This is a genomic window from Bacillus sp. ISL-75 (assembly GCF_018613095.1).
In genome coordinates, this window is record NZ_JAGGQX010000053.1 from 1 (window position 1) to 57,671 (window position 57,671).

A 57,671-nucleotide genomic window follows, 5' to 3' on the forward strand; every position below is an offset into this window, starting at 1 on the left:
CCCCTGCACGCCCGCGGAAAGCGAAGTGCCTAGAGCGGAAATCAACAGGCCCATTAGCAGGTACAATGAATAATTAAATGCTGAGAATAAAAAATTGCCGAGAAAATACTCTTTCTCGACAATCTGAAAAATGCTCACATTGAGCGTTTTTTTTCATTTGCAAATTTGAAATTGCCTAACCTATTGAAGGTAAGCCTTTATGACCACTTCACTAGTGAATTAAGTAATATACCCACGGCAAAAAGCAGCAGCATGATATGTGTGTAGTTTAACGTACGCTTTCGTTTATTTTGAAGAAAAATCAATATCCAAAGAATAGCTAAAACGATATGAATAAAGTCCAGTACATGTTCATCTCCTGCCATAGCACCATCTCCTAGGATTTTCGTTTACATGTGTTTCCGAAAATCCCCCGATATCCCCTCTTCCTTATCTTTTAAGCCATTTTTAGGCTCCTATCATCCGATACCAAATGATCATTTAAACAGGGGCAACCACCTTATGAAATCCACTCATGCAAATACAATCGTTTTATTACCATGAACAAGTACTTTATCTTCAACATGCCAGGAAACGGCTTCGGCGAGAACTCTTTTTTCCACATGACGTCCCGCAGTCTTTAAATCCGCTACTGTATAGCGATGATTAATACGCTGTACATCTTGTTCAATAATTGGTCCTTCATCAAGATCATTTGTTACATAATGGGCAGTTGCTCCTATTAACTTCACCCCTCGGTTAAACGCTCTTACATAAGGATTTGCCCCAACAAAAGCCGGTAAGAATGAGTGATGGATGTTAATGATTTGTTTAGGATAATGCGAAATGAAATTAGGAGAAAGAATTTGCATATACCTGGCCAGAACAATAAAATCTACTTTCCCTTTCAATAGTTCAAGTGCTTTCTGTTCGCCATCTCCTTTCGTTTCTTGAGACAGCGGGATATGATAAAAAGGGATACCATAACCCTCAACCAATTCTTTTAAATCAGTGTGATTACTGATCACCATAGGGATATCCACAGGAATTTCATTAGATTTCCACCGCCATAAAAGCTCACTGAGACAGTGGTCCGCTTTGGAAACAAAGATGGCCATTCGCTTTCTTCTTTCATTACTGCTCAATTGCCAATCCAAAGCATAATCCCGCGCCATCACATGTAGATCTTTTTCAAGTTTTTCAAATGTAGAATCAAATTCTTCCAAATCAAACTCGATCCGCATAAAGAATATTCCTGCTTGTGGATCCGTTGTATGTTGGTCAAAATGTACAATATTCGCTTTGTGTTCTAATAAAAAATTCGTTACCGTCGAGATAATCCCCGGCTTTTCCGGACAAGAAATTAATAATTTTGCACGGTTCAGCTTTACCTTTGTGTTCATTGCTCTTCCACCATCCTTAGGATTATGATTGATGTTATTTTATGCATGAATTGACTTCCCATCTACGGCAAGAGCAGCTTCACCAATTGCTTCAGCCAATGTCGGGTGGGGATGGATCGTATGAGCAATATCCATGGCGGTTGCGTTTAATACGCGAGCGAGGCCTATTTCTGTAATCATATCCGTTACATGTGGACCTACCATATGGGCTCCTAACAGCTTATTCGTTCCCTCTTCAACAACCAGTTTGACAAAACCATCTGATTCACCAAAAACCAAAGCCTTTCCGATGGCACGGAATGAAAATTTACCAGTTTTTACTTGATACCCTTTTCCCTTTGCTTCTCCTTCTGTGAGCCCAACACTTGCTACTTCTGGACTGCTGTATACACATTTTGAAACAAGAGTAGAATCAAGTGGTGCAGGGTTTTCTCCTGCCATATGTTCAATCGCGATGATCCCTTCATGTGAGGCAACATGGGCAAGCTGCAGGCCGCCAATCACATCACCTATAGCGTAAATGTTTGGTTCATTCGTTTGATAAAACTCATTTGTTTTAATAAAATCACGATCCAGATCAATGGTAGTATTTTCAAGCCCAATGCCTTCCGTATTTGGTAATCGCCCTACGGAAACTAAAAGCTTATCAGCAGAAAATGGCGTTTCTTTTCCTTTATGCTCCGCTTTAATCGAAACACCCTCACCTTTTTCAAGTGTCTCAGGCAGCACCTTTGCACTAGTGACGATTTTCACACCTTTTTTCTTCATTAAACGCTGGATTTCCTTTGATACATCTTGATCTTCTGTTGGTAATATACGATCGGCATATTCAAGTACTGTAACTTGTAATCCGAAGTCCACGAGCATCGATGCCCATTCGATTCCAATCACTCCGCCGCCAACAATGATAATCGAATTAGGAAGCTCCTCCATTTTCAAGGCTTCATCCGATGTCATCACATAGCTTTCATCTACTTCTAGGCCATGGAGTGTTCTTGGACGAGAGCCTGTTGCAATCAAAATATTCCGGGGGCTTAAAATGATTTCCTCTTCTTGATTATTCAATTCCACTAGAACATCTTTTGACTGCAAGATACTACCTTTCCCATCATAAACATCGATCTTTCCTTTTTTCATTAAATGTTGGACACCTTTAAATAGCTGAGCCGTAATTTCTTCTTTCCGAGCCTGTACTTTTGAGAAATCAAGTCCAACTTCTGAGGCAATGACACCATACTTATCTACATTTTTTGTTTGAGCGTACACTTCTGCGCTTCTTAATAAAGCCTTACTAGGGATGCAGCCAGCATGAAGGCATGTTCCACCGATTTTTCCTTTTTCAATAACCGCCGCTTTTAAACCTAATTGGGAAGCGCGAATGGCAGCAACGTACCCGCCCGTTCCACCGCCGATAATAACAACATCATATTCTTTTGTCATCTTGGTGTCTCCTTTTATAAAAATATGTAAATATATCTATAGGAAAACTTGGTTTAATATTTTCATAAACAGCTATTAGCTCCATTCAGTAATAGACATCAACCATTTTCCTATTAATCGAATTCAATTGAACATGCACTAGAGGCAAAACTTTCGCCAACTAGAAAACCTTGTTCGTCTCTATAATCAATTTGTGTTTCTTCATCTAAATAGCGTTTTGTAAAACGATCCAACCGAATCTGAATCCCATCCATCTCAATGCATAAATCATTTCGCCGTGGTTCATCAAAAACAATTGAAAACTTAACAGTCATCCCGCATCCGCCAGCGACTTCGGCGTCAATCCGAGGAGTTTGCTCTCTATTGACCGCCATTTCCTTTAGCTTGTTCATTGCCGCTTCTGTCATTTTTATCATCATAGGACTTCCCTCCCCTTATTCGCCTATTTTAAATGATTACGCATTCGCTTTTGCTGCATTGACCTGTTCGTCAGCATGATAAGAGGAGCGAACGAGCGGACCTGCTTCACAGTGACTAAAGCCTTTTGACATGGCAATGTTCTTTAGTTCCTCAAACTCTTGTGGACTCCAGTATTTATGGACTTTAAGATGATGTTTGGTTGGCTGCAAATATTGACCGATTGTCAAAATTTCTACATTGTTTGCACGAAGATCGTCCATCGCTTCTATAATTTCTTCTTTTGTTTCACCTAATCCAACCATAATGCTGGATTTTGTAGGAATAGTTGCATTCATTTCTTTTGCTCGTCTCAAAAACTCAAGGGAACGTTCGTATGTTGCCCGGGAACGAATTCTTGGTGATAAACGTTTCACTGTCTCAATATTGTGATTTAAAATGTCTGGCCTCGCATCCATTAATGTTTTTAAGTTGTCATATTCACCCTTCATATCGGACGGGAGAACTTCAATGCTGCAGAATGGATTGCGGCGTCTTACTGCCCGTACTGTTTCTGCAAACACTCCAGCTCCACCATCTTTTAAATCATCACGAGCAACGGCTGTAATCACGACATGCTTTAAGCCCATCTGCTCCACTGATCCTGCAACACGTTCTGGCTCTTCCCAATCAAGCTCTGTCGGAAGCCCTGTTTGAACCGCACAGAATCGGCAGGCACGCGTGCATACACTTCCTAAAATCATAAAGGTTGCAGTTTTACGTTCAGCCCAGCATTCATGAATGTTTGGGCATTTCGCTTCTTCACAGACCGTATGTAGCTTTTTTTCACGCATCATTTTTTTTATGCCAGTATATTGTTCATTCGTATTTAATTTTATTTTTAGCCATTCTGGTTTGCGAACATGATCAATAGACATCTCTTCCACTCCTATGAACAGTCATGAAGTTTTCGGTATATTTTAAACCACCAAGAATGACATCGTGAGAAAATTTATTTTCTCTTTATCTTCATTCTCAGTGGTTCATGTTTACCCATTCGTTTATGACATTACGGTTTCTCTTTTTACTGCTTCTTCTTTTGTAAAACGCAAGATTGGTGTTCTAGCTGCCTGTACTTCATCCAAGCGGCCAATAACCGTAGTATGTGGTGCATCTAATACGACACCTGGATTTTCTTCAACTTCTTTTGCAATTTGAATCATGACATCCGCAAAAGCATCCAGTGTTTCTTTTGACTCAGTTTCTGTCGGTTCAATCATCAAACATTCCTCAACATTTAACGGGAAGTAGATGGTAGGTGGATGGTAGCCAAAATCAAGCAGACGTTTGGCCATATCAAGTGTTCTTACACCAAGTTTTTTCTGTCTTGATCCAGATAACACAAATTCATGCTTACAAATTTGTGAATACGGTGCCTCAAAATACGGCTCGAGTTTTTTGCGCAGATAATTCGCATGTAGTACTGCACTTTCCGACACTTGACGTAACCCCTCAGGTCCCATTGTGCGAATATAGGTGTACGCACGTAATAGAATACCGAAGTTTCCATAATATCCTTTCACTCGACCGATCGATAGCGGTTGGTTAGAATCTAGCACATATACCTCATTCACTTTCTCAACACGCGGTACTGGTAAAAACGGAATCAGTTTCTCTTTCACACCGACTGGACCTGCACCTGGGCCGCCGCCGCCATGAGGTGTAGTAAATGTTTTATGAAGATTTAAGTGCACGATGTCAAAGCCCATTTGACCCGGAGTAGATTTCCCTAAGATGGCATTCGCATTAGCTCCATCATAGTATAATAAGCCGCCTGCTTCGTGAACAACCTTAGCGATTTCTACGATTTCTTTTTCAAACAGGCCGAGAGTATTTGGATTTGTTAGCATCAGTGCTGCTGTATTATCATTTACATGCTTCTTTAATTCTTCTAAGTCGACTAACCCATGCTCATTGGATGGAATCGTTATGGTTTCAAAACCGGCAACCGATGCACTTGCAGGGTTTGTTCCGTGTGCAGAGTCTGGTACAAGAACTTTCGTTCTTACCTCTCCTTTTTGCTTATGGTAGGCTTTGACCATCATTAACCCTGTCCATTCACCCTGTGCTCCTGCTGAAGGCTGTAAAGTCACTGCATCCATTCCTGTGATGACAGCTAACTCTTCCTGTAATTCATATAAGACCTCTAGTGCGCCTTGTACTGTTTCAGTAGGCTGGTATGGATGAATGCGGCTAAACCCTTCCAAACGTGCTACATCTTCATTAATTTTCGGATTGTACTTCATCGTACAAGAACCAAGTGGATAGAAGCCATTATCGATCCCATGGTTTTTATTCGAAAGCGCTGTGTAATGGCGAACAAGCTGCAACTCTGATACTTCCGGGAGTTCTGCTGGCAGGTCACGAATCAAATGCTTGGGAAGTTTATCATTTAGATCAACAGGATCAACGTCACTTTCCGGAAGACTTGATCCAACACGTCCTTGACGACTGATTTCAAAAATTAGGTCATTATATTCAACCATTTACAACTGCCTCCAATATCTCGATAAATTGGTCAATCTCTTCTTTTGTCCTCTGCTCTGTTACTGCTAGCAGCATTTGATTTTCTAAACCGTAATCCGTTCCTAAATCAAACCCACCGATGATACCTGCCTCAAGAAGTTTAGCGTTGACTTCCTTTACCGGTCGTGGAAGCTTGACAACAAATTCATTAAAGAATGGCGCTTTATTCATAATGGCAAAGCCTTTTTTATTTAGAGATTTTGCCATGTAATCGGCTTTTTCAAAGTTTAATTGGGCCATATGACGTATTCCTTGCTTTCCAAGTGCACTCATGCAAACCGCAGAAGCAAGTGCATTTAATGCTTGGTTTGAACAAATATTAGATGATGCTTTATCACGGCGAATATGTTGTTCGCGTGCTTGCAGGGTTAATACAAATCCACGTTGCCCTTTTTCATCTTTCGTTTGCCCGACAATTCGTCCTGGGATTTTTCGCATGAATTTCTTACTTACTGTAAAATAACCGCAATGTGGGCCGCCGAAGGACATCGGAATTCCTAATGGCTGCATATCCCCAATCACAATGTCTGCTCCAAGTTTACCAGGAGCCTGCAAGAGCCCCAGTGCCAATGGATTGGCGCTTACAATTAAAAGCGCTCCTTTTGTATCCGCGATATTCTTAATTTCTGCTAGATCCTCAATGGAACCGAAAAAGTTAGGGTATTGAACAATAACAGCAGCAGTGTTTTTATCAATTTGTCCTTGCAGCTTCACTAAGCTTGTCTCATCATCAGTAAGATTGACGTCTTCAACGATATAACCTTGGCCATCTGCTACCGTATTTAAGATGGCACGTGATTCAGGATGAACTGCCTTTGACACAAGTACTTTGGAACGTCGTGTTGATGCAACAGCAAGTGATGCAGCTTCCGCAAGCGATGTAAAGCCATCGTACATCGAAGAATTGGCCACATCCATTCCTGTCAGTTCACAAACCATGGTTTGGAATTCAAAAATCGCCTGTAATTCACCTTGGCTGATTTCCGGTTGGTATGGTGTATAGGCTGTGTAAAATTCGGACCGTGAAATCATATGATTGACCACACTTGGAATATAGTGATCATACGTTCCTGCACCAAGAAAGGTTGGGTAATGATTAGCATTTTTATTTTTGGAAGCCAGTTGATTCATTTTTTTCAAAAGGAGCGGCTCAGTCACTGCCGCTGGAATTGGCAGCTCACCGTTTAGTTGAATTTCAGCTGGAATATCTTCAAATAACTCATCTATCGAAGAAATATTTAAAAAAGCGAGCATTTCCTCTTGATCTTGTTTCGTATCAGGGAGGTATCGATAAGTAGAAGTCATTTTATTCCTCTCCTTCATTAATAAATGCTTGGTACGCATCTTCATTTAAAAGTGATTCCAATTCTTCAGGATTGGACATTTCCACTTCTACTAACCAACCTGCTTCAAATGGATGTTCGTTAATCGTCTCAGGAGCATCTCCTAACTCTTCGTTTACAGTAACAACCGTACCTGATACAGGAGAGTATAGGTCAGAAACTGCTTTTACTGATTCGATGGTACCCATTGATTCATTCGCTTTTACTTCATCATCCACTTCTAAGGTTTCAACAAAGACAATATCTCCTAATTGCTTTTGTGCAAAATCAGAGATTCCAATACGTACTCGATTTCCGTCTAATTGTAATACCCACTCATGTTCTTTGCTATATAGTAAAGTTGCTGTCGCTTTTGTCATTATTTCTCTTCCTTCCGATTGTAAATTCAAGTTTGATCATTTAGGTCTTGATTTCATGTAAGTTTACGTAACAGTCGGCCTGCCTATCATCTTTATGCAAGTTAACCAGAGAACTCTATCACTCTATTAACCCTTTTTATAGAACGGTGTTTTAACAACAACCGCCTCAATCTGCTTATTACGGATGACCACTTTTAATGGTGTTCCCACTTCTGCATGTTCTGCGGATATTAGTGCAAGGCCTAGGCTTTTCTTTAAAGATGGTGATTGGGTTCCTGATGTAACAACACCAATTGCCTCTCCACCTTCCGAAACTACTTGATAACCGTGGCGTGGAATCCCCCGGCCCGTTACCTCAATTCCTACTAATCTTCGTTTTAATCCGGCTGCTTTTTGTGCTAATAGTGCGGATTTACCGATAAAATCACTTTCTTTTTTCGTTTTTACGGCAAAGCCGATTCCAGCTTCAAGTGGACTAATATCACTTAATAACTCTTGACCATAGAGTGCAAGACGTGCTTCTAAACGAAGCGTGTCACGTGCACCGAGGCCGCATGGTTTTAAGCCATCCTCACTTCCTACTTCTAAAAGCTTTACCCAAAGTGCTTCAACTTGTTCAGCGGCTAAATAAAGCTCAAAACCATCTTCTCCTGTATAACCTGTACGTGATACGAGCACATCTGTAATCCCGTCCAGGTTGACATGTTGAGCAAATTTAAATGAGCCAATCTCTGATAGATCTGTTTCCGTTAACTTTTGTAAAATACCTTCAGCCTTTGGACCTTGGATGGCAAGCTGAGCTACTTTCTGCGAAATATTTTGGAGCGTCACATCTCCTTTTACATGCTGCTTCATCCATTCATAATCTTTCTCAATGTTTGAGGCATTAATGACGAGTAAATATTTTTCATCCGCTAATTTGTACACTAATAAATCATCGACTGTCCCGCCGTCTGGATAGCACATTGCTGTATACTGCGCTTGATCGATACAAAGCTTAGTTACATCGTTAGTGACAAGGTAGTTAATGTAACTCTCTGCATCTTTGCCTTCAACAAGCACTTCACCCATATGTGAGACATCAAAAAGACCTGCTTTTGATCGAACCGCCTCATGCTCATCTAAAATGCTGGAAAACTGTACTGGCAATGCCCAGCCTCCAAAATCAATGACCTTCGCACCTGATTTTCCATAAATATCAAAAAGCGGTGTTTGCTTTAATACTGTTGCTGTTCCCATTGATAGACCCCCTACCTAAGATTTCCGACAAAATAGTCGTTCCTTAACCTGTTTACCTGTTTCTGTTATTGCTAGACCTCCAAGCGCTGTTTCCCGAAGTGTCCTAGGCATATCTTTTCCAACCCTATACATCGCTTCAATCACTTCATCACAAGGAATGCGGCTTTCAATCCCAGCAAGAGACATATCAGCCGCTGAAAATGCGATAGAGGTTCCAATCACATTTCGCTTTATGCAAGGCACCTCAACAAGACCCGCGACTGGATCACAAACTAAACCCAAGAGTGACTTCATGGCAATGGCCGTCGCATTCACTGCTTGCTGTGGCGTGCCCCCTTTTAACTCAACGATTGTTCCTGCGGCCATGGCTGTTGCGGATCCTACCTCTGCTTGGCAGCCTCCAGCCGCCCCCGAAATGAAAGAACGGTTCGCAATGACAAACCCGAGCATACTTGCTGTGAACAATCCCATGACTAAATCTTTATAGGGTGTGCCATCATTTTTATGAAGCGAAAACAATACACCAGGCAAAATACCGGCTGCCCCAGCAGTTGGAGTGGCTACAATAACCCCCATCCGTGCATTGCTTTCAGAAGTTGCCAATGAAAAGCTCATTGCATTGCTTACATAACTACCTGACAGAGATTTACCTTGATGTACGTAATCATACATTTTCACGGCATCCCCGCCAGAAATTCCACTCGGTGCGGTTGAGGCATCTTTTATACCGCTATCAACGGCTTCTTTCATTTTGATCAATCGCTCTTCCATCATGCTAATAATGGTTTCTTGGTCTCTTCCTGATTTTTCTGTTTCCATCATCAACATGATTTCACCAATGGTTTTTTGTTCTCTTTCACAAGCTTCAATCAGCTCTTTCATGGACTGTATCTTCATTAAATTGCCTCCATAAGTACTTTCCCTCTTGGTTGATAAGAACTAGCAAGGACTGTAAAGTCATCGCCTGCGCTTAAACGAATATCTACCATCTTCTCGTTAATCATAAAGATTTTTGATAAGCCTCCACCAAGTGATGCACCGCCAACCTTTACAACACGATCACCGTGTTTCACTGTCACGATTGTTGTATTTGGGTGGTCATAGTAGTCACAGATATCTTCAAATTCGAAATGGTACTGCATGCCAACCTCTTTTGCCCACTCCAATGAATGTTTAATGCGTGTATCATCGGTATCCATCCCAAGCAATCCGCCAAGAAGTGCTTTATCTGTTCCATGTCCTTGATAGGTTTCAGCAAAGGAATCATAAAATACAATCTTGACCTCTTGTGGACAATCTCCTAACAGTTCATAAATAAATTTCCCGATAGATACGACACCTGCTGTATGAGAACTCGACGGTCCCACCATAATCGGCCCAATAATGTCAAAACAACTCTGAAATTCCATCCTCATACCCCTTTCTTATACTGTGACTGCCTGTTGAAATAACGGATAGGCTCCACAAATTGCTTTGGTTGTTTCTTTTGCTTTCTCAAGAACAACTTTGTCCCCTTTGCTCTTCAAAACAGCTGCAATTACTTCCCCGATTTTCACCATTTCATCCTGTTTCATCCCTCGTGTCGTTAAAGCCGCTGTTCCCATGCGAATACCGCTCGTAACAAACGGCTTTTCTGGATCAAATGGAATCGTATTTTTATTTACAGTAATGCCCGCTTCTTCTAATAATTTTTCTGCTTCTTTTCCAGTTAAATTCCACGGACGTAAATCTAAAAGGACGATATGATTATCCGTTCCACCAGAAACAAGGGCTGCACCTTCATTTTTTAATGTTTTGCCTAGTGTGTCGGCATTTAGAATGATTTGTTTTGCATATTCCTTAAAGCTTGGCTGCAATGCTTCATTGAATGCAACTGCCTTAGCTGCAATAATATGCATTAGCGGGCCGCCTTGAATCCCTGGGAACACCGATTTATTAATGGCTTTTATCATATCTTCATCATTTGTTAAAATAATGCCGCCGCGCGGTCCTCGGAGCGTCTTATGCGTAGTGCTCGTTACAACATCTGCGTATGGAACCGGCGATGGATGAAGACCAGCTGCAACAAGTCCCGCAATATGCGCCATATCTACCATGAATTTTGCGCCAACTTGATCAGCAATTTGTCTAAACCGTGCAAAATCAATCGTTCTAGTGTAAGCACTTGTACCTGCAATGATCAATTTCGGTTTTTCTTTTTTCGCGATCGCTTCCAGTTCATCATAATCAATCAATTGAGTATCTTCTCTCACACCATAGGACACTACCTCAAACCATTTTCCTGAAACACTAACAGGACTTCCGTGCGTTAAGTGTCCGCCATGTGAGAGGTTCATCCCCATCACTTTATCACCAGGTTGAAGCAGTGCGAAAAATACAGCAAAATTTGCTTGTGCACCTGAGTGAGGCTGAACATTGGCATATTTAGCACCAAACAGCTGAGTTAGGCGGTCAATCGCTATTTGTTCTGCCACATCGACAAATTCACATCCGCCATAGTAACGCTTCCCTGGATAGCCTTCTGCATATTTATTCGTCATCACACTTCCCATTGCTTCTAAAACATCTTGGCTTACGAAGTTTTCAGATGCGATCAACTCCAATGTTTGATGCTGACGATGCTGCTCTTTCCGAATTGCTTCAAAAATAGTTGAATCATTTTGTTGTAAACTCATCCCGATTCCCCCTTGATTCGTTGTTTTAACTACCTCTATCTGTGTTTAACCTCGGATTTTATCTGTTCATTCTAAAGATAAAATCTGAAGCGAAACCATACTTTTTTGCACGCAAAAAAGGACAGAAAAGGGTAGCACATGGCTTACTTCTACCCTTCTCTGTCCTTTTACCTGAGAGTTTAAGTTCGATTAAGAACCTTCCCCTTTGGTGGCAAATACTTTATCTGCGCTCTCCAGAGTTGCGTCCAATTGTGGTTCCATCTACCTGAGAGATTTGTTCCAAGGGTCTTTTTGGAACTTGCTCCTTCGGTGGCGTGTAAACTTGCACTCTCCCACAACCATCTTCCGCTTATTTATTTTTATTATTTTCAGAATAATAGTTAATTGAATCTAAGTCAAGCTTTTTTGAAAGCGGAAACATGATTTATTAATAAAAATTATATTTTTGGGTTGCCCCTTAATTTTCCGCCACTTTTTGTTGATTCTCCTGATCGGCATAATTCTCCTGATCCGCATTATCCGCCTTCTTTATCAACATCTTATAAATCGCAATCAGCATGATAAACCAGACAGGTGTTACGAACAAGGCAACACGAGTGTCTTCCGCAAGTGCAAGTACGACAAGCACGAACGCTAGGAAGGCAAGGATTAAGTAATTGGAAAATGGATAAAGCGGCAATTTAAATTTGTTCACTTTCGCAAGATCTGGTCTGGTTTTGCGGTATTTCAAATGGCTGACGACAGTAATTCCCCAAACAAAGATGAAACATACTGTAGAAATACTTGTAATCAGCGTAAATACTCCTTCTGGCATTACATAGTTCAACACAACGGCAATTAAAATGACAACAGTAGAAAAGAACAATGCATTGGAAGGTACTTGACGAGAAGTAAGTTTTGCAAATGGTACAGGTGCATTTTTATCTTTGGCAAGTGAGTATACCATCCGGCTTGTACTGAAAATGGCGCTGTTACATGCCGAAGCTGCAGATGTTAGAACGACAAAATTGACGATACCAGCAGCTGCAGCGATACCAACCGCCACGAATACTTGAACGAATGGGCTTTTCGCTGGATTGATGGCGTTCCACGGATAAATACTCATAATGACAATAAGGGCGCCAATGTAGAAAATTAATACCCGAATAGGAATATTATTGATTGCTTTTGGGATAACTCTCTCCGGGTCTTCTGTTTCACCTGCAGTAAGTCCTACAAGTTCAATGCCAACAAAAGCAAACACGACCATCTGGAATGAGAGGATAAAGCCATTTATGCCATTTGGGAACATGCCGCCGTGGCTCCATAGATTCGTGAAACTGGATGCGCCTGAATTTGTGGAAAAGCCTTTAATAATCATGAAAATTCCGATAACAATTAATCCAAGTATCGCAATGACTTTAATTAATGCGAACCAGAATTCCATTTCGCCAAAAAGCTTTACGGTTGCAAGGTTCATAACGAGCAAAACGACAAGTGCAATTAATCCTGGCATCCACTGTGGTACACTTGGAAACCAAAACTGAGTATAGAGACCAACAGCTGTTAAATCGGCCATTGCAATTGAAATCCAGCAAAACCAGTAGGTCCAGCCTGTGATAAATGCTGCCATATTACCTAAATAGTCTCTTACAAAGTCAACAAAAGAATGATATTTCAAATTGGATAAAAGCAGTTCTCCCAGGGCGCGCATGATTAAAAAGCAAATTACCCCTGTAATCAAGTAAGCAAATAAAATCGATGGACCTGCTAAATGAATAGATTTACCTGCTCCAAGAAATAATCCTGTTCCGATAGCCCCGCCAATAGCGATAAGTTGAACGTGCCTGTTTTTTAAACCTCTTGACAATGTTTGTTCCTGCATATGAATTCCCTCTCTCTACTTTTCAAGGATGTTTGCAATTTTTTGATGGCTTTAAATAATATGTAAAATCAATAATTGCAAATTTATTCTAATGAAAATTTAATATTTTTTTAGTCAATTCGGCATGAATAAGCGCTTACATTTTCTAAAAAGTAAATAATCAACAGGACAATCATGATGCGTAACAGCCACTCCTGTAAATACAGGATTCCTTTACCAATCATGCTTTCACACCACAATATGGTAAAATTTTAGGCCCTAAATCTTTTTTAGGATCGTTACGACTCTCCCATTATTAGTTTTGTGTTTAACTCCTCCTTTTTATGTTTATTACTATTTTTCTCCACAAAAAAAGGACAGAGAAAAATAGGCGTTCCCCATTTTCCTCTGTCCTTTTACCTGAGAGTATAACTCCTTTGGTGGCACATGGCGCTCTCCAGAGACGCGTCCTATTGTGGTCCTTTTACCTGAGAGATTGAGCCCAATTTTTGGGACTTGCTCCTTCGGTGCTAAACAATGCGTTTAGTCTCTCCCACAATACTCATCCGCAATTATGAATTTAATTTAATCCTAGTCTATTCAAAGAATGATGTCAAATGAATTTTCTGAATTTAATTAATTATTATAATTTTATAGAAATACAGAGGCCATAGTAAACAGACACTTTTCCATTACTATTTAATGTATTCATGTGCCTTCAACTCTTATTTATATGTTAATCCAAAGTCAAATCCGTAAGAATCCCCATTTTTATTTTTATAGACATAGGAAGGATCCTCTACATAGCCTGGAATATCTCCAACCTCGTTGTCTACTGCTTTTTTGTTAGCAGGTATGGTGAATGGAAGTTTCCCTGTCGGATTGTATTTTCCACGAATAACGTCTACGATTGCCTCCGCCTTTACGCCAAACGTGCTGATTACTGCTGCAGCATTAGGCTCAATTTGATCAATCAACCATGGGTTAGTGAAGTTAATCGCAGTAATCGTCGGAACTTTTTTCTGAATCTCAATAATTCTATCAACATTAGTAATTCCTGTTTCAGGGCCAATGTTTATCCGTGGATTATTATCCCAATTCGATTGAACAGGTCGGACCCAAACAAACGCATGTGTTGCTTCCTCAAGATTATCCGTTACGGTGATAGAAGTATCATATTTTTTAATAGTTTCTTTTAATTTCTTGGTGGCCGCTGCATCATCTCCACCTGGGAACATCTCAATATATAGTTTGACATCCTTTATTTCACTATCACCCAATGGTAATACATTTTTACCATCGATATTGTCATTGCGTAATAGAACCAATGACTTCCGGTGTGCTTCATCCGCTTTTTTCTGTGATTCAGGATTATTGACTACATCAAGCGCATTTTGACCATCGACATAAGGGTTTTCGAAAAGGCCTAATTTCATCATCTCTGTTAGTAAAAAAGTGACCGATTCATCTACTTTTTCTTCTGCAAGCAATCCATTTTTCACTGCATTAATAATTGGCGTCGGATCGGATGCGCCAGAAATGATATTTGTCCCGGCATCGATTGCTTTCGCAAATTTTTGTTCTGGTGTTAATCCTTCAGCACCCCAGGCATTATTACCAATAGCACCCGTATCGGAGTTGACATATCCTTTGAAACCAAGCTCTCCACGTAAGAGGTCAGTGATGAGCGCTTTGTTTAAAGCAAAGCCAACTTCTTCAAATTGCTGATTTTCACTATACCATGGCAAACCTTGGTCAGCACTCGTATTGCTTGGAAATGCGTAATATGGCATGACCGACGATACTCCAGCTGCAATTGCTGCCTTAAAGGTCGGAATATGATATTCAAGCAAGCTGCCTTCAGTTGGATACGGATTGAATTTCCCCTCCACAAAATGAGGATCTAAGCCGTTATCACGTGCTCCACCACCTGGGAAATGCTTCACAGTGATAGCCACACTGTCTTTACCAAGCTCATCTCCTTGAAAACCTTTGATTACGTTATAAATCATGTCAGAAGCTAGTTCTGGCTGCTCTCCAAATGTATCTTCAATCCTTGCCCAAAGAGGGTCAGTAGCAATATCGGCTGTATACCCGTAAACTTTACGAATACCCGATGCTCGCCATTCCTTTGCGGCCGTTTCCGCAAAGTCTTTCACAAGACTGGAATCGCGTGTTGCCGCTAAACCTAAAGGACCTGGCCAAAAAGAATGGAGGCCTGCCCCCTCACTATTATTCGTATAATCTGTTGAGGCATGATTCCTCGGGTTTGAAGTAATAACAATTGGGATCCCTAACCTTGATCGCTCAGCTACTTCCTGTAGCTGATTATTATAGTCTGCGATGACATCTGTCGTTGGAGTTTGCCGAAAAATATAATATCGTGTGTTTTGATTTATTAATTTATTCGGCAGGACTAGTTTGTTATCTTTAAATTGCGGGAATTCAGTAATAAGCATCATTCCTGCTTTTTCCTCAAGCGTCATCTTTTTCACTAGATCCTTTACACGTACGTCAGTAGGTACCTGCCAGTTTTCATAGGGGTCGAGTCTACTGTTATTATTAAGGTCCTTAAATTGCTTCTCACCCTGTACAAGGATGTTTTTGGTCCTCGCTTCAATGGCAGGTGCATTTTGCTTATTGCCATTCGATTTTCCCGGTTCCGCGCTTGCATATGGAATAGCAAGCGATGATAACATCAATGCAGCAATCGTTAATGTTGATGCTTTTTTTGAAAATAGTTTCATTCTATTTCTCCCCCGTTTTCCTATTAAAATACTTACAAAAAAGAGTAAAACTAGTTAAATCTTAAACGTTTCATGACATTCCTATCACTCCTTCAAGAGAAAACGCTTTCAATCGAAATAATTGTATAATTTAGAAGGTAAACAATAATAGAGAATATTTTTAGGTGAATTTGTGTTTTTTTAAGATTTGAAATATTCAGATATATATACCCATAGCCAAAGTCCTAGCTTTGGACCAGATAAGATCGCAAAATTGATATAAATTAAACGCAAACTTAAATCAATCAAAAAAAAGAAGCCAAAAACTAGATTCTTGGCTCGTCGACCTTTATGGAGTTTTTTCCGGTACCTTTACAAGCGCTGATTTTCGAAACTCTGATGGTGAAAAGCTTGTAAGTCTCTTAAAGTTGTTACTAAAATAGGCTAAATCCGAGTATCCCACTCTCTCAGCAATCTCAGCTAATCGTAAGCTTGTATTTAGTAACAAACGTTTGCTTTCCTCAATTCGCAGCTCGGTAATATAATCGACAAACTTTTTGTTCAGCTGTTGTTTGAATAATTGACTAAGATAACTAGGATTCATATGGACTGACCCTGCCGCATCCTTCAGTGTAATTTGGTCTAATGGTGTTTTCTCTAAATACTGCAAAACCTTTTCAATCGTTGAGGAAGGAAGATTTTCATCCCCATTTTTTGGAGTATTCCTTTTTGTCTCTTCTTTTGATTTCATTTCTAGCCACTTTTCAAGACACCCTTTTAACTCGGCTTCCTCTACTGGTTTTAGAAGGTAATCGGTTACACCGGTTCGAATGGCTTGTTGAACAAATTGAAACTCGTCATGAACACTGATCACAATGACATCCTGTTTCTTCTTCAAATGACTCAATTCTTTTACTAACGAAAGCCCGTCCATTATCGGCATTCGAATATCCGTTAACACTAGATCTGCATCATTATGCTTAATCCAGTCGAGTGCTTCTAACCCGTTTTCACATTCGTGGACCACTTGCAAAGGAAGCTTCAACTTGTTTATCGTCCACTTAAGAGCTGTTCGAACCCATCTCTCATCATCAACCAACAAGATATTTTTCTTCATACTCTCTCCTCCTCCACATGATGATCTAGTATGGGTAAATGGATTAATACCTTAGTCCCTGAACCCTGTTCACTTTGAATGGTTATTCCATACTCGGGTCCAAACAAATAATGAATTCTTTGATGAACATTTACGATTCCTATATTTTTCCCATCACTAGTGGACGTTTTTAAGTCCATTCTTTTCTTGATTTCTTCTAAAATATGATCCTTTATTCCTTCACCAGTATCGGAAATGCGAATAACAAAGGAAGACTCAGAATGACGGAAAGCTGATATCACAATTTTTAATTTTCTAGTATTAGGACCATAACCATGAACAAAACAATTCTCAACCAATGGCTGGAGGGAAAATTTCACCATTTCCAATTCCATTACCCATTGAGGAATATCAAACATGTACTCAAAACGGTCCTCAAAGCGAAACTTTTGAATCTGCAGATACATTTCACAAAAATTCACTTCTTCTCTAAAACTCACGGTAGATGAATGATTATTAAGATTATACCGAAGTAGTTTTCCAAGTGATAAAGACATGGTTGCAATATTTTCCTGATTTTCTTCCAATGCCATACCCCTAATGGTTTCAAGAGAATTGTATAAAAAGTGGGGATTCATTTGTGATTGCAGCATTTTTAATTCGACTTCTTTTTGTTTAAGTGACATTTCTGCTTCCTTTAACTTAGAGACATATACTTCTTCAAGTAGGTTGGATAGTTTCTCAACGGTATTATTAAAACCAGCAGTCAATTGTCCGATTTCATCATTTGAATCCACTCGAACTCTGCCATCTAATTTTCCAATTTCAACTTCCTTCATAAAATGTTGCAAACGACGGATGGGCCGAATGATGCTTGTGGCGAATCCGAACCCGATCAAATAGGCAATAATCAAAGAGACAAGAATGGTTAAGGATATGGCTTTTTCAATTTGAACGATTCCCCCCGTTAAATCTCGGTATGGGACTGCCGATAAAAACCTCCAGCCGAGGTTTCGAGAGAAAGTATAGGTAATAAAATCTCTCCGTTCATTTTCTAAAATTTCCGTGCTGCTTCCTTCTGTTTTCAGGTTTGAAAGTTGTTTGAATTCAACCCTTTTCCCGAGTTTTGAGAAGTCAGGATGGTAAATATAATGCCCGTTCGCATCTAAAATGGAAAAATAGCCATTTTTACTGATGGTTACCTTGTTAGAGATTTCTTCAATTCTTCTGAAATTGATATCAATAATAAGCATGCCTACAGGTAAGAGCGTCTGGGGATTATATAGTCTCCTTACGAGTGAAATGACAGGCTGTTCCTTATTTTCTAATTTTAACTTTCTCATAACTAACATACTCATCCCATTAAGTGGGACAGATGAATACCAATATTCCTCTTTCATTTTCGTAGCAGGATAGAAATTTCTATTTCCAAGAGTATCAATTACCTGATTGTTATTAAGTAGTATAGTGATATTAGTTATATCTGCTCTTGAGTATTCTGCTTCTTTAAGGGTGTTACGAGTTGGTTCAATAAATTGATCTCTATTTTCTGACGCTTTCAATTTCAAAAGGCTCGATAATTCAGGAGAGTTGATAATTTTTAGGCTGGTAATCTCAAAATCTTGTAAATAATATTCGATATGTGACTCTACTTGATCAATTACTTGGCTGCTCGATTGTCTAAGTACATTTTCAAGTTCAACCGATGAACGATTGTATGAAATAACTCCAACTGAAATGACTGGAAAAATAACTAGAAAACTGGAGAAAACGCAGAGCTTTATCATCAGTGATTGATTTTTTAAGAGGATGTATCGTTCTAGGAATTCTGCGATTTTTCTCCACCACTTCATCATTGTTGTTATTCATTCCTGTCTATTAGTGATTTTTTAAACAGAAAAGACCTAGCTGGTAAATGGATATATTCACCAACTAGGCTTACTGCCTGCTATCGATTATGGACGTGCTTTTTCAATGGCATCCATTACCTCTTTATAATCTTTTGAATATTTATCAACCATGGATTTAACAGCGTCTTTCCAAGGTGTAATATCATCAACCTCAGTGAAGGTAACTCCTGCCTCTTTCAGTTTCTTAGTAGAACGCTCTTCCCACTTATCCCATTCTTCTCTTTGCGCTTGAACGGAATCAAGTGCTGCTTGTTTCACAATTTTTTGATCCTTTTCTGAAAGCTTATCCCATGCTGCTTTACTAATAAGCAGGACTTCAGGGATCCGTTGATGATGGTCTAAAATAAAGTTTTTCGCTTCTTGATAATGGTTAGAAGAGTCTAAGCTTGGGATGTTATTTTCTGCACCATCAATGATTCCTGTTTGCAGCGCGCTGAATACCTCGCCATATGGCATTGGCGTCGCACTTGCCCCAAGTGCTTCCATGAAATCAATATTGATTTTACTCTGCTGCACACGGATTTTTTGCCCTTTTAAGTCCTTTACACCTTTTAGTGGTTTAGTAGAATAAAAACTACGTGACCCTGAATCATAATAAGCAAGCCCTTTCATTTTTGACTGCTCTAAACCATCTAACAATTTTGTTCCCATTTCACCGTTAAGAAAATTCCATAAGTGTTCTTCGCCTTCGAATACATATGGGAGTCCTAATGCAGTGAACTGATCATTGAACTCGGCAAGCGGACTGGAATTGATTCTTGTGAACTCAATGGCTCCAAGCTGAACCTGTTCCAACACGGATTTTTCATCCCCTAATTGGGCAGATGGAAATACCTCAATTTTAATTCGGCCATTTGTTCTTTCATCAACCAATTCGGCAAACTTTTTGTCTCCAACAACAGTTGGATAATCTGGCGGCTGATTATCTGCCAACCGGAACGTATATTTAGGTTCCTCAGCTTTCGAACCCCCATCTTTTGTACCCGTCGTTGCTTCTTTCCCACAGGCAGCTAGGATGCTACCCATTAAAAGCGTTGCTGCTAGAATTCCTGTAATCTTTTTTTTCTTCATTCTTGTAACCCTCCCTTAAAAAATTTTATTATTTTATTTTCACCTTTCCTTCGGTTACTTGACTAACATATTAGGAAGCCACAGGACAACCTCAGGAATATAGGTAATAACCAACAGAACAACTAGTAAAGCGTAGAAAAATGGCATCATTGCTTTTGTCCCTTGTTGTATCGAGACCTTTCCTATCGCACATCCGACGAACAAAACGGTTCCTACCGGCGGCGTTAAAAGGCCAATCCCAGCATTTAAAATCAGGACAATTCCGAAGTGCACCGGATCCATTCCAAAGCTGGTTACAACTGGAAGGAGAATAGGTGTCATAATTAAAATCATTGGTGCCATGTCCATTGGTGCTCCAAGGAGAAGTAACAAAATATTAATAATCAATAGAATAATAATCGGGTTATCAGAAATACTTAAAAATAAGTTCGTTACCATTGACGGAATTTTCAGGTAAGCTAATATCCAGCCAAACGAAGCTGATGCTGCTATTAAGAAAAATACCATCGAAACAGTTCTCATCGTCCGGGTTAATATTTTCCATACATTCGAAAATTTTGCTTCCCTATAGACAACAAACGCTAGAATAAAAGAATACAAACAAGCTAATGCCCCAGATTCCGTTGCTGTAAACCAGCCACTCATAATCCCGCCCAAAATAATGACTGCTGGGCTTAAGGATAAAAGTCCATGTAGAAGGATCCCGCCAATTTCTGACTTTGGAACAGGGTCCGCTTTTTGGTAGCCTCGTTTTCTAGCAATAATGTAACCCGTGATCATTAAGGAAATTAACATAATAAATCCAGGAACAATCCCAGCCATAAATAAACTGGCGATGGAAACACCACCTGCTGCTAAGGAGTACAAAACAAGATTATGACTCGGCGGAACTACTACACCTTGAATGGCCGATGCAATCGTTACTCCCACTGCATAGTCTGCTTCGTATCCCTTCTTTTTCATCATCGGAATCATAACAGACCCAACGGAAGAAACGTCGGCGACGGCAGAACCTGAGATATTTCCAAAGAACAATGCAGCTACACTGTTAACCATGGCGAGCCCACCGCGAATTCTGCCAACCATTAAACTTGCCAGATTCACAATTCGAGTCGCAAGGCCGCCCTCACTCATAATTTGTCCGGTCAAAATAAAGAACGGAATCGCAAGTAAAGAAAAGGAATTCATCCCTTGAATCATTTGCTGGCCCACTACCGGAAGAGGTATACCTAGATAGATAACCGTCAGCAATGACGAGGCAATCAACGTAAGGGCAATGGGAAAACGAAGTAAGATTAGAATAACAAAGCTTGATAGTAAGATAATGATACCAATTGTGTTGCTGTCCAAGTTACATGCCCTCCTCTATCTCTTTGTGGCGAGTGGTGTTAATGTTAAAGAATTGTAAAAGCGAATAAACACAAATCATCACACCCGTGACAGGCATAACCGCATAAGTGATACTACTTGGCCATTTTGTCGCCGGCAGAGTTGAATCCATCATCAATACCGTGAAGTCCCAGCCCTGGATTACCAGATATAATCCGAAAGCAAAAATAGAGGCACTGATGATTTTATCTAAAACTTTATTAAAACTTTTAGGAAATAGATTCGTGAAAGAATCAATGCCTAAATGGATATACTCTCGAAATCCCACTGCTATGGCCATAAAGGCAAACCAAGCGAGTAACAAAAGAGTAACTTCCTCTGACCAAAAGAAAACAAAATTAAATAATTTCCTGGTAAAAACTTGTAGGGTGACGACAAAAATTAAAGCAATTAACGATAGTAGAGTGAATTTTTCAAAAATGGTATCGATGACTAGACCTACTTTTTTGATTACATTCATTTGATTCCCCCCATTTGAAAACGTTTTCTTGTCTCTAATTTTATGAATCTTTTGAATGTTTTTGAATGTTCTTTTTTTAGGATAATTTGTGATTTTTTTAGGTGGAATTTGAAATCCTTTCTATTTGAAACCATTTTATGTATTTTTGTAAGTTTAATAAACGAATTAAATATAGATTAAACTTACCATGTTAACTGTATTCCATCAACTGGTTAAAAACATAGGCACTATCCATTCTAGTAAGTTGTTCCGAGACCGTGGAAAAATATTATAAATAGCAGCAGAAGTGTTGCATAATAAAATAAGTAGGGACGTTTCTTATTGGGGACAATCGAAAGTTTTGCGCGCAAAAAAGCACAACTAGGCTAAATTTGCTAGTTGTGCCTTTTTCTCAATACCCCTTTAAATAGGTACCCTTTCTTCGCTAAATCAACATTTCTTCATCCTGTAAAATAAGTTGCCAGGCTGCTTTTGCTTTAATTCTTACTACATTGGAAGCTTGGGTTTTAAGAAGTATAATTCTTTTTTCGTACCCTAAAAAAAGAAGGCTTACTTGTGACCTGACGCTCCATAATCTTTGATTGTTATTTTTACGTTGTAGTAAATTGGAACCTCACTGAATGTTTGATCCCAATCTTTTTTGACTTTTTCCCATACTTTCGGATGCTCAATTCTTAAACGGTTTCCAAAGCCAGCAACGTCTACTCGATATTCCTTTTGCGTTTTTTTAATTGTATGATCAACCAATCGTTTTACTTCTTTTTCGGTGGATTCTTCTGCCCTTTTTAGAAATGTATTATCAAAAGAGTTACCTGAAACCACCCAATTCTCAGATAATCGCCCTTCTGATTCGATGTTTACATCAAAAGAGATATTGTTTCCTTTAACATGAGAGGTGATTTTACTTTTCATAGACTCTATCTCATATACGATTAGCCCACTAGTCTGTTTATCAAAACTTTTCACCACACCGCCTTTCCCCTTGCCTGTTATCCATGTTATACCCTCCAATTCCTCTTCATTTAAAAAACCACGCAGTTTTTTTGTCTTTCCTTTTATCACGGCAGCTCCTGCAAATTTCACATCTCCATTAGCCGAGATCACATTTTGCAAAAGAAAACTAGATCCTGAATGTAGCTTACCGTCTAATTTAATAATCGAAATAGGAGGCAAAATTCTTGTCGTTCGATAGGCATTATCTACCATTCCAAACAGACGAAATGCTGGAACTTCTCCTGCTTCCTTTGATACTAGTGTATTGCTAGCTCTCCCTTTACTAATAAACATAAGGCAGCTTGGTCTAAAATCATTATCCCTAAGATATTGATCAAGTAATCGATCTAAACTATACGATCGTGCAAGTTTATCACCGATTACAATGACTTTCATGTGACTGGCATTAAAAGGAAGATCCGTTCTTAATGATAATTCACGAACCTCTTGAAGGATGGAGTCTCCCGTTTCAGAGATATTAACAAAAGATTGTTGTTGCGATCCCCCTTCTTTACTCATTGAACTTGCTAATTGTGAGGTAATAAGTTGATAAGTTGTAGTAATCTGATCTTTTTTGGAATAGCCTTCATCTTGTTCGTTTATCTTTTTCTCTATGGTTGACTTCTTCCCTATATCGAATGCCACCCCTACACCTAAGCTTAGCTCTTCAATTTCATGACTGCTCCAACAGCCTGTAAGAGAAAAGAGTAACAGGACAGACAGCGAAACCAAGAGAAATCGTATATTGTTATGACTTAACTTCATTGTTTTCTTCCTTTCCATCTCGCGATAATAAGAAGGAGAAGTGGTAGTAAACCAAATAAAAACAATGCACAATTGCTAATCATATCCCCAAGTTTAAATAGATCATTGATATTTTTTGGGGTGATGGAAATGACGTAAATAAGTGGAAGTAAACCATACATAAATGAACGAATGTTCTTTTTCGAAAGTTGAGCCAGCCCTAAAGCACCTGCGTAGTAGCTGATGGTAAAGGTAGTAAACATTTGCATAATCCATACCACCAGCAACAAAGAATCAAACCGTTCAAAGATCAAACCGGTTACCTCAAAACTTCGTATCAAATCAAGTGTTGGCCATGTTCTCGTGACCACTTCATCGACGGATAACGCTCCGATCACCATCACAACGGTTATCCCATAAAAAATCAATGGAACGGAAATTCCAACTAGGACCATTTTTACTGCTTTGTTTGGCTGTTGCATATACGCCATGAGGACCAGCAGGACTTCAGGACCTGTAAATGCGAGAGTCGTCGCCTTTACTCCTTTTAGCACAGGGATGAATCCAGTCCCCAATACCGGGCGTAAATTATCGATCTCAAATATTTTTAGGCTCATAAAGGCTACTAGCAAAAAAAGGAAAATCGTAATAGGTAATACAATTTCAAACAGACGGGCAATCGGGTTGATACCGCCTATGATCAGATAGAGACCTACCCACATAAATGGCATCATAATTGCCCAGATAGGGGTACCTTCCAGCAAAAAATACCTTATTACTTCCGCCATTGAACGGAGTTGAAACCCGGAAGTTAAAAGAAAATAACATACTATAAGTAAACTAAGTAACCTGCCCACCCATTTTCCTACAATTTCACGGCTGTATTGATAAATTGTTTTTTGGGGAAACTGTTGGCATAATTTGACCATGATCACCCCTGCGATTATCGCGATCACCCCGCCTAAAATAACACTTAACCATACATCTGGTGTATTCACCTTCTCTGCAGCTGTTCTGGGCAGGGTGAGGATTCCTGAACCAAGAATAAAGTTGCTGATGATAACAGCTGCTTGTGGCGTGGTAATTCGATCTTTTGGACTGACAATCATCCTTTCATGTTCCTTTCACAATAGGTTATCTTTTACGTATAGGATTTTTCGTATGCATCATCTTTGGACGACGTTTCATCATCATAAGGGGCATGCGAACCATCAAATCTTTCCATTCACTTAAACGATAAGGAACGGCTGGACTCATATAAGACACGCCAAAACTTTTTAGTTTCACTAAATGGCTTGTCATGAAAAGGAAAAATAGAATGACTCCATATAATCCAAGTATGGCAGCACAAAGCATGGCTACGAAGCGAAGAATACGCAATGTAATCCCTACACTATATTGAGGATTGGCAAAAGATGAGATCGCAGTTAACGCCACTACTATCACCAAAATGGGGCTAACAATCCCTGCCTGTACAGCCGCTTCACCAATGATTAACCCACCGACAATTCCCATTGCTGGACCAATTGGCTTCGGTAACCGGAGTCCAGCTTCCCTTAAAATTTCGATCGATATTTCCATAAATAACGCTTCGATAAGTGCAGGAAATGGAACACCGGACCTCGCCCCTATAATGGAAATGGCTAACTTAGTAGGAATCAATCCTGGATGAAATGAGATGAATGCAATATACAAAGCCGGTGTAAAAAGAGCCAGAATAGCTGCTAGATAACGAAGTAAACGGATGAACGTGCCAGGAATCCACCTTTCATAATAGTCTTCAGGTGATTGTAACATCATGCTAAAGGTAACCGGAACGATCAAAGCGAAAGGCGTCCCATCTAGTAAAATGGATACCCGACCTTCCATCAAGGCAGCAATCACACGATCAGGACGCTCTGTACTCTGTACCTGCGGAAAAGGACTAAGATAATTATCTTCGATAAGCTGCTCTACATAACCTGATTCTGGCACATTATCAAGATCAATTTTCTTAATTCGCTTTTCTACCTCTTGTACTAATTCCGGATCCACAATTTCTTTTATGTAAGCGACGACTAGGTCTTTTTTTGAACGCTTTCCTACTTGAAATTTTACTAACGATAAATTTTCAATTTCACCATTCCCTCTCAAAAAAGATGTATTATCACTTAAGGATTCAGTGAAACCGACCCGTGGACCTCTGACTAATGCCTCTGATACTGGCTCTTCAATCGTCCTTGTTTTTAATTTTGTTGTACCAAGGATTAGCGCAGCTAATGATCCATCAATTAAAAGCGCGGTAGAACCTGTTAATACTTTTGATACTAACTCTTTAATAGAACCAATCTCTTCTACTTCACTAATAGGCAGCACATGATTTTTTACAAATTTGGTTAAATTGCTTCCCTTCACAAAGGATAGCTCCTGTTTATATTCTGTTGTGAAATCAACCATCAATGATGTCATAATATGTTTATTAATCAGATCTTTATCTGATAATCCATCCACAAAAATAATGGATGCTCGAATGCCGGTACGCCCAATATTAAACTCTCGAAAGTGCACATCCCAGTTATGACCGATTTCTTGTCTAACTAATTCTAAGTTTAAAGTGAAATCATCTGTAAACAGATGATTTGAGCCTTGAGGCTTAGATTCTTGTTGATCTTCAATTTTGTTAGGTTGTTTTTCTTTTTTTCTATCCTTTAATTTCCGTTCTCGCATTTTCATCACTCTTCCTTGCGAATCCAATTAAAAAATCTGAAGATCATGTACGGAATGAAAAACACGATAAAAGCTTGTATAAAAACTTTCCAGTCTGGAAGATAGGAAACAATAGAATTCCACATATTAACCACCTTTATATGCCCAAAAACCAGTAGCTGAAATCACGAACCAAAGTATGTAAAATAAAGTGATTTCCTTAGTGTTCCTTGGATAGCATTATCTTTGGCTTATACGTGGAAATTTAAACATTATATATAACAACCCTTCATCACTCTGGGCTTCAACGTTTTATATGTATTTTGAACAAGTTCTACCAGCTGGTGATATAATTTCCCGATCCTGAGCAGCGGTGACTACTCTTATTTTTAATAAAAAGGTGGTAGAAATATGAAACTAGGCGCATTTTCTGTAAGTTTAAATGTAAAAGACATTATAGTTCAAAATCATTTTGTGGAGTTCTTACTTCTTCAATTTCAATAGTTCATTAACTGTAATGAATTTATATCCCTCGTTTGATAATGATTGCAATATTCCTTTAATTGTATTAAGTTCTTCGCCAGTATCATCATACATTGGGTGTAACAAGATAATGGAACCAGGTTTTACATGTTTCTTCACATAACTCACTTTGTCAGTGGCAGAAGTGTAGTAAGTATCTGGTTCAAGACTCCAAGTGATGGTATCTCTATTATTGTTATATAAATAATAGGGCAAGCCAACGAGTTTTTTTCCATTTGGAGGTCGGAAATCAATTTGACCTTTATACCCTGCTTCTCGAATTAGTTTATCCGTTTTTTCAATTTCCTTCTTGATGTTAGAAGGGGATGTAAAAACCATCCGCTGATGGGAAAAAGTATGATTTCCAATTTGATGCCCTGCACTTACAATTTTTTTAGCTTCTACAGGATTTTTTTCAATTTCATTACCGATTAGAAAAAATGTCGCTTTTACCTTGTATTGTCGTAACAAGGGTAGAATTTTTTCTACATTTTTTGTTGGTCCATCATCAAAGGTCAATGCGACTACCTTTTGATTGGTCTTCACCTGGTCGGTTAGTCCACCAAATAACTGGAAGGTTCTAGAATTCATTAACTTATAGGTTCCAAGTAATAAAAGGAACACTAACAAAATTCCAACTCCACTATATATTAATTTCTTTTTCATAAAAACAGCCTTTCTTTCGAATTTTATTAAGTTTATTTTTATAGTAATAAAATCTACTAACTTTCCAAGATAAGATATTTACTGTAAAACTTTAAAACTATCTAGAGTAAATTAAAATGGTAATTCATCATCATCTATATAGGTATGCATTTTGCCTGGGCTCTCTAATTGCCCTCGTATATCCTCATTTCCATCTATTTCATCAAAGGTAACGCCATATGGAAAACCATTCGATATAAAACCTTCAATAAAATCAAATGAACCAAAATCATCATAAAATTGTTCCTGTGCTTTTTCGCGTTTTCTCTTTTCTTTTTGTTTTTGCCTATCGATTAGTGATTGAATCACCTTTTCTTTATAAGATTGTTTAAATTTATATCCTAGAAGCTCCAGTTCTTTAATTGCACACAGTAGGTCTACACCAAACCAGTTACTATAACCTTTCGCGATATTTTTCCCATTGTACTGCTCAGACCATTTCTTCGCATTTTGAAGCCTAGCATTCCGATTATACCGTTTTCGTCTAGGTGTACTGCTCGATTTGTTCTTACTTTTTACCATCATTCATTCCACTCTTCTAACTAAAGTTGATATCACTATGTTGTTTATTAGGCTTAAGACATTAACCTATTCATCCTCGTCTTCATCTTCATCATGAACCCATTCAATCGTATAATATGATTCCTCTAAAGCTTCATGGAACCACCAGCCAGTTCCCTCTGCCTTGGATAAAACACTAAGTAATCTAGTAGAATATGCTTTGTATAGTTCTTCATCCCGATCACATTCCATGGCAACTTGATCAAACATTTTCACCATACTGGAATAAAATCCTTCATTTATATCCCCATATGAATTGGTAAATTCTACACCCATTTCCACATAAAAAAGCATAAGGTCAACTGTTCGTTTCTCATCATTTGTGGCCTTCTTAAAAGCCGTTATCTCTTTTTTTGCCTCTGCCAGTCGTAGTTTCCCAAAACCTCTTTCTGGAAAAAATTCATTCTTAATTTTTTTCTTTACTTGATGAAAAAGAACTTCAATTACTTCGTCCCCTAGAAATTTACTGGATAAGTAGTTTTGTACCTCTTTGTTTGCCCTGAACACTTCGACGATTAGTTCAATCAATTCTTTTTGTTCATATTTTTTTAACTGTTTTTTCAAATCGGTAATCTTGATTTTCACAATAATCCCCCATTATGATCGTCTTTGAATTTTTCATAGAGTTTAGATTACAATTGAATTATACAAAACTATTTAGAGGGATTAAAAGTGGAATATAAACATTTGTTAAATGAATTAGAGGTATTAAAAAAAGAGAATACATATTTAAAACAACTACTATCAAATATGATGCACAAGCGTGAAGAAACAGTGGGAACTACAATTGTGGAAAAAATAATTAGTAATAGATCCTTACCCGAAGAAAAAATAAACCTTTTTAAGAGTTTATTTAAAGGCAGGATGGATGTATTTGCTTTTCGTTGGGAGTCTAAAGATGGACGAAGCGGTTACACCCCTGCCTGTGATTTGGAATGGCAAAAACCGATTTGTCAAAAACCGTTGATTAAATGTTCCGAGTGTAAACAAAGACAACTCTCTCCTATTTCCTATCAAGTACTATTTAGACATTTAAGCGGAGAAAAAACTGTAGGAATATACCCGCTTCTTCAAGATGAAACATGTTTTTTCCTTGCTTTCGATTTCGATAAACGAAATTGGGCACAAGACGTTTTAGCATTTGTAAATGAATGTAAGGCGGTAAATTTACCTGCTTATATTGAACGCTCAAGATCAGGTAATGGGGCACATATATGGATATTTTTTTCGGAAAAAATTTCTGCATCTTTAGCAAGAAAACTTGGAATTCAGCTTATAACAAAAACGCTTGAAAAGCGGCATGAAATTGGTATCGACTCCTTCGATCGAATGTTTCCAAATCAGGATACTCTTCCTAGAGGTGGATTCGGAAACCTGATTGCACTACCACTTCAGCTGCATTCAAAAAATGAAGGCAATAGTGTATTTGTTGATGAAAATTTTCTTCCCTTTGAAGATCAGTGGATGTACTTATCATCAATTCAAAAAATTAGTAAACAGGATATTATTTCAGTCTTAAATAAACTGAATCAATCACATGTAATGGAGCCTGTGTCTAATTCAGCTATTCCGAATAAAATTAAAGTAATAATAAAAAACGGACTATATATAAGAAAAAAGTGGATACCTTCCTCTATTTTTTCTAAGTTAATTTTACTTGCTACGTTTAAAAATCCTGAATTTTATAAAGCACAGTCCAAAAGGCTATCCACTTATGGCATGCAAAGAGTGATTAGTTGCTATGAGGAAGATTCAGATCACCTAATACTTCCGCGTGGCTGTATTGAAGAAGTAGAAAAGGTATTTAAGGAACATTCGATTGAACTTGAAGTAGTTAGTGAATCATTTGAAGGTGAAAACATCCAAGGAAACTTTAATGGACAACTAACAGCTCAGCAAGAAGAAGCCGTCTTAGAATTAATGAAGTATGAAAATGGGACACTTGCTGCATCAACAGGTTTTGGAAAAACGGTTACAGCTGCAGCACTGATTGCACAAAGGAAAACAAATACGTTAATCATTGTCGATAGGACGCAACTCCTTCAACAATGGGTAGAAAGTTTATCTATTTTTCTCCAGAAGCCTTTTCAAGAAATAGGGCAAATTGGCGGGGGCAAAAAGATAATCACAGGACAGATTGATGTAGCAACCATTCAAAGTCTAAATTCTAAAGGTGAGTTAAAATCTTTTATCACTCAGTATGGACAGATAATTGTTGACGAATGTCACCATATTTCAGCTTATAGTTTTGAAAAAGTGTTAAAAAAGGTTCGAGCAAAATATGTTTACGGTCTAACTGCTACACCTATTCGGAAGGATGGGCTTCATCCAATAATCTTTATGCAGTGTGGGCCAATCCGCTTTAAGACTGATGCTAAAAACCAAGCGAAAATTCGACCGTTTATGCATAAATTAATACCAAGATATACAAATTTCAAGTCCAGTTCATCTGATATTAAAGAAGTCTACCAGTCAATATCTAATGACCAACATCGAAATCAATTATTGTTTGATGATGTACTGAATGAATTAGATAAGGGCCGTTCCCCTATTATATTGACAGAGAGAATTGAACATCTAGAAAATCTTCGAAAACAATTTAAAGGGTTCGCAAAAAACATAATTGTTCTAACAGGTAAAATGAGTAAAAAAGAGCAAAAATCAGAAATGGAACGTCTTGAAAAAGTATCAGATAACGAAGAACGACTAGTAATTGCAACAGGAAAATACATTGGTGAAGGATTTGACGACCCACGACTAGATACCTTATTTTTAGCCATGCCAATATCGTGGAAAGGCACACTTCAACAATATGTTGGCCGTCTACATAGGATTCACTTTAATAAGGAGGAAGTTAAAGTATTTGATTATGTTGATGAGCAAGTCCCAATTTTAAAATCAATGTTTGAAAAGCGCATTAAAGGATACAAGTCAATGGGCTATGTCATCGAAAGCAATAAGGGAAATATCAACAGTGAACAAATGAAGTTTTTTTAGTGGATTGTGACTGGTGGGAGGTACTTCCTGTCATCAATAATAAAGCCGCCTAAACTTTTTAAGCGGCTTTTAAAGCTATTTTTTTTGCAATACTCAGTTATACCCAGATGTTGCAATTTCATTTTTTTGAAGAATACGGTTCTTCTCAAAATCTGCAACCACGGGAGGGGCCACCTACAATGGGACTCATTTTATAATCTTTTTCAACAAAAAATCTACTTTCTCTTTAAGATGTTCTTTTACACTAACATCAAGGTCCATTTCATCCATCGTCTCTTTTAATTTGCCGAACCATGCTGAGGCCCTTTCTGGAGCTATTTGAAATGGGTGTCTTTCTTTAACCTGTGATACTTGCTCACCTTGTTCCTGTACAGATTCCTCGGAAACTAAGCGATTTATAAATACTCTTTGCCGATTTTTCAGCAGCTCTATATCCGTGTTTCTTTCATTAAACATGTTAATATAGTAGGAATCCTTTAGCAGCTTATCATAAAAGCGATCAACCAACTCATTCACTTTTTCCTGGTCTAGTGCAATGGTCATCATCAATTCCCTCTTTTTCTTGATAGAAGTAGTTTCTACTATTATTATAATGTAATTATCAAACCAGATTTGTGACTTATATCACAAAAAAGACTTTTTGGAAGAATAAAGACACCTTTGTTTATCTAAACAGCAGGTGTCCCTAAAATATATATTAAATTATTCATTCTTCGAACGGCGATTATAATCCTTTTCAATTCCTTTTTTCCAGCTTCTATCTATCTTTTTGCCACTTCGAAGGTTGACCACGGCTTCATTTACCGCTTCATAATTTAATTGCGTTCCTTTATTGTCCGCGTGGTAATCAACGGCGAAGTCCTCATCGATTCCAAATCGAGCAGCAGTCGAAATGGCATCGATATTGGCTCCAAGGAATAGGAATTCCCAGCCATATTTCTCCTTTTGGTGTTGAACCATTTTTTTGATTTTGTCGACTGTGAATTCGAGGCTGGCATTTTCCATCCCATCCGTGGTAATAACGAAGAGTACTTTTTCAGCTCGTTCATCCTCACTAGTTCTCTTTTGTACATTCACGAATTTTTGAATGGTAAAACCAATGGTATCTAATAATGCAGTGGTGCCGCCTACTTGATAATCTTCTTCAGTGATAGGAGAAATGCCCCGTACATTGATTCGGTCGTGGAATAATTCGTACTCGTGATTAAATAATACGGTCGTAACAAAGGCTTCCCCTTCAGCCTTTTGCTGTTTCTTCAGCATCGCATTATAACCACCGATTGTATCAGCCTCAAGTCCTGCCATGGAGCCGCTTTTATCTAAAATAAACACTAATTCTGTTACATTTCTTTTCATGAATATCATCCTCCGTTCTTTGATAAACAAAGGATAACAAAAATCCATTACGAAATGGTCGCTTGGGAAGCGACATTTCAGGCACCGAGTATTGGCTGGTCAAAAGCAAATAACGCCTCATTGATTTCATGAATATTGTAATTAGCATGTTGAATAAAATACTCAATAATCACATCAAATTTATTGCTGCGTGACAAGGTATAACCGGCTGCAGCAAGCAGCTCCATCGTTTCATCCACAGTTAATTTTAACGCAATGGCAAAAGCAATCGTGGTTTTCTTTTTCGGGGTATAATCGTCTTCATTTCGGATTTTGGAGAATAATCGCCGGTCAATATTCGCCCTTTTATACGTCTCTACATCCGTCATCCCTTTTTCATCAATGAAACGAAGCAGCCGCTCGGAAAAAGATTCATCGAGTTGGTCCAACAGGTTGACTAAGGAATACTCTGCTTCTTTATACAGATCCGGCTGAACAAATTCGACTTCTTGCGGTTGTTCCAATATATATCGTTCTTCTCTGTTACGATTAAACGTGATTTCTACTTCTTCTACATAATGCTCATCAATATATTGATGAATCGATGTAAATAATTTCTTGCTTAAACCGAATGAACCTTTGTCAAAAACAACCAGATAAACAAGCATATCATGATGTAATAAAAAAGAGCCGATGGTCGAAACCGCGATTTGTAATGCTTCCTCCTTAGGATAACCATATATGCCAGTCGAAATTAATGGAAATGCGATGGACTCACATTGATGATTTTTTGCCAACTTCAAAGAGTTATAGTAACTTGCCTCTAACAGTGCTGCTTCTTGTTTGGAACCACCCTGCCAAATAGGTCCTGGTGTATGTATGATATATTTTGCCTCCATGTTAAAGCCATCAGTCACAACGGCTTCTCCAACCTTGCATTCCCCCATTTTATCGCAGGCTTCTTGCAACTCATTGACACCAGCCGCACGAAATATAGCACCGCATACGCCACCACCCATTTTCAGCGATGTATTCGCAGCATTCACAACCGCATCCACCTTCATCTTTGTAAGATCATGGCGAACAATTTCTAATGGCATAAGTTTTCCCCTCCCCAAACCATTTTTTATAGTGTTCATTATATCAGAAAAAAATTTGATATTCGTAACAGTTGGTGCCTGACACTCTTTTTCTGGTCTTTCAATAAAGCATGTGCGTTTGACAAAATTCGGGTTGTGACACAGGCACGCCCTTGATATACTTTTTATATCTGCTATACTTTTTATATCAAGTTTTTTGATCCCTTTGGAGGTGGTTTTTATTAAGATTTGCCCATATTTAGAATACTCATTCCAAATACTAGGTAAAAAGTGGAACGGGTTAATCATTCACTATTTGTCCCTTTGTGAGAACAACTCAACCAGTTTTACAGAAATGGTTCAAGAAATTTCTAACATTACGCCCAGAGTCTTATCCATGAGGTTAACTGAACTCATAGAGTATGGTCTAGTGAAGAAAGAAGTGATCGATTCACCCACCGTAACGATTTCATATAAATTAACCGAAAAAGGGCAAGCACTTGTTTCTGCCATACAGCCTATCCAGAAATGGGGAATTGAATATAAAGATAAGGTTTAATTAAAAAACAGGAGTGATCAAAATGAATAGCAAAAATAATATGATGTGCGATTTGGAAACAGGGGTTTGTGGAAGTGCAGGAGACGAGGAAATGGAAATGATTGACTTTAATCAATCAAAAAAAAACGATTAATCTTTATTATGTTACCGACCCAATCTGCTCCCACTGTTGGGCACAAGAGCCAGTGCTCCGTCGTTTTGAAGAGCAGTATGGCGATAACTTTACCTTCCATACGGTTATGGGAGGATTATTAGAAAAATGGGGCGATGGACCTGTCGACCCAGCAAACGGAATCGCAAAACCGTCTGATGTTGCTGGACATTGGAGAGAAGTTGGTGAATATACGCGCATGCCAATTGATGGCACACTTTGGTATGACAACCCAATTCACTCATCCTATCCCCCCTCTATTGTATTCAAAGTCATTCAAAAGCAAAATGATGCGTTGGCTCGTGTGTTTTTACGCCGTGTGAGAGAAGCGGTTTTCGCATTCAATCAAAATATTGCAGAAAAATCGGTTTTAGTTGAAATCGTGAATAATCTTGGACTTGATGGAGAAGCAATTGTAAAAGAAGCGGAGCTGCCAAGCGGACAGCAATTATTAAATGAAGATTTCGTGCTAGCTGCCAAATTAGGTGCCAGAGGGTTTCCAATGATTGTCATGATAAATGAAGAAAATAAAGGTGTGAAGATTGTTGGTGCTCGCCCATTAGAATACTATGTTGCAGGGCTAAAACAAGTACTAGATTCAGAGACTCTCCAAGTTAAACAACAACCAGCACTTTCTAGCCTGCTTGAAAAAGAAAAGCTTTTATTTTCGAAAGAGATTGAGGTAATGTACGATCTTGAAAAAACAGAAATTAACGCTTTTGCTGAAAAAGAACTTTCATCAACCAGTTATCAAGTAAGGGAAATTCTAGGTGAAACCTATTTTGTGAAGAAATAATCACGAAAACAGTAACGGGTTCCCTTCCCTATCGCTAACATTAAAAATGGAACCAAAAATGACTATCAAATTGCAAACTAATTTGATAGTCATTTTTTATTGGTATATCAAGCTTTTTACAGAATAAGTGCTTAAATCTGTACAAATGATAATGATTACTTATACATAAAAAACACAATTGGTACTTTTTGCATGTGCCTTTTGTCATTTTTATAGTCTATTGTATCTGCTCTGGTTTTCCAAAATAGCTAAACTAATTAGCTTCACTTTTATTTCTTTGCTTAATGAAAGCCATTCGGGTTTAAGGATTTTCATTTTACATTCCCCCATTAGAGTATTGTTCAGTTTCAAGAAGTTTTTAAACAACTTATTTTGTAACAATATTCATCTGAGATGCAATTGTTTAATCGGACTCCTTTGATTCATCGGCGCTCTCCTCTGCTGGAATAACAGGAGCCTCCAGCGCAGGGGAATCAATATACTCTATAACTTTTACCTTTGGCGGCTCTGGCCGACTTTTACCATACAGACGTACGTAGATTTCTTCAATTTCCTCTCCTGTCAAATCGCCCCGCTTCAGCAATTCTTCTGCAATGGAATGGACAAAGTCGGCGTTTTCATTTACTAGCTTCTTTACTTGAAGCATTTGGTCTTTTAACAACACGTTGATTTTTGGACGGAGCGCTCTAAGTCCATCGATTCGAGAGCCTATCGCCAGCCAGCTGAACAGCTCATCTCCCATACCTACCATTCCAAGGTAGGCGCCAGCTAACAGCGTAGCATGCTGCAGGTCGGAGGTGACACCGTTTAATTTCTTGAAGAGGAACTCTTCTTCCACCGCCCGTGCTGCCAGACACACCTGGATTTCTGCTAGGATTTCGCTATCGCTTCTATTATACCGCTCCTCTGTCGGCTTGGTGGCTGCAAGACCTAGCGCACTGCCCCTTCGGATAATTGTTACCTTCCAAACCCGTTCGTGCGGCTTCAATAGATACTGAGCGACTGCATGGCCGGCCTCATGGTAGGCGACATTACGCTTCTCATCTTCCATCATAGAGCTCAGAGGCTGCTTTAGTCCCCACTCATAAGTCTCCATGGCGGCCCGGAAGTCCTCGTAGCTTGCTAACTGTGCACCATGTTGGTGTGCAATTACAACAGACTCATTAACGATGTGTTTTATTTGTGCTGGGCTATAACCAATCGTATCAAGTGCAGCCTTCTCAGGTGTAAGAGTAGCGTCCCTTTTTACCTTTTCGAGGTAGTAGTTGAATACGTCCACCCTTCCATCATAATCTGGGGAATCGACCCAAAGCTTCCGATCAAATCTGCCGGGGCGGAGCAGCGCCTGATCGAGTACATCGGGCAGATTGGTTGCTCCGATTGTCAGCACTGCAGGTCGTTCTGCTTTTTTGCGTCGCAACCCAAGTGAACGTAGCAATTTGGCAATCTTGGAATTATCAATGTTTGGCGGATCCATCTGCAGAAGCAGCTCATTTAGCAGGCCCGAACCCATGCCCGCCATGCCGAGCATCCCACCCATACCACCACCACCGCCTCCAGCTGAACGACTCATTCCGATTGCATCGATTTCGTCGATAAAGATAATGCAGGAGCCGTATACTTTCGCAAGCTTCCTCGCCTTCCTATAGAGGCCCATCACCTTCAGGTTGCCGACGCCGAAGAACATATTTTGAAAACTAGGAGCCGATGCGTAAGCAAAAGGAACCTGCGCTTCGTTCGCAATTACCTGTGCCAAATAGGACTTTCCAGTGCCAGGGGGCCCACATAACATCAACCCTCGTATCGCCTCACCACCCATGTCCTTAAACTCCTTGACGCCCTTTAGCAAAACGACAATCCGCTTGGCATTATCAACGATTTCGGGATTTCCGCGGTAATCATCCCAAGTCGAACCAGTCTCGCCAGGCAGAATCCAGTAAGTTCGTCCCCGTGCCAAGAACCAGAAAAGTGCAACAAACTGGATAATCATAAACAACATTGCAAAGAGCAACTGCAGCAAATAACTAACAATAGTCAACGCTACCTGCCAATAGGCCGGCCCTCCCCTTAAGAGAATCATTCCCAAGAAAAAGATGGCCGCAAGCCAGAGAAGGGATTTACGCCACTTGACCCATTGATATTTCCTCATAGCTTCACTACCTTTCGGAATATTCAGAATATTATATGAGGAATTTGCCCTAAAAGTGCCTAGAAAGGTGTCAGGCACCTAAAAAAGTCAATTGTCCATCATATACGGACACCTTTAATTATGTTTAAAGCGAATAACTTGATTATCATACTGATATTTATTCGTTGTCTAATCAGGTCATACCTTATTTATGTGAACGATTTTAAGATTTTTTTCTGTAGAAGTGTTGTTAATAATTTCCATATCTCTATTAAAAATGTTCTTTAAATCAAGGCACATCTTCCCTTCAAAGGCATAGATAGATTTATCTATGCCTTTGAACAAAATATTACTTAGAAACAATGAAAAAGCCCTCCATGTAGGAAGGCTTCACCTTGCTTATTTAATTAATTTATTTTTAATGTCCAATAAATATTTGAGTACAACTGCTATACCGCTTATGAAATAGAATGTTATCAGAATCCACCCTGTTGGATCTATTGAAAACATGGATATTAGAATGTTCAACGGCAAAACAATATATACGATATCTTTTAAATAATCTAAAACAAATGTGGGATCGAACTTGCCTGCCCAAAAAGATTGGAAGAATGCAATAAGAAAATTAAGAATCATTAGTCCATATACAGCCCACATTGTGTAGAGCATCCAGTCTGAAAGTGTAAAGCCCATTTATCATCACCACCTTACATTATACTATGCTAGTAATAATGTAAGGTGAAGACGACAACGAGTTAAATTAACAAAATTTTCAGAAATAAGAAATTAAATAAAAAAAGGGTTTTTGGATATAGGGACAGACAGCTGGAAAAGACATTCCGGACAAATATTTTTTCTATGTTCCATTTAACAAAATCCGCGTTGCCTCACCTTAAGCAAGGAAGTGTGATTATTAATACAACATCTATCACTGCCTATCAAGGACATCCAAAGCTGCTTGACTATTCTTCTACTAAAGGTGCAATTACAACCTTTACACGGTCTCTTGCCCATCAGCTTGCCGAAAAAGGAATCAGGGTAAATGGAGTCGCTCCAGGACCTATTTGGACACCACTTATCCCTTCTACTTTTACCGCGGAAGAAGTAAGTAAATTTGGACAGGATACACTGATGAAGCGCCCTGGACAACCTGAAGAGGTTGCTCCTGCGTATGTCTACCTTGCATCAAATTCAGATTCATCCTATGTTTCTGGACAAATTCTGCATATAAATGGTGGAAAAGTCGTTAATGGGTAGGTAGATACATTAAAAAGGTATTCGCAATTCATCCACTCCCAGAATTAGGACTGAAACATAAAGATAGCCCATTTCCAAGCATATATTTTAAAAGTTTAGGACGGTTCTTTCCATCTAAACAGTAATTACCATCCTATCCATAAACCATAAAAAGAGAAAAATAATATACATTATTAATACAATTTGTCCACACCTCCCAATTTACTCCTACATTTAATGTAGAAAGGGAGGTGAAATTTTATGAGTATAGAGGACGTTATTTCAATTGGAGCAAATTGTATTGTACAAATCAGAAATCGCTTTTTTCTTTTAGTAGAAATCGAAGTAGAAGCAGGTAATGTTGCATTCGAGGAATTCGTGTTTATTCGTATATCACGACAAGAGGCTAGGACATTGTTGGCTGCAGGAGTCCATCGTTGTGAAATTACAACTCGCATTCCAAGATCGGATGATGTAGAAGTAGAATTTATTTGTATCTTGATTGTAGATGGAGAGGCATTTGCAGTGTTTGATGTAGAAAACGACACGGACGAAGCAGTTCTTGTCGAAATCCCATTAGCAGCAGCACGTCGATTAATCCGCAGAGGTGCAAGGGAATGTACTGTCATTGACAGATTGCGAGATTAATATCTTTAAAAAGAATTAATAGATAACACAAGAGGGCTATTTACGCGAATAGTCCTTTTGTTTTTTATAATTAAAAATAAAAGGATCATTATATTTTTCTAAATCGTATCCACACATAAATATTTTAGATGATGATGGGTAATTTATTATAGTCTGAATGTTATTAAGGTACATTTATAGGAGGAAATAAATGAGACTCAGAATACTTTATAAATTGTCGATGGTCGTTTTGGTTACAGCATCTATTTTAATAGGAGCCTTTTATCCTAATACGAAAGCGATGAGTGTGGAAGCAGCAAGAATCCCATGGAATAATCAAAAGGCAGATCTTGTGATTAAGAATGGGCACATCTTAACGATGAATGCGAAAAAGGATGCCTTTGTCAAAGGGACAGTTGTAATAAAGGATAAGAAAATCATTGCAATTGGCGATGAAAATTTGGAAAAACAATATAAAGCCTCTAAAGTCATTAATGCCAATGGTAATATTGTGATGCCGGGAATGATAAATACTCATAATCATGTTCCAATGGTTGCGTTTAGAAGTATTGGTGAAGAAGGAGTAGGCAATCGGTTATTTGATGTGTTTTTTCCACTAGAAGGAAAATTACTTTCAAGGGACCTTATTTATAAAGCATCCATTCATGGCGTCATAGAAATGGCAATGGGCGGAGTTACGACATATGCAGATATGTATTACCACGAAGATGAAGTAGCAAAAGCGACAGAAAAGATTGGCATTAGAGGAGTTCTTGGAGAAACGGTTATTAGCTTTCCAACAGTCGATGCTCCTGAACCATATGGCGGACTAAAATATGCAGAGGACTTTATTAAACAATATAAGAATCATGAACTAATTACGCCATCTGTGGTGGCCCATGCTCCCTACACAGTTAGCCCTGAGATGATTAAGGCATCGAAAGATTTAGCTAAAAAATATCAGGTACCATTTGCGATTCATGCGGCAGAGTTTGCTGATGAAGCACAAAGAGTAGAAACCAAGTTTGGTCAGAAGTATCCTTCCGTCATAAAATACTTGGATTCTTTAGGAATATTAGATGAAAATACAATGCTTGCACATGCCATCCATATTGATGATGAGGACATTAACATCATTAAACAAAGAGGAGCCACAATTGCCCATAATCCAATAGCGAATACAAAAGGGGCAACCGGTGTGGCACCAGCTATTAAGATTGATAAAGCAGGGATTAAAATGGGATTGGGTACAGATGGGCCAATGAGCTCGAACACCATGGATGTATTCGGAACAGCCGGTTATGCGGCAAGAATTCACAAATTGGTCAACAAAGATCAAAGCGTAATGCCGCCAAGTAAGGTTGTCGAACTTGCCACAATTGGTGGAGCAAAAGCTCTAGGGCTGGATAAAAAAATCGGCTCATTAGAAGTTGGGAAATATGCAGATATTATTATTGTAGACACTCATGCGCCTAATACCTTTCCAACCTTTGATCCATATGCAACGTTAGCGTATGCAGCAGGACCGCAAAATGTAATCGATGTGATCGTTAATGGGAAATTGATTGTAGAAAACAAAAAGCTTAAAACCTATGATTACAAGAAAGATCTGAAGGATATGGAAGGAATCTTTAAACAAGTAGCAGAAGTAGAGAAAACTCTTCCCTATCATCAACAAAAACCAACGAGTGAATGATGTATTCAACACAAAAACCGAAGCTTGAGGGATTATCCTCAAGCTTTTAATCATTTTTACTGTATGTTGGTTTTTTGTAATGGTCTGTCCCTCTTCTTGCATAAAGATATACAAAGGGGGGGATTTTTATTTTATATCCAAATAAACTTATTAGAATTACTGTTGCTTATGTTTTTATTACCTCAGCACTTATGAAATTAATGGGTACCGAAGTAGCGAATCATTTTCTTGGATTAGGACTGCCATATCCCCACATGATGTTAAAGATTATTATTTTTCTAGAAATAGTTTGCGGAATTTTACTATTGGTTAATAAAGCTGTTAAAAATGCAGTGGTACCTTTAATTGGTATTATGATCGCAGCCATTCTATTAACAAAGGTTCCTTTACTGCACACTGGCTTCCTTCCATTCGCTTTTGGTGCCCGTTTAGACATTGTTATGTTAGTTTTGCTTGTTTATCTATACAAGGCCAACTAAGATTTGCCTGTTTTTTGAGGTGCAGTTCCAAACGTTTGTAAGGATTTAATTTAGCTAAACGATACTTCAGAAGTCTAGTGAACAAAAAAGGATAGAAAAGGAATCACGTATTCCCGCTTCCTACCCCTTTAAAAATAATTCCATTTTCTACTTCATTACTTAACTAATTTTAAGATGTTTTACTATCTTCATACGAGACTGGTACCTGGGACGGTTCCTTCAATTTTCTTTTCATCATTACATAATAGAGTACTGATGGAACCACCAATCCTAATATCCAAGCTATGTCGGCTCCTCCCATTGCTTTCGCACCAGGTCCTACATAGAAAGAGGTGTTCATGAATGGAACTTCGGCGATAATTGAAACGAGGAACGATATAGCAGTAATTTTGTTTACTTTTCCATATTTTCCATTTAAATCAAAAATATCTTTTATACTATACTCCCCGTGACGCAGGACATAAAAATCAATGAGGTTAATAGCTGTCCATGGAATTAAAAAGTAACTAATAAATAAGATAAAGTTGATAAAATTGGACAAGAAATTTCCCTGACCCCAAATGGCCAGTAAAGTTCCAACTGTTCCAATTCCAAAGATAAAGAACATTCTTACTTTTGGGGTTACTTTTATTTTTGAAAAAGGCTCAACAGTAGATATGGTTGACATAAAGGCGCCATATAAATTAAAAACATTGATGGAGAACTGACCTAGGATGATCACAGCAATTAAAAGAAACGAAAAACTTCCAAACTGATTAGCGAGATTCGTGCCGGAATTACTTAGGAAATTCGGAATGGCCGTAGTCAATAAAACTCCTAAAATCATCATCCAAACAGTGCCTAAAACAGTCCCTGCATACGTATACCAAAACGTTTTTGAGTAATTCGTATCAATTGGCAAATACCTTGAATAGTCAGCGACATAGGGTGCAAATGAGATCTGCCAGGTTGCTACCACACTAACACTTAACATAAAGATTGGTAGATTGAACTCAGCTGGAGACCAGCTTCCTGACGGAACGGGTAATTGGAAGACAATAAACGTTGCAGCTATGAATACAAGAAAGAACACCCATGTCAAATACTTTTGCATCTTATGAATAAGATCATGGCCAATCATTGTCACGATAAAGGTGATGATATTAAGAACAATGATACTCAAAGTTAAATTAAGGTCTAAGGCACTGCTCAATACTTGTGCACCTAACAAACCACTGCTTGCAAAAAAACCCAAATACATGAAAATAACTAGAATTAAGGGAATCACGGCTCCAATAACACCAAATTGTGCACGGCTTTGAATCATTTGGGGGATACCGAGTTTAGGTCCTTGAGCAGAATGTGAAGCCATAAAAATTGCTCCTATTAAATTACCAACAATAATAGCTACAACACTCCAAAAAAGATTCAAGCCAAAAGTGACACATAATGCTCCTGTCACAAGTGTGGTAATATGCATATTTGCAGCAAACCAAACTGCAAACAATCCTCTTGGTTTTCCATGACGTTCATTGGCTGGAATATACTCAATACTTCTTGTCTCAATTTTCATAGATCTGCCCCCTGAAATATATTATTTTGGTGACTTATCTTAGGAGTGAACTTCTTCCTTATTCAACTTGCGTTCATCTATGTTTTCTTTTTCCTTTAAAACAAAGCTGAGTAAATCCAATGCAAGCCGTGCACCTACTTGACCGGTCATTCCAGCTGGGTCATATGGCGGTGCTACTTCGACCAAATCAAAGCCAATCACTTTTCCTCTTTTAGCTATTCCTTCAAGCAATTCATTTACTTCATCGTAAATAAATCCTCCTGGTGAAGGGGTACCTGTTCCGGGTGCTACTGAAGGATCCAAACCATCAATATCTAGGGTAATATAGTATTTTTCTCCTTCTGGAAGTAGTTCTATCACCCTTTCAATTCCCATTTTCCTAATTTGGCGCGGTGATAAAATAACACTTCCATATTCTCGTGCTGCATCCACATCTTCCTTCAAACTGCTGGAAATTCCTCGAATTCCAAATTGGAAAATTTTCTGAACATGGTCCATTTCAGATAAACGACGGATACAGCTTCCATGCCCATACCTTTGCCCTGAACGATGATCCGCCCAATCCAAATGTGCATCGATTTGAATAACATGAAAAGGCCCTAACTCTTCTAAAGCTTTACCAACTGGAATGGTAATGGAATGATCTCCGCCTAATACAACCGGCATCGCTCCTTTTGAAACAATCTTTCTAATGGCTTCTTCTGTGTTTTCATGAGATTGCATCATATCTCCATGAACCATGTCCACATCGCCGCAATCTACTACTTTCCATCTTGGCCCCAAATACGTAATATCTTTTTCAATATCGTAAGCACCATTTAATCCAAAACTGTAAAGTGTAGATCCTTCACGAATCCCCCTTGGACCCATTCTTGCTCCAGATTTCCATTGAGTACCCATATCATTTGGAACTCCAATAACGGCTACATCCGCATCTAGTTGATTAATATCTGAACAAACAGGATATTTTCCAAAAGTGCAGATACCAGTAAAAGGTAAATTCAAAAACTGCTTTTCATCTTGATTTGACATAAAATAGCCTCCTTTAAGTTTCTATTCTTAAAGATTGCAATTTTCATGCCAACTAATAAAGACAGTGTTTAAGAGAACGTTATAGTCAAAAATGACTACCTTTGCTCAACATATTTTAGTATTTTCCGATTGGCAGTCGATTGGCTGATTCCCAATATTTCTGCAAGTTTAATGCTACTGGGATATTTATGATACATTCGCACAATATACTCCTTTTCAAGTGTTTCTATATAATCATTTAAGGGAATTTCTTTCGTTGACTGGGTGAAGGAATCCTTTTTTGTTTCCTCTTCTCCCCAATCAAGGTCTATTTCGTTCCCACTAGATGTGATCATTTTCTTTTCAATATAGTTTCGTAATTCTCTGACATTTCCCGGCCAATTTTGCTGGCTTAGCCAAGCAGCCATTGTTGGGGTAAAATATGTATTCAATTGATATTTACGATTCAATTGTTCAGTAATCTCGTAAATTAATGGAATGATTTCTTCCTTTCGTTCCCTTAGCGGTGGAATCTCTACTTTTACGACATTGATTCGGTAATAGAGATCTTCTCTAAATTTCCTTTCTTTGATCATCTTTTCTAAGTTTTGATTTGTAGCACAAATAATTCTGCAATTTACCTCAATTTTTTTTGTTCCTCCAATTCTCATTAGGGTTTGATTTTGCAAAACCGACAATAATTTTACTTGTAGATTCAATGGCAGTTCACCAATTTCATCTAGAAAAAGAGTTCCCTTTCCTGCTATTTCAAAGTACCCCTTCTTACCCCCTTTTTTAGACCCGGTAAAAGCTCCCTCCTCGTAACCGAAAAGCTCTGATTCAAATAAAGATTCAGGTATTGCACCACAGTTTACATCAATGAAGGGTTCAGCCTTTCTTGATGACATTTGATGAATTTTATAAGCAATATGGTTTTTACCAACCCCCGACTCACCCTCGAGTAATACGGTAACGTTTATATCTGCTACCTTTGACACAACTTCAAATACTTTTTCCATTTTTCCATTACTTATAAAGAATTGTTGAGTCGCCTGTTTTCGTAATTTTTCATTTTCTTCTTGAAATTTTAGTAATGCTTTTGCTACTTTCTCATTTTCTTTTCTTAAGGACTCAAATTCGGTTATATCTCTTGAAAAACTCGTAGCACCTATTAATATTCCTGATTGATCATAAACCGGATATCCGGAGATGATTAGTTTTCTATTATGATTTGTTTCTTGAATTAGCGTTATTTCCTTGTTAGTTCTTAGCACGCTAGCAATGACAGAGGGAGAAAAAAGTCCTTGTTTTTCAAGTTCGAAAATATTATGATTAACGATTTGCTCACACGGAATACCAAATACAGTTTCCGTAGATTGACTTGCAAATAAAACCAATCCCGTTGCATCCGCAATAAAGATTTCATCAAAAGAATGTTCTAAAATATGGTTTAAAAGTATCGAATCATCCCAGCTATTATTCATTTTCATCACCTAGTCATTTTTGATTTAATCATAATCAAAAGTGACTAATAATTCAAACTATTTTAAATCTTTTTATTTCGTTTATATCAATATTAAAATGATTTGAATTTTTAATAGCAGGAATAACTGAGGTTGAAAAAATGGGGTTAGTGGACGGTTAATGGGGGGACGGTTCTTTCGGCCTTCACTAACCGAATGTTAATTAAGCTATTAAAAATGCAGTGATACCTTTAATTGGTATTTTGATCGCAGCCCTTCTTTTAACAAAGGTTCCCTTACTTCATACCGGCTTCCTTCTATTCGCTTTTGGTGCTCGTTTAGATATTTTGCTGGATAAGTGGTAAATATAAAAACAAGAGAAATACAAACTGGTGTAGTTTTGCAAAGAAAGGATTAACGAAATTGATTATAATGGAAAGAGAACAAAGCTATTTTATGGTAACTCAGAATGATCACGCCAAAATTGCAGGGGAAATCGCCCGAAACTGTAAAGATGATTATTTTTTTGATCATACACGAACCCAAGAAGTTCAACTGGCGATCCAAGAACATGACAGAGGCTGGATAGAACTGGATACTTCTCCTGTATGGAATGATAAAACGGAGATGCCGTACTCTTTTATCGACTACCCGATAGTGCTTAAAATTTCTTTTTATAAAAAGGGATTGAATGAAGTTGAAAAAATGAGCAAGTATGCTGGACTTTTATGCAGTTTACACTATTCATCATTCATCCAGGATGCTACTGAGCCCGCAGTCAGGGAATTTTGGAATGAAGAAAAGCAAAGACAAGAGCAACTTTTAAAGGGATTGCAAATAGTGGGAAACGAGAATAAGAATGAAACTTTAATGTACCACTTAGATCTGTTAAAATTTTGTGATTATCTTTCCCTGTATATTTGTTTAAATGAACCTGGAGATAATAAAAGGATACATCCCTTTTTTCGAAATGGATTTCCACAGTTATTTCCTTTTGTTACGGACAAACCCATCGATGCTCATTGGAAAAACCAAGAAACGGTTTCGCTCTCCTTCTCCCCTCTGAAAGGTGAATTAGAAGTAAAACTGCCTTATAGGGCTGTAAGAAAAGACCAAATAGAGGAACATGGCATCTTACAGGCATACAAGGATACCCCTGTTACTATAAGGAAGATAGCGTTTAATTAGGTGAAAACCTGTGGAAAGCATTTTCCGAAAAAATGCTTTCCACCGGTAAATCGTTTATCTAAGATCTGCGTTTAGGTTTAAAGGTTTTACAACAGGTTTCGGCTGAAGTACCTGCCGTATCTATATGATTCTTTTCACCTAATTCGGAAGACATTTCTGTGTCATATCTTGCATGGTTATCTAGTTCAACCATAATTTTTTCCGCAGTACAAACATTTCCTTGTCCATAAAACGAACAGTTGGAAATCGCACAAGATACTTCAACGTTAGGCATTGTCTTACCTCCTAGTTAATGACCTGTTGCTTTATTATTTTTTGTAAAAACAATTTTTTCATTCACTGGATACAAAAAATATAAAAACAGATACTAGTAAAAATTATCACCCATTTGAATTGATCTGTTTTTATAATCAGTACATTCTATTTAACCAAGAACGTCTCTCCTACTTCATCAAATGCGAGCTTATAGTCAAACGCAAAAGGAGTGGGTCCATGCTGAATATAATAGTTGTATCTCTTGAATGCCTCCTCCCAGGATACATCCTTCACCTTCTCCGTCCACCACACCACATATGTAGGTTGTTTCTCTTGATGAGCTTCAATCCACTTGTTCCTGTCTCGTATGGCTTGCTTGTGTTGACCTGAATACGTAAAACGATATAAAGATTGAAGGCTTTTCCATACCGTTAGTGTAAGAATAGGTACACCCTCCCCTTGGATAACTTCCTCAGGGAATGGCACTCCATTAGGTGAAAACTCCTCTATAAGATGCCCTGATTTAGCAGCCTGGCGAATCACTTCGTATCCCACCTCAAAAAACTCACGAGAGGCAGGATGCTCATACGGATGTTTTAGTCTACCGACAGTATAGATCGCAACAAAAGCCATAATTATCTCTCCATTTACACTTTTTACCTACATATATTCAAGAAACTCTGGACTAATTCCTGTTGAACAAACTTACCATCATTCGTTGTTTTCCAGGATGATAATTAATCATTTGATTTAAAAAATAAGCAGTGGATATAACAGATGAAATTAAATGGGGAATTGCTAATCCTAATAAGAAAAGAAAGGTGATAATCTTAACTGTTTTTCCATGCTAATTGTTAATTACCTTTGTAAAATTTTCAAGAAAAGTGTAGTCTCCATACACCCATTGAAGGGTGGCTGCACTTTTTTTATTTCTGCAAAAATCTTCGAAACTCGAGTGGTGACCGGCACTCACTCAATAATTTTATATATACGGGCTCCAATTTCATCTCTAAGTATATTATAAAGGGTGTTAGCCTAATTACCCTCCATACAATCGAAAGGTAGTGTTTGAATGTATAATAACGCAATCCCTAATCTTAGTGATTACTCTAATGCTATTCCCCAGGCTCCAATGTCTTACGGCTATGCGACTCCTTTTCAAGGACATTGTGTTAATGTTCGTGGGTGGGGAAGTTTTATCATTATCATCGTGTTGTTTATTTTATTAATCATTATCGGTGCAATTGCTTTCTGCTTTTAATTAGGGCAAACCTAATTAAAAGCTCTTCAAAAAACAAAAAGATCTTTTCGAGTTAGATGACAAAAGCCAGGGACATGGTACGATCCCATGTCCCTTTCATGTAAGCAAAGCTTCTATGTTTAACCTATAAAAACGACTCAGCTATTTAATCTTTAATAAGATTATAAATCCCCAATTCATTAAAAACACTAAACTTTAAGATAATCCAAGAACTCCATGACAGTCCTGCTTCGTTGCACTAGTTTATCAATCGACAACTTTAATTTTTCAACAAAGTAGATATGATCCAATCCTGGAGTCAGTTCGATTAGACTTACTTTATGATCAGGGTATTCTTTACTCCCAGACATTCCATAACGGTTGGGATAGATGGCCCAAACTTCTTGAACAGGGCTCAATGTGCTTACTAACGGATAGCTGCCATCCCCAAATAAATAGGGAGAATGGAGATGAACCCCGTAACTGACCAGCTGCCGCATGACCTCGTTTTGTTGGTTATTCACAATTAACTTCTCGTTCCAGATGGAGTTTCTTGGGCGGTATTTAAAATCGAATATGATGGTACCGATGAATATTTCATTCCAATATACATCTAGACGTCCATCCGGGCAGTTATGTGTTCCTCTTGTGTACAACGGATCCTTCATGGTGGTAAGCCTGCTTTGTGATGGCAGAAGGGCTTCATATACTAAATGCATTCTTAGCTCATTTTTTCTAAATACCACTTCCGTATTTGATGAAAGTGTCGGGACCAACAGATTGTTTCCCTCTAGCGTTTGACTATATAACCATCCTTTTTCAGGAACAAACCCTAATTCTTCCTCAGCAAGAGTCTTTATGAACTGAAGATAACCCCATATTTCATAGAGCTTGTCAGTACGTTTCCACTGATAGCTATAGGATTGATGGATATGTAATTGGAATTGCTCATTTTTGAGTTCCCGATAAAGCTGGTAAAGGGCACGATATCTCGGGTCACTATTCATAACAGGTGGAATATCTGAAGCTTGGTAGGTTCCAATACTTTCAAACCACGGAGCCGTTTTAATCCACTGAATCGCTCCTCTCATCTTTCCAGCCACTTCACCTAGTTTTTTTAGTTCAGACAGTGTTCTCTCTTTTTCTACCACGGTCCGAAACGGTCCAGCATCCTTCGAATTTCTAATGCTTATTTTCGTATTTTGAACGCCTTCCATAAAACCGGTTAAGGTTTTTGAAATGGAAATAATGATCTTCTTCACGAATCGATTTTCTAGTAGATCATAGTTTATCGAGCTGTGAGGTGTCATTAAAACCTGTCTTTGATCCGGATTCCTTACACGGTGCCGAATGGTTTTTTCATCAACAAACCGTGCCTTTTCTTTTGGGACGACCTGATAATCCTTGCTAATACGATAGTTGACCTTTCGATATAAATCACTAAGCGCGGCCATGACTGAAGGAAATCGGTTGTTGATGACGATAAATTGTTCGAGCAACCCTTGTGAAATACCACCTATACTATGATTCAATCCATTTTTTCGTAAAATGACTTCACGAGCTAGTCCGCTTACTTCCTTTTCAACCTCTTGCTTCATGATTTCCCACTGTGTTTCTTCTATCTGTTTTGGTATCACCTTGACACAACTAAAATATCGTTGTCCATCATAAACAACCACTATACGATAGAGTCCAGGTATAAGGGGATAATATGCCTTCGTATGGTCAAAAAGCGTAACAGGTTTTTCCGAGGGTGATAGATAAACCTCTCGTTCTAATGGGTTAACATGAAGCATGGTTTCTGGAAGTGATTCAAGACCATCCATGAAGAACTTGGCATCGTCCTTATTTGAGCAGAAGGTTACAGTTAACCCGATATTTTCTTTGATTTCAATGTAGTTTTCTTCTCTTTTCTGGAAAATTTCAAACTCGTTGGTAAAAAAACGGTCCAAATGAATGAAATGATCTTGCTCCCCGAATTTCTGTGAAAAAATGACCTCAAATCCTTTAGAGGGTATAGCCATTTAATTTCAACTCTTTCGCCTTGTGAATTAAAACATTTCTAGTTTCATAAAACTCTGAAATCTCGTGATAACCGTCTAGGATTTCTACTAATTTACTGTCTACTATGTTCTCGGTGTGAAGATCATAGGTACCAATAAACTTTTTAAGCTGCTCTTCTGGTCCTCTTACTTTTGTAAGGATCCGTTGGACAATTTGCTTATCGAATGCCTCCGCTCTCGTAAAGTGTTGCGATTTTGGCAAGTTTTTTAGATACATGTCAATCTGGCGGACAATTCTTGGTCCGGCACCTAAATTCTTATTCACCTTTTGTAATTCCTGGTGAATCTCCCATAACAGAGCTAATTCACGATCTTGCATATGAATGTCTTTGGTGTGATTTCTATAGTTGTTGAATAATTCCAAAGAAACGGTTCTATTCTCCTTCAATATGGTAGTTCCTTTTTCCTCCTTCGATACCTTTCTAAGATTGCCAAAGTTTAAGACATTTAAGGTGATAACATTGGCGCGATCAAGAACCTTGTCCGAAAAATGGTAAGTCGACTCGTCCAAATTTACGGTACCTACAAAGATTACGTTATCTCCGATCGGGATAGCAGGTGGATATTGTGTTGAATTGGTAAGATTATTTTTGAGATCCCCATTATAAAGCTGCAGCACTCTTTGTGGTCCGGGTTCATTCTCAAGAACTGAAAGAAATTGTGAAAAGTAATGCTCAACCCTGGCAAGATTCATTTCGTCAAAACAAATAATATGAAGCATTTTACTATTTTCTTTCGCACTCATCAGAGCATTAATCAACCCAGAGTCACCGGGACGATAAACCATTTGAAGGGTATCCGCATACCCGATTAAATCTGCGTCATCTGTCCATGCCGGGCGAACAGGAATAAAGGTCATCTGGTGATTGTCAAACAAACCTAGTGCCTTCCCATATGCTAGAACAAGTTTAGATTTACCTGTCCCACTCATCCCTGCCAAAATCACGAGATTAGAAGATTTCATCGCCGTATGGAAATTAAAGAGATCCTTTTTGTCATATATTAAACCTAATTCATGTGTGACACGATCAAATTCTTTCATTAACAGTTCTTCAGTTAGTTCATGTGGTTTCTGGTCTGATTCAACCTGTTTTGTTGGGGCTGTTTCAATTGTTGCAGCTATTTGACCTTCCGCTGCCAGTAAATCAGCAAACGTCATTTCATTAGAAGCAGCAGTACGAGCCTCTGCCATTTCTAATTCTTTGGCAGCCAAAGCTTTTTCATGCTCCGTTCTTTCTTTTAGCATTTGTGCATGTAATTTGGCGATTTCTTCGTCTTTTGCTTTTAAAGCATTCGTCTGTTTTTCCAACTTCTTTTGATTTACCTCCTTTTCAGACGAAAGTTGGATTACTTTTTTCGTTAAAGAACCTACTTCATTTTTAAGTGAATGATTATCCTGCGATAATACCTTTTTTTCATCCTTCAGTTGTTTTCTCTCATTTTTAAAAGCAATCTGGGCAATCGAGTCTTTATCCTTTAACTCTTCAATCCTTTGCTCCAGTTTTTTAAGCTTCCTTTCTAGTTTTACATTTTTTTGCAACGCTTGCTTCAACTCATCCCGCAGGTGGTTTACTTGGCTTTCCTCTTCCGTACTCTCAACCTCTTCGACATTTCCTTCTCTCCTATTTTCATAGGCTTCAAGTTTATTTTCATCTCTTAATGTACGATAGATTTCACCTGCTTTTTCAATGTCCTCCTCATCCTCGCTCGACAGCAGCACACTTAATAAGATAGACGGTGCCATCTCCTCTTCAACAGCAAGAAGTAGTTCCTCCATACTTCGTCCCCGATAAGATACCATTTCCTCCTCTTCAGCAATCTCATCAAAAAAATACTTTAGCATTTTTGAATTTCGTTGATGAATCATCTCCTGTATAAGTGCTGGTCTTAAAATCTTAAATCTCTTTTGGTGGGGATTGATTTGACGAAATCCAGGTATTTTAATCCCTATATTCTGACCGATATTGGCTATTCCTTCATCGTTAAATGTTTCTAATATCCACTTCCATATTTCTTTCTCCATTTCTAATACCTCCCAGGTTTCATACTATATCCCTATACTTAGATAATACTATCTCTTCCTATTTTACTAGATTTTTCATATTTAGACCTATTTTTATGTAAATTTTTGGATACTACTGTACAATAATATTTTCATGATCCCGTTTCTCAATTGAATTGGAAAAATAAAAAAGATAAAAAAGCCAGAAACGATCCTTTATTAGGATGGTTTCTGGCCATTTATCTCTAAATCACCAATTATTTTGCAATTCATTATGTAGCTGAAATTAGTGTTTTCATATTTCTTTCCTTTAAGTTTTATCCATTAGTTTTTGATTTACTTCTGATACAAAGGAATAAAATGGACCTTTTAAATGTCTTAGGGCTATGATCATTTCTCCTTTTAGTCAATAACTCTTGCCACGTCATTACCACACTTTTGACATTTTCCTTCCAATACAATTCCATTGGAAAATTCTTTGACTGTATATCTTTCGATCTTAACAACATCACAACAAGAACTGCACCAAACATTTTGTTCTAATTTTCTACGTATATTTTCAGTAATAGAAAGCCATTGTTTATTTGCAGAAAAAGAGATCACTTCTTGATCTACTCTTTTGGGTTTTTCTTCTACTTTCTCCAATATATCGATAACTTCTTGGATTTTTGTCCTAATTTTTTTAAATTCAATCATTTGCCACGCATCCAAGATTGTGATTAATTCTTTATTGCCTGAATCTGCAATTTTCTCTAATAAAAGAAGAATCAAGCCGCGGTTCCGGTCTTTTAATGTTTCAACAAATTCATATCTTCTATTTTCAGCAGCATCAATAATCTTTTTCAATAATTCATTTGCATAGGTCTCTCGTTCAATGTCCCAGCCTTTATCGGTATAGACAAGCAATGGGAGTCTGCCATTATACTCGATGGCTAAATAATGGTGAAGAATCAGAAAGTCTATTTTTGCGAGGATCTCTTTTTGAGAAATACCTTTAAATGCCCCGTATACAGGGCTGTCGTCCAATTCTAGTTCTAATAACTTTTTATCCTTCGATCCCGCAAGAATTTTGGCAAGCATAGCTCGGCCGCCACTCATGATTAAATCATCTGCCCCACGCAGAATGGTTTTAATTTCATTGTCTGGCACAGACTTAATTCCGTTTGGATTAAGTTCATATCCCACTCGATTTCCTTTTTTACCCATTGTCATCCCTCATTTTAAATAAACTCAACCTATTACAAGTATAGCACCTTAAAAATGGGCTTAAAAACAATTATTGACATTCTTTTTCTCCACTTCCTCTTCAAGTGTCCTGTTTCGAATTGCTCCAATAATAACTTTTAACAACTCAATCAAAATTAAGTCTGAACAAATGTGCAGACCTCCAGATATATTGATGGTATACTTGTTAAATATCTAAAACTATTATGGTGATAACTTTGGTTTATTTATTGATATTGATTTTCCTTATGGTTTGTATTATTTTATTTTTCACTTTTAAAAAACTTTATATTAGAACTTCAACCATGGCCATGGTTATGGCATTTGGGATTGTTACGCAAGGTGTTCTATTAAACTATTTTGGTATCCAGTTCTTCCAACATATTTTTGGAAAAATTCTAAGCATTATTAACCTATCCCTTTGGTTTGCCTTTATTCTTTCGTTTATTATTGCCAGCCTGGATGGAAAATTTAAAGACATCCATTATTCCAATCGGATCAATCGTTTTGGGATTGGCACATGGGTTGCTGGCACATCCATCAGCGGCATCTTATTTTATAAACAATTTTTCCAATGGGGATTTATTTCCGTCATTATTGCTTTTGGTAATATCGTGCTGTGGATTATTTATGTTGGGGTAAGTGTAAAAACTTTTATAGAAATTTTTCGGACAAAATCATATCGGAATGTCCATGGAATTCTTCTGCTTACTACTGTTAGCACACAATCGATAGTCCTTTTACTTAACACTGTTTTCAAAGAATTTCCGGACATCTATAACCTATCCTTACTAATCATAGGGTTTATTTTTTATCTTGTTTGTGTTTTCTTTATTTTATATAGATACATAAAAAATTCTTGGTCAATTGAAATGGATTGGAACAATACGAACTGCATTTTACATGGGGCTTTATCTATTTCCGGGATTGCCTGTTTAGTCACAGGCATCATTAGTATTGATACCATAAGATTGATATGGAGAGTAGCCCTAATTATTTTCATTACGGTTGAGTCTATTGAAATCTACAGGCTTTTTAAACGGATTAAACACTATGGCTTTAAAAATGCGATCTTTATTTATGATGTTACACAGTGGAGTAGAGTTTTTACTTTTGCAATGTTTTATACTTTAACATCCCTTATCCATACCCATTTATTTATTGGATCCATTGTGATTGACACGATCTTAAACGCAGGAGTATGGGTAGTCATAATTCTTCTAATGTTTGAACTAATGCTTTGTTTTAGTGATCTCATAAAAGCTATTAAACAATCATCCAGACAAATTGGTAAAAAAAACGAAGTAAGCTCTCCATTTTAATTGGGGAGCATTTTAATTTTGAATATTTATTTTTAGCTGCCAATTAAAGCATGTGTCTGCCAGCCAAGTCTCGAAACTTGGTTTTAATATTTCTAATTTCACTTAATTCGTTTTTTAGTAGTCTTGTAAGCGCATTTTTTAATGTAAAAGAAATAGAAATATCACACCAGATTTTTAATTCTTGTCTCTGCTGTGTTTTCTGAGCCATTTCTTTCATTCCTTCTAAAGCACCTAAAAATTGATGAGAAGTTTTTTATCCATTTTGCTAATACTCAAGATGATCACCTCAGAAATCTTTGAGAGAATATACCTGAATATATTCTTATCAATATTCAATCAACAAAACCTATAAATTACAAATCCATTCAGAAATAGCCATTTTTATATATGGACTTTCTTTCTGAAGCCCTTCTTTTTCAAGAAAATCATTTACTATTTCCCTAATTTGGAATTGCAAAGAATGAAAATGAATTCCTAAGGCCCTGCTTATTCCAAACTTTTTTCCGATAATATTCAGTTTATTTCTCGAGATAGTAACAATATATAACTCAGGAAATAGTAAAATAGAAATTCTATGAGTATAGGCTAAAGGTGTATTTCCATTCTCAAACGGGAACTGGTCAAGATGTTCTAATAAACCAACCTCATGAATTGCCTAAATAGATCTGGTTTTTTGTGAGCATATTTTTATTGACCATCTAATTAGTAGAAAAATATTATTATAGGAATATTTTTTTCAGGAAATATTAACCTCTTTCTAAGCATAATAAACTTTCTCTTTATCTTCCATATTTAATCTACACTATTTAATTCTGTTTAAAAACACCCCATTTTCTTTAAGTAACCTGCTCTTTCTTCATTCATTCCAAACATTTTTTACATGGCGTTTCATTTTTAACTGAAGACGATTTCCATTGTTCAATCCAATAGTACTCTCCATTTTTGTTGTTATTATCGATTACTTTTGTTTTGAAATTATTAGAACTCACAAAACTGCAGGTTACATGATGAATCTTCGTAGGGTTTGCCGTATCGGTAATAATAAAATATCCTTTCCCCTGCTGTTTCAATTGTTCAAATATAGCTAGACTTTTTATAGAGTTCATTTTTTCACCTCAGAATTTTAAAGAATCGATATCAACTTCCCATAAATCTCCTTCCAGGAATCATCCAAATTTACTGTCATTACTTCCATAGTAATTCGATCATTTTCCATGAAAAGGTTTCATCAACATTCACACCGTTAAAAGGGTAAATTAATATTCCTCTCAAACTCATTTCTTGTGGCTGATACATTAAATAGGTAAGCAATTGATATTAATTATGACTATGAAAGATGCCTTCCCAAAGTTTTCTTGAAAGATATTCTTATAAAACTTAGCGTCGATTACAACCTTTTGCTGTTCATTTTTGAGTGTTAAGGAAACATCGATTTTCACCTTGGGAAATAATGACCGATTCCCTATTAGCTTCCACTGTAAAACTTCGGATTGAACCCTATACTCTTTCTGTTCTATCCAGTAAAAGTGAAATAAGAATTTCTGAATATTTGATTGATAGAAGTATCATTTAGTTCGGCTTCGAATACTGTTTCTACTTTAACAAAACGAGGTAAACTGATTGATTTTAATATGCTTTTCATATCCTGATTTAACAAGATATGTTTAAATATTGAACCTTCTCGCACACTACAACTCGCTGTCTAGTCACGAAGTAAGGCATAGAATCATTCATCAAAACTCAGCCGCCAAGCTGACTGGTGGTTTCGGTTAAGGTAATATAATCTTTAACCAATCCTCTTAGTGTAAAGGCCTTTACTTCTTTTAAAAAATTGTTGTGCATGTACTCTTGGTAATGACCATGTTTATTATGACCGCTCTAATGGCTAGTTCGTCCTTCCTGTTATTCTACTAAATTTGACAAAATGATGCCAAAAAAAAATGCCAGAACATCCCTAAAAGGGGTATGTTCTGACATTTCAACTGAAAAAATATTTAGCTTTATAGATTTGTAACAACTTATAAATAAATTTAAGAACCAAAGTGGTCCTCTACCCTGTCAAGGTTTGCATAACTTCCCAGAACTGCACCCAGGTCTCAAGCAGTTTTGAAGACTGCGAGTGCCCCACAGATTAGCAATTCAGTTATTTTATCTACAATTGATTTCTTATATATCGTTCCAACCCCTTATCACAACAATAAACATAACAACCCTTCATCCCTCTGGTCATCAATGTTTTATAGGTATTCCGAACAAGTTCAACTAGTGGATCCACCTGTCCTTTTTTCGGCTTAGCAGGTTTTGCACCATTATCCTTAAACTCATTTCTTCTTATTATGAGCTGTTTAGTTTCTTCATCATAGCCCAGATCTTTTCCAATAATCACACCGACATAATCCATTTCTAGACCTTGGACTGTATGAATACACCCGATTTGATTTGCACATTCTGGATGAATGGCCCAGTCAATTCTATTTGGGTCATTCCATGGCAAAGCAAAATTATGCTCCTCAATGACAACATCATTAGCGAGCGTTCCATCTACAATATTTTTGTTCCAATCCCATGCGTAACCGGCTAACAATCTGCCACCGCGTTTATCAACAATTTCCTCTTTCAAGTCTTGAGGATTCGAGACGATTTTAAAATCAAAATCCCCTTCAAGCTTAAATGTTTCTTCATTATTATTGAGAATGCTATCTAGCCATGAGATGTAATTTCCTGATCCTGAGCAGCGGTATTGGGATTCAAGTTCGACAGTGTGGATGTCAGCTCCAAATCTAGCCGCTTCTTTTTCTACCTCTTTCACACTTCCAATATCTTTTTTAGAAATTTTCTGGAAGTCATCAATAAAAAACACACTTATTCGCGATGATCTAATGATTTGTGTTACTTGATTTTCACCTTCGATCTTCTTTTTCATATGGCCTTGCTCTTTTAGACGATGAGCTTCGTCACATATAAGGACATCAAAATAATTTTCAGGTGCATGGACGTAAGAAGCCGACCCTTTAAATAAATCTCTTACCTCCACATGGCCTGAAGAACCAATTAACTTTTTTCGGAGTACTTCCCTGAATGCCTGATTTGGTGTTATATACTCCACATAAGCTTTCGATTTTAGCATATAGCTCATTAAATTT

50 protein-coding genes, 1 pseudogene and 2 riboswitches (1 of these 53 running past the window's edge) are annotated in these 57,671 nt (G+C 37.9%); of the genes and pseudogenes, 10 read left to right on the forward strand and 41 right to left on the reverse strand.

Annotation, left to right across the window (positions count from 1 at the left end):
* Window positions 1–197: 197 nt before the first annotated feature.
* The 25 genes from J7E63_RS21220 to J7E63_RS21340 all read right to left on the reverse strand — a co-directional run bounded on the left by J7E63_RS21220 (window position 198) and on the right by J7E63_RS21340 (window position 28,710).
* Window positions 198–365: a hypothetical protein gene (locus tag J7E63_RS21220; RefSeq protein ID WP_168244345.1), complete on the reverse strand. Its 168-nt coding sequence runs from the start codon at window positions 363–365 to the stop codon at window positions 198–200.
* 147 nt (window positions 366–512) lie between these two features.
* Window positions 513–1,382 carry a formyltetrahydrofolate deformylase gene (gene purU, locus J7E63_RS21225; RefSeq protein WP_215015985.1) on the reverse strand — a complete coding sequence of 290 codons (870 nt, stop codon included), beginning with the start codon at window positions 1,380–1,382 and terminating at the stop codon, window positions 513–515.
* A gap of 39 nt (window positions 1,383–1,421) precedes the next feature.
* Entirely contained in the window at window positions 1,422–2,822 is a 1,401-nt protein-coding gene (lpdA, locus tag J7E63_RS21230; RefSeq protein WP_215015987.1) for a dihydrolipoyl dehydrogenase, read from the reverse strand.
* A gap of 113 nt (window positions 2,823–2,935) precedes the next feature.
* A complete protein-coding gene (locus J7E63_RS21235) occupies window positions 2,936–3,241 on the reverse strand; it encodes a HesB/IscA family protein (protein WP_215015988.1) in 306 nt (101 codons plus the stop codon).
* Between the two features lie 36 nt (window positions 3,242–3,277).
* Complete coding sequence (gene lipA / locus J7E63_RS21240; RefSeq protein WP_215015989.1) at window positions 3,278–4,156, reverse strand: lipoyl synthase; 879 nt, start codon at window positions 4,154–4,156, stop codon at window positions 3,278–3,280.
* A 123-nt stretch (window positions 4,157–4,279) separates the two neighbouring features.
* A complete protein-coding gene (gcvPB, locus tag J7E63_RS21245) occupies window positions 4,280–5,764 on the reverse strand; it encodes an aminomethyl-transferring glycine dehydrogenase subunit GcvPB (protein ID WP_215015990.1) in 1,485 nt (494 codons plus the stop codon).
* Window positions 5,757–7,109, reverse strand: a complete 1,353-nt coding sequence (gene gcvPA / locus J7E63_RS21250) for an aminomethyl-transferring glycine dehydrogenase subunit GcvPA (RefSeq protein WP_215015992.1) — start codon at window positions 7,107–7,109, stop codon at window positions 5,757–5,759. The genes gcvPB and gcvPA overlap by 8 nt, the downstream gene beginning before the upstream one ends.
* A 1-nt stretch (window position 7,110) precedes the next feature.
* Window positions 7,111–7,506, reverse strand: coding sequence for a glycine cleavage system protein GcvH (gcvH, locus tag J7E63_RS21255; protein WP_088088213.1), 396 nt, complete (start codon window positions 7,504–7,506; stop codon window positions 7,111–7,113).
* A gap of 126 nt (window positions 7,507–7,632) precedes the next feature.
* Entirely contained in the window at window positions 7,633–8,745 is a 1,113-nt protein-coding gene (gene gcvT, locus J7E63_RS21260) for a glycine cleavage system aminomethyltransferase GcvT (protein ID WP_215015994.1), read from the reverse strand.
* Between the two features lie 15 nt (window positions 8,746–8,760).
* Window positions 8,761–9,642 (reverse strand): L-serine ammonia-lyase, iron-sulfur-dependent, subunit alpha, encoded by an 882-nt coding sequence (gene sdaAA, locus J7E63_RS21265; RefSeq protein ID WP_215015997.1) that lies wholly within the window; start codon window positions 9,640–9,642, stop codon window positions 8,761–8,763.
* Window positions 9,642–10,154: a serine dehydratase beta chain gene (locus J7E63_RS21270; RefSeq protein WP_168244354.1), complete on the reverse strand. Its 513-nt coding sequence runs from the start codon at window positions 10,152–10,154 to the stop codon at window positions 9,642–9,644. Before J7E63_RS21270 ends, sdaAA begins: the two co-directional genes overlap by 1 nt.
* Before the next feature lie 15 nt (window positions 10,155–10,169).
* Window positions 10,170–11,420 carry a serine hydroxymethyltransferase gene (glyA, locus tag J7E63_RS21275; protein WP_215015998.1) on the reverse strand — a complete coding sequence of 417 codons (1,251 nt, stop codon included), beginning with the start codon at window positions 11,418–11,420 and terminating at the stop codon, window positions 10,170–10,172.
* 242 nt (window positions 11,421–11,662) lie between these two features.
* Window positions 11,663–11,765: riboswitch (glycine riboswitch) on the reverse strand.
* Between the two features lie 112 nt (window positions 11,766–11,877).
* A complete protein-coding gene (locus J7E63_RS21280; protein ID WP_215015999.1) occupies window positions 11,878–13,284 on the reverse strand; it encodes an amino acid permease in 1,407 nt (468 codons plus the stop codon).
* 445 nt (window positions 13,285–13,729) lie between these two features.
* A riboswitch (glycine riboswitch) is annotated at window positions 13,730–13,829 on the reverse strand.
* Between the two features lie 159 nt (window positions 13,830–13,988).
* The gene (locus J7E63_RS21285) at window positions 13,989–16,010 is read right to left on the reverse strand and encodes a glycoside hydrolase family 3 protein (RefSeq protein WP_215016001.1); all 2,022 of its coding nucleotides are present in this window, start codon (window positions 16,008–16,010) and stop codon (window positions 13,989–13,991) included.
* 328 nt (window positions 16,011–16,338) lie between these two features.
* Window positions 16,339–17,106: a response regulator transcription factor gene (locus tag J7E63_RS21290; protein WP_215016006.1), complete on the reverse strand. Its 768-nt coding sequence runs from the start codon at window positions 17,104–17,106 to the stop codon at window positions 16,339–16,341.
* Window positions 17,103–18,941 carry a sensor histidine kinase gene (locus J7E63_RS21295; RefSeq protein ID WP_215016008.1) on the reverse strand — a complete coding sequence of 613 codons (1,839 nt, stop codon included), beginning with the start codon at window positions 18,939–18,941 and terminating at the stop codon, window positions 17,103–17,105. The genes J7E63_RS21290 and J7E63_RS21295 overlap by 4 nt, the downstream gene beginning before the upstream one ends.
* A gap of 99 nt (window positions 18,942–19,040) precedes the next feature.
* Window positions 19,041–20,066, reverse strand: coding sequence for a TRAP transporter substrate-binding protein (locus J7E63_RS21300; protein WP_215016010.1), 1,026 nt, complete (start codon window positions 20,064–20,066; stop codon window positions 19,041–19,043).
* A 54-nt stretch (window positions 20,067–20,120) separates the two neighbouring features.
* The gene (locus tag J7E63_RS21305; protein ID WP_168244361.1) at window positions 20,121–21,416 is read right to left on the reverse strand and encodes a TRAP transporter large permease; all 1,296 of its coding nucleotides are present in this window, start codon (window positions 21,414–21,416) and stop codon (window positions 20,121–20,123) included.
* Between the two features lies 1 nt (window position 21,417).
* Window positions 21,418–21,915, reverse strand: a complete 498-nt coding sequence (locus J7E63_RS21310) for a TRAP transporter small permease (RefSeq protein ID WP_168244362.1) — start codon at window positions 21,913–21,915, stop codon at window positions 21,418–21,420.
* A gap of 549 nt (window positions 21,916–22,464) precedes the next feature.
* Window positions 22,465–23,673 (reverse strand): Ger(x)C family spore germination protein, encoded by a 1,209-nt coding sequence (locus tag J7E63_RS21315; RefSeq protein ID WP_215016011.1) that lies wholly within the window; start codon window positions 23,671–23,673, stop codon window positions 22,465–22,467.
* A complete protein-coding gene (locus tag J7E63_RS21320) occupies window positions 23,670–24,761 on the reverse strand; it encodes a spore germination protein (RefSeq protein WP_215016012.1) in 1,092 nt (363 codons plus the stop codon). The genes J7E63_RS21315 and J7E63_RS21320 overlap by 4 nt, the downstream gene beginning before the upstream one ends.
* Before the next feature lie 25 nt (window positions 24,762–24,786).
* A complete protein-coding gene (locus tag J7E63_RS21325) occupies window positions 24,787–26,358 on the reverse strand; it encodes a spore germination protein (RefSeq protein WP_215016015.1) in 1,572 nt (523 codons plus the stop codon).
* A 462-nt stretch (window positions 26,359–26,820) separates the two neighbouring features.
* A complete protein-coding gene (locus J7E63_RS21330) occupies window positions 26,821–27,525 on the reverse strand; it encodes a polysaccharide deacetylase family protein (protein WP_215016017.1) in 705 nt (234 codons plus the stop codon).
* A gap of 111 nt (window positions 27,526–27,636) precedes the next feature.
* The gene (locus J7E63_RS21335; protein ID WP_215016019.1) at window positions 27,637–28,089 is read right to left on the reverse strand and encodes a hypothetical protein; all 453 of its coding nucleotides are present in this window, start codon (window positions 28,087–28,089) and stop codon (window positions 27,637–27,639) included.
* A 63-nt stretch (window positions 28,090–28,152) separates the two neighbouring features.
* On the reverse strand, window positions 28,153–28,710 hold the full coding sequence (locus J7E63_RS21340; RefSeq protein ID WP_308161986.1) for a DUF6155 family protein: 558 nt from the start codon (window positions 28,708–28,710) through the stop codon (window positions 28,153–28,155).
* A gap of 87 nt (window positions 28,711–28,797) precedes the next feature.
* On the opposite strand from J7E63_RS21340, the gene J7E63_RS21345 reads away from it, so the two are divergent.
* Window positions 28,798–31,122 carry a TOTE conflict system archaeo-eukaryotic primase domain-containing protein gene (locus J7E63_RS21345; RefSeq protein ID WP_308161987.1) on the forward strand — a complete coding sequence of 775 codons (2,325 nt, stop codon included), beginning with the start codon at window positions 28,798–28,800 and terminating at the stop codon, window positions 31,120–31,122.
* 186 nt (window positions 31,123–31,308) lie between these two features.
* Here the strand turns inward: J7E63_RS21345 and J7E63_RS21350 are convergent, their stop codons facing one another.
* The 3 genes from J7E63_RS21350 to J7E63_RS21360 form a co-directional block, all read right to left on the reverse strand.
* Complete coding sequence (locus tag J7E63_RS21350) at window positions 31,309–31,668, reverse strand: globin domain-containing protein (RefSeq protein ID WP_215016021.1); 360 nt, start codon at window positions 31,666–31,668, stop codon at window positions 31,309–31,311.
* A gap of 156 nt (window positions 31,669–31,824) precedes the next feature.
* Window positions 31,825–32,478 carry a vWA domain-containing protein gene (locus J7E63_RS21355; protein WP_215016026.1) on the reverse strand — a complete coding sequence of 218 codons (654 nt, stop codon included), beginning with the start codon at window positions 32,476–32,478 and terminating at the stop codon, window positions 31,825–31,827.
* A gap of 77 nt (window positions 32,479–32,555) precedes the next feature.
* A complete protein-coding gene (locus J7E63_RS21360) occupies window positions 32,556–33,557 on the reverse strand; it encodes a macro domain-containing protein (protein ID WP_215016027.1) in 1,002 nt (333 codons plus the stop codon).
* Between the two features lie 211 nt (window positions 33,558–33,768).
* Here J7E63_RS21360 and J7E63_RS21365 point away from each other — a divergent pair, with 211 nt between their 5' ends.
* Together J7E63_RS21365 and J7E63_RS21370 are read left to right on the forward strand one after the other, a co-directional pair.
* The gene (locus tag J7E63_RS21365) at window positions 33,769–34,095 is read left to right on the forward strand and encodes a winged helix-turn-helix transcriptional regulator (protein WP_308161988.1); all 327 of its coding nucleotides are present in this window, start codon (window positions 33,769–33,771) and stop codon (window positions 34,093–34,095) included.
* Between the two features lie 22 nt (window positions 34,096–34,117).
* A pseudogene (locus J7E63_RS21370) lies at window positions 34,118–35,042 on the forward strand (DsbA family protein).
* Between the two features lie 403 nt (window positions 35,043–35,445).
* Here J7E63_RS21370 and J7E63_RS21375 read toward each other — a convergent pair.
* Complete coding sequence (locus J7E63_RS21375; RefSeq protein WP_215016029.1) at window positions 35,446–37,191, reverse strand: AAA family ATPase; 1,746 nt, start codon at window positions 37,189–37,191, stop codon at window positions 35,446–35,448.
* Between the two features lie 378 nt (window positions 37,192–37,569).
* Window positions 37,570–37,863, reverse strand: coding sequence for a hypothetical protein (locus J7E63_RS21380; protein WP_168244371.1), 294 nt, complete (start codon window positions 37,861–37,863; stop codon window positions 37,570–37,572).
* Between the two features lie 75 nt (window positions 37,864–37,938).
* Here J7E63_RS21380 and J7E63_RS21385 point away from each other — a divergent pair, with 75 nt between their 5' ends.
* From J7E63_RS21385 to J7E63_RS21400, 4 genes are all read left to right on the forward strand, one after another.
* The gene (locus tag J7E63_RS21385) at window positions 37,939–38,427 is read left to right on the forward strand and encodes an SDR family oxidoreductase (protein ID WP_308161989.1); all 489 of its coding nucleotides are present in this window, start codon (window positions 37,939–37,941) and stop codon (window positions 38,425–38,427) included.
* Window positions 38,428–38,667: 240 nt separating this feature from the next.
* Entirely contained in the window at window positions 38,668–39,054 is a 387-nt protein-coding gene (locus J7E63_RS21390) for a hypothetical protein (protein WP_215016031.1), read from the forward strand.
* Between the two features lie 190 nt (window positions 39,055–39,244).
* Window positions 39,245–40,729, forward strand: a complete 1,485-nt coding sequence (locus J7E63_RS21395) for an amidohydrolase (protein WP_215016033.1) — start codon at window positions 39,245–39,247, stop codon at window positions 40,727–40,729.
* A gap of 155 nt (window positions 40,730–40,884) precedes the next feature.
* The gene (locus J7E63_RS21400) at window positions 40,885–41,208 is read left to right on the forward strand and encodes a DoxX family protein (protein WP_308161990.1); all 324 of its coding nucleotides are present in this window, start codon (window positions 40,885–40,887) and stop codon (window positions 41,206–41,208) included.
* 169 nt (window positions 41,209–41,377) lie between these two features.
* Here the strand turns inward: J7E63_RS21400 and J7E63_RS21405 are convergent, their stop codons facing one another.
* The 3 genes from J7E63_RS21405 to J7E63_RS21415 form a co-directional block, all read right to left on the reverse strand.
* Window positions 41,378–42,760 carry a purine-cytosine permease family protein gene (locus J7E63_RS21405; RefSeq protein ID WP_215016037.1) on the reverse strand — a complete coding sequence of 461 codons (1,383 nt, stop codon included), beginning with the start codon at window positions 42,758–42,760 and terminating at the stop codon, window positions 41,378–41,380.
* 39 nt (window positions 42,761–42,799) lie between these two features.
* Window positions 42,800–43,792, reverse strand: coding sequence for an agmatinase (gene speB, locus J7E63_RS21410; protein WP_215016049.1), 993 nt, complete (start codon window positions 43,790–43,792; stop codon window positions 42,800–42,802).
* A gap of 95 nt (window positions 43,793–43,887) precedes the next feature.
* Complete coding sequence (locus tag J7E63_RS21415) at window positions 43,888–45,255, reverse strand: sigma-54 interaction domain-containing protein (protein ID WP_215016056.1); 1,368 nt, start codon at window positions 45,253–45,255, stop codon at window positions 43,888–43,890.
* A gap of 411 nt (window positions 45,256–45,666) precedes the next feature.
* Here J7E63_RS21415 and J7E63_RS21420 point away from each other — a divergent pair, with 411 nt between their 5' ends.
* The gene (locus tag J7E63_RS21420; protein ID WP_215016059.1) at window positions 45,667–46,422 is read left to right on the forward strand and encodes a DUF3891 family protein; all 756 of its coding nucleotides are present in this window, start codon (window positions 45,667–45,669) and stop codon (window positions 46,420–46,422) included.
* Between the two features lie 58 nt (window positions 46,423–46,480).
* On the opposite strand, the gene J7E63_RS21425 is transcribed toward J7E63_RS21420, so the two are convergent.
* Together J7E63_RS21425 and J7E63_RS21430 are read right to left on the reverse strand one after the other, a co-directional pair.
* Entirely contained in the window at window positions 46,481–46,696 is a 216-nt protein-coding gene (locus tag J7E63_RS21425) for a DUF1540 domain-containing protein (RefSeq protein ID WP_215016061.1), read from the reverse strand.
* A 146-nt stretch (window positions 46,697–46,842) separates the two neighbouring features.
* The gene (locus J7E63_RS21430) at window positions 46,843–47,310 is read right to left on the reverse strand and encodes a DUF3291 domain-containing protein (protein ID WP_215016063.1); all 468 of its coding nucleotides are present in this window, start codon (window positions 47,308–47,310) and stop codon (window positions 46,843–46,845) included.
* A gap of 499 nt (window positions 47,311–47,809) precedes the next feature.
* Between J7E63_RS21430 and J7E63_RS21435 the strand changes: the two genes are divergently transcribed.
* Window positions 47,810–47,938 (forward strand): YjcZ family sporulation protein, encoded by a 129-nt coding sequence (locus J7E63_RS21435; protein ID WP_215016192.1) that lies wholly within the window; start codon window positions 47,810–47,812, stop codon window positions 47,936–47,938.
* Window positions 47,939–48,126: 188 nt separating this feature from the next.
* Here the strand turns inward: J7E63_RS21435 and J7E63_RS21440 are convergent, their stop codons facing one another.
* From J7E63_RS21440 to J7E63_RS21450, 3 genes are all read right to left on the reverse strand, one after another.
* Window positions 48,127–49,941 carry a DUF2357 domain-containing protein gene (locus J7E63_RS21440; RefSeq protein ID WP_215016074.1) on the reverse strand — a complete coding sequence of 605 codons (1,815 nt, stop codon included), beginning with the start codon at window positions 49,939–49,941 and terminating at the stop codon, window positions 48,127–48,129.
* Entirely contained in the window at window positions 49,925–52,003 is a 2,079-nt protein-coding gene (locus J7E63_RS21445; RefSeq protein WP_215016085.1) for an McrB family protein, read from the reverse strand. Before J7E63_RS21445 ends, J7E63_RS21440 begins: the two co-directional genes overlap by 17 nt.
* A 381-nt stretch (window positions 52,004–52,384) precedes the next feature.
* Window positions 52,385–53,188, reverse strand: a complete 804-nt coding sequence (locus tag J7E63_RS21450) for an RQC domain-containing protein (RefSeq protein ID WP_215016087.1) — start codon at window positions 53,186–53,188, stop codon at window positions 52,385–52,387.
* A gap of 323 nt (window positions 53,189–53,511) precedes the next feature.
* On the opposite strand from J7E63_RS21450, the gene J7E63_RS21455 reads away from it, so the two are divergent.
* Entirely contained in the window at window positions 53,512–54,528 is a 1,017-nt protein-coding gene (locus tag J7E63_RS21455) for a TDT family transporter (RefSeq protein ID WP_215016095.1), read from the forward strand.
* Between the two features lie 43 nt (window positions 54,529–54,571).
* Here the strand turns inward: J7E63_RS21455 and J7E63_RS21460 are convergent, their stop codons facing one another.
* From J7E63_RS21460 to J7E63_RS21470, 3 genes are all read right to left on the reverse strand, one after another.
* Window positions 54,572–54,745 carry a hypothetical protein gene (locus J7E63_RS21460; RefSeq protein ID WP_215016098.1) on the reverse strand — a complete coding sequence of 58 codons (174 nt, stop codon included), beginning with the start codon at window positions 54,743–54,745 and terminating at the stop codon, window positions 54,572–54,574.
* A gap of 643 nt (window positions 54,746–55,388) precedes the next feature.
* Window positions 55,389–55,634, reverse strand: a complete 246-nt coding sequence (locus J7E63_RS21465) for a hypothetical protein (RefSeq protein WP_215016100.1) — start codon at window positions 55,632–55,634, stop codon at window positions 55,389–55,391.
* Between the two features lie 1,046 nt (window positions 55,635–56,680).
* Window positions 56,681–57,671, reverse strand: partial view of a DUF2075 domain-containing protein gene (locus J7E63_RS21470; protein ID WP_215016102.1) — the 3' portion only. 857 nt of this gene lie beyond the right edge of the window; the window shows 991 of its 1,848 coding nt (coding positions 858–1,848); its start codon lies beyond the right edge, outside the window — the gene reads right to left on this strand; it ends in the stop codon at window positions 56,681–56,683.

What these genes read in the sequence shown, in the direction of transcription:
- J7E63_RS21220 (WP_168244345.1), bottom strand. Translation starts at nt 365, where the DNA reads ATGGCAGGAGATGAACATGTACTGGACTTTATTCATATCGTTTTAGCT.
- purU (WP_215015985.1), bottom strand. Translation starts at nt 1,382, where the DNA reads ATGAACACAAAGGTAAAGCTGAACCGTGCAAAATTATTAATTTCTTGT.
- lpdA (WP_215015987.1), bottom strand. Translation starts at nt 2,822, where the DNA reads ATGACAAAAGAATATGATGTTGTTATTATCGGCGGTGGAACGGGCGGG.
- J7E63_RS21235 (WP_215015988.1), bottom strand. Translation starts at nt 3,241, where the DNA reads ATGATGATAAAAATGACAGAAGCGGCAATGAACAAGCTAAAGGAAATG.
- lipA (WP_215015989.1), bottom strand. Translation starts at nt 4,156, where the DNA reads ATGTCTATTGATCATGTTCGCAAACCAGAATGGCTAAAAATAAAATTA.
- gcvPB (WP_215015990.1), bottom strand. Translation starts at nt 5,764, where the DNA reads ATGGTTGAATATAATGACCTAATTTTTGAAATCAGTCGTCAAGGACGT.
- gcvPA (WP_215015992.1), bottom strand. Translation starts at nt 7,109, where the DNA reads ATGACTTCTACTTATCGATACCTCCCTGATACGAAACAAGATCAAGAG.
- gcvH (WP_088088213.1), bottom strand. Translation starts at nt 7,506, where the DNA reads ATGACAAAAGCGACAGCAACTTTACTATATAGCAAAGAACATGAGTGG.
- gcvT (WP_215015994.1), bottom strand. Translation starts at nt 8,745, where the DNA reads ATGGGAACAGCAACAGTATTAAAGCAAACACCGCTTTTTGATATTTAT.
- sdaAA (WP_215015997.1), bottom strand. Translation starts at nt 9,642, where the DNA reads ATGAAGATACAGTCCATGAAAGAGCTGATTGAAGCTTGTGAAAGAGAA.
- J7E63_RS21270 (WP_168244354.1), bottom strand. Translation starts at nt 10,154, where the DNA reads ATGGAATTTCAGAGTTGTTTTGACATTATTGGGCCGATTATGGTGGGA.
- glyA (WP_215015998.1), bottom strand. Translation starts at nt 11,420, where the DNA reads ATGAGTTTACAACAAAATGATTCAACTATTTTTGAAGCAATTCGGAAA.
- J7E63_RS21280 (WP_215015999.1), bottom strand. Translation starts at nt 13,284, where the DNA reads ATGCAGGAACAAACATTGTCAAGAGGTTTAAAAAACAGGCACGTTCAA.
- J7E63_RS21285 (WP_215016001.1), bottom strand. Translation starts at nt 16,010, where the DNA reads ATGAAACTATTTTCAAAAAAAGCATCAACATTAACGATTGCTGCATTG.
- J7E63_RS21290 (WP_215016006.1), bottom strand. Translation starts at nt 17,106, where the DNA reads ATGAAGAAAAATATCTTGTTGGTTGATGATGAGAGATGGGTTCGAACA.
- J7E63_RS21295 (WP_215016008.1), bottom strand. Translation starts at nt 18,941, where the DNA reads ATGATGAAGTGGTGGAGAAAAATCGCAGAATTCCTAGAACGATACATC.
- J7E63_RS21300 (WP_215016010.1), bottom strand. Translation starts at nt 20,066, where the DNA reads ATGAAGAAAAAAAAGATTACAGGAATTCTAGCAGCAACGCTTTTAATG.
- J7E63_RS21310 (WP_168244362.1), bottom strand. Translation starts at nt 21,915, where the DNA reads ATGAATGTAATCAAAAAAGTAGGTCTAGTCATCGATACCATTTTTGAA.
- J7E63_RS21315 (WP_215016011.1), bottom strand. Translation starts at nt 23,673, where the DNA reads ATGAAGTTAAGTCATAACAATATACGATTTCTCTTGGTTTCGCTGTCT.
- J7E63_RS21320 (WP_215016012.1), bottom strand. Translation starts at nt 24,761, where the DNA reads ATGATTGTCAGTCCAAAAGATCGAATTACCACGCCACAAGCAGCTGTT.
- J7E63_RS21325 (WP_215016015.1), bottom strand. Translation starts at nt 26,358, where the DNA reads ATGCGAGAACGGAAATTAAAGGATAGAAAAAAAGAAAAACAACCTAAC.
- J7E63_RS21330 (WP_215016017.1), bottom strand. Translation starts at nt 27,525, where the DNA reads ATGAAAAAGAAATTAATATATAGTGGAGTTGGAATTTTGTTAGTGTTC.
- J7E63_RS21335 (WP_215016019.1), bottom strand. Translation starts at nt 28,089, where the DNA reads ATGATGGTAAAAAGTAAGAACAAATCGAGCAGTACACCTAGACGAAAA.
- J7E63_RS21350 (WP_215016021.1), bottom strand. Translation starts at nt 31,668, where the DNA reads ATGATGACCATTGCACTAGACCAGGAAAAAGTGAATGAGTTGGTTGAT.
- J7E63_RS21355 (WP_215016026.1), bottom strand. Translation starts at nt 32,478, where the DNA reads ATGAAAAGAAATGTAACAGAATTAGTGTTTATTTTAGATAAAAGCGGC.
- J7E63_RS21360 (WP_215016027.1), bottom strand. Translation starts at nt 33,557, where the DNA reads ATGCCATTAGAAATTGTTCGCCATGATCTTACAAAGATGAAGGTGGAT.
- J7E63_RS21375 (WP_215016029.1), bottom strand. Translation starts at nt 37,191, where the DNA reads ATGAGGAAATATCAATGGGTCAAGTGGCGTAAATCCCTTCTCTGGCTT.
- J7E63_RS21380 (WP_168244371.1), bottom strand. Translation starts at nt 37,863, where the DNA reads ATGGGCTTTACACTTTCAGACTGGATGCTCTACACAATGTGGGCTGTA.
- J7E63_RS21390 (WP_215016031.1), top strand. Translation starts at nt 38,668, where the DNA reads ATGAGTATAGAGGACGTTATTTCAATTGGAGCAAATTGTATTGTACAA.
- J7E63_RS21395 (WP_215016033.1), top strand. Translation starts at nt 39,245, where the DNA reads ATGAGACTCAGAATACTTTATAAATTGTCGATGGTCGTTTTGGTTACA.
- J7E63_RS21405 (WP_215016037.1), bottom strand. Translation starts at nt 42,760, where the DNA reads ATGAAAATTGAGACAAGAAGTATTGAGTATATTCCAGCCAATGAACGT.
- speB (WP_215016049.1), bottom strand. Translation starts at nt 43,792, where the DNA reads ATGTCAAATCAAGATGAAAAGCAGTTTTTGAATTTACCTTTTACTGGT.
- J7E63_RS21415 (WP_215016056.1), bottom strand. Translation starts at nt 45,255, where the DNA reads ATGAATAATAGCTGGGATGATTCGATACTTTTAAACCATATTTTAGAA.
- J7E63_RS21420 (WP_215016059.1), top strand. Translation starts at nt 45,667, where the DNA reads ATGGAAAGAGAACAAAGCTATTTTATGGTAACTCAGAATGATCACGCC.
- J7E63_RS21425 (WP_215016061.1), bottom strand. Translation starts at nt 46,696, where the DNA reads ATGCCTAACGTTGAAGTATCTTGTGCGATTTCCAACTGTTCGTTTTAT.
- J7E63_RS21430 (WP_215016063.1), bottom strand. Translation starts at nt 47,310, where the DNA reads ATGGCTTTTGTTGCGATCTATACTGTCGGTAGACTAAAACATCCGTAT.
- J7E63_RS21435 (WP_215016192.1), top strand. Translation starts at nt 47,810, where the DNA reads ATGTCTTACGGCTATGCGACTCCTTTTCAAGGACATTGTGTTAATGTT.
- J7E63_RS21440 (WP_215016074.1), bottom strand. Translation starts at nt 49,941, where the DNA reads ATGGCTATACCCTCTAAAGGATTTGAGGTCATTTTTTCACAGAAATTC.
- J7E63_RS21445 (WP_215016085.1), bottom strand. Translation starts at nt 52,003, where the DNA reads ATGGAGAAAGAAATATGGAAGTGGATATTAGAAACATTTAACGATGAA.
- J7E63_RS21450 (WP_215016087.1), bottom strand. Translation starts at nt 53,188, where the DNA reads ATGGGTAAAAAAGGAAATCGAGTGGGATATGAACTTAATCCAAACGGA.
- J7E63_RS21455 (WP_215016095.1), top strand. Translation starts at nt 53,512, where the DNA reads ATGGCCATGGTTATGGCATTTGGGATTGTTACGCAAGGTGTTCTATTA.
- J7E63_RS21460 (WP_215016098.1), bottom strand. Translation starts at nt 54,745, where the DNA reads ATGAAAGAAATGGCTCAGAAAACACAGCAGAGACAAGAATTAAAAATC.
- J7E63_RS21465 (WP_215016100.1), bottom strand. Translation starts at nt 55,634, where the DNA reads ATGAACTCTATAAAAAGTCTAGCTATATTTGAACAATTGAAACAGCAG.